At 50.1% G+C, this 57671-nt stretch carries 48 protein-coding genes, 1 tRNA gene, 3 rRNA genes, 1 pseudogene and 1 riboswitch (2 of these 54 running past the window's edge); of the genes and pseudogenes, 7 read left to right on the top strand and 46 right to left on the bottom strand.

Features of this window, described 5'->3' with window-relative positions; genetic code table 11:
* From MJB10_RS01020 to MJB10_RS00935, 18 genes and pseudogenes are all read right to left on the bottom strand, one after another.
* A protein-coding gene (locus MJB10_RS01020) for a bifunctional methyltransferase/pyrophosphohydrolase YabN (protein WP_314800699.1) crosses the window boundary here: on the bottom strand, positions 1–853 show its 5' portion. It extends 674 nt beyond the left edge of the window; 853 of the gene's 1527 nt are visible here — the first part of the coding sequence; the start codon lies at positions 851–853; its stop codon lies beyond the left edge, outside the window.
* Between the two features lie 520 nt (positions 854–1373).
* Positions 1374–3146: a putative polysaccharide biosynthesis protein gene (locus tag MJB10_RS01015; RefSeq protein ID WP_314800696.1), complete on the bottom strand. Its 1773-nt coding sequence runs from the start codon at positions 3144–3146 to the stop codon at positions 1374–1376.
* Positions 3147–3249: 103 nt separating this feature from the next.
* Complete coding sequence (gene spoVT, locus MJB10_RS01010; RefSeq protein ID WP_314800695.1) at positions 3250–3792, bottom strand: stage V sporulation protein T; 543 nt, start codon at positions 3790–3792, stop codon at positions 3250–3252.
* Positions 3793–4035: 243 nt separating this feature from the next.
* Positions 4036–5121: a peptidylprolyl isomerase gene (locus MJB10_RS01005; protein ID WP_314800692.1), complete on the bottom strand. Its 1086-nt coding sequence runs from the start codon at positions 5119–5121 to the stop codon at positions 4036–4038.
* Positions 5108–8629 (bottom strand): transcription-repair coupling factor, encoded by a 3522-nt coding sequence (gene mfd, locus MJB10_RS01000; RefSeq protein WP_314800690.1) that lies wholly within the window; start codon positions 8627–8629, stop codon positions 5108–5110. The genes MJB10_RS01005 and mfd overlap by 14 nt, the downstream gene beginning before the upstream one ends.
* 73 nt (positions 8630–8702) lie before the next feature.
* Positions 8703–8930: an anti-sigma-F factor Fin family protein gene (locus MJB10_RS00995; RefSeq protein WP_056617980.1), complete on the bottom strand. Its 228-nt coding sequence runs from the start codon at positions 8928–8930 to the stop codon at positions 8703–8705.
* Positions 8931–9044: 114 nt separating this feature from the next.
* Entirely contained in the window at positions 9045–9605 is a 561-nt protein-coding gene (gene pth, locus MJB10_RS00990; RefSeq protein ID WP_314800685.1) for an aminoacyl-tRNA hydrolase, read from the bottom strand.
* Positions 9606–10089: 484 nt separating this feature from the next.
* Entirely contained in the window at positions 10090–11490 is a 1401-nt protein-coding gene (glmU, locus tag MJB10_RS00985) for a bifunctional UDP-N-acetylglucosamine diphosphorylase/glucosamine-1-phosphate N-acetyltransferase GlmU (RefSeq protein ID WP_314800683.1), read from the bottom strand.
* A 132-nt stretch (positions 11491–11622) separates the two neighbouring features.
* Positions 11623–11907 (bottom strand): septation regulator SpoVG, encoded by a 285-nt coding sequence (gene spoVG, locus MJB10_RS00980; protein WP_028557369.1) that lies wholly within the window; start codon positions 11905–11907, stop codon positions 11623–11625.
* A gap of 118 nt (positions 11908–12025) precedes the next feature.
* Entirely contained in the window at positions 12026–12409 is a 384-nt protein-coding gene (locus MJB10_RS00975) for a RidA family protein (RefSeq protein ID WP_314800677.1), read from the bottom strand.
* A gap of 22 nt (positions 12410–12431) precedes the next feature.
* On the bottom strand, positions 12432–13256 hold the full coding sequence (purR, locus tag MJB10_RS00970) for a pur operon repressor (RefSeq protein ID WP_314800675.1): 825 nt from the start codon (positions 13254–13256) through the stop codon (positions 12432–12434).
* Between the two features lie 198 nt (positions 13257–13454).
* A complete protein-coding gene (gene ispE, locus MJB10_RS00965; RefSeq protein ID WP_314800674.1) occupies positions 13455–14309 on the bottom strand; it encodes a 4-(cytidine 5'-diphospho)-2-C-methyl-D-erythritol kinase in 855 nt (284 codons plus the stop codon).
* Positions 14310–14655: 346 nt separating this feature from the next.
* Positions 14656–14826 (bottom strand): annotated as a pseudogene (locus MJB10_RS26630) (small, acid-soluble spore protein, alpha/beta type); the annotation flags it as partial.
* A gap of 191 nt (positions 14827–15017) precedes the next feature.
* Positions 15018–15293, bottom strand: coding sequence for a biofilm formation stimulator Veg (gene veg, locus MJB10_RS00955; protein ID WP_028557365.1), 276 nt, complete (start codon positions 15291–15293; stop codon positions 15018–15020).
* Between the two features lie 258 nt (positions 15294–15551).
* Positions 15552–16430 carry a sporulation peptidase YabG gene (yabG, locus tag MJB10_RS00950; RefSeq protein WP_314800655.1) on the bottom strand — a complete coding sequence of 293 codons (879 nt, stop codon included), beginning with the start codon at positions 16428–16430 and terminating at the stop codon, positions 15552–15554.
* 55 nt (positions 16431–16485) lie between these two features.
* Positions 16486–17394, bottom strand: coding sequence for a 16S rRNA (adenine(1518)-N(6)/adenine(1519)-N(6))-dimethyltransferase RsmA (rsmA, locus tag MJB10_RS00945; RefSeq protein ID WP_397386563.1), 909 nt, complete (start codon positions 17392–17394; stop codon positions 16486–16488).
* 40 nt (positions 17395–17434) lie between these two features.
* Entirely contained in the window at positions 17435–17968 is a 534-nt protein-coding gene (gene rnmV / locus MJB10_RS00940) for a ribonuclease M5 (protein WP_314800651.1), read from the bottom strand.
* A 124-nt stretch (positions 17969–18092) separates the two neighbouring features.
* On the bottom strand, positions 18093–19232 hold the full coding sequence (locus tag MJB10_RS00935) for a ubiquitin-like domain-containing protein (protein WP_397386562.1): 1140 nt from the start codon (positions 19230–19232) through the stop codon (positions 18093–18095).
* A gap of 282 nt (positions 19233–19514) precedes the next feature.
* Positions 19515–19709, bottom strand: a riboswitch (cyclic di-AMP (ydaO/yuaA leader).
* Between the two features lie 277 nt (positions 19710–19986).
* Between MJB10_RS00935 and MJB10_RS00930 the strand changes: the two genes are divergently transcribed.
* On the top strand, positions 19987–20736 hold the full coding sequence (locus tag MJB10_RS00930) for an ABC transporter ATP-binding protein (RefSeq protein WP_314805436.1): 750 nt from the start codon (positions 19987–19989) through the stop codon (positions 20734–20736).
* Positions 20733–21983, top strand: coding sequence for an ABC transporter permease (locus MJB10_RS00925; protein ID WP_314800649.1), 1251 nt, complete (start codon positions 20733–20735; stop codon positions 21981–21983). The genes MJB10_RS00930 and MJB10_RS00925 overlap by 4 nt, the downstream gene beginning before the upstream one ends.
* Here MJB10_RS00925 and MJB10_RS00920 read toward each other — a convergent pair.
* Positions 21966–22733: a TatD family hydrolase gene (locus MJB10_RS00920; RefSeq protein WP_314800646.1), complete on the bottom strand. Its 768-nt coding sequence runs from the start codon at positions 22731–22733 to the stop codon at positions 21966–21968. The two genes, MJB10_RS00925 and MJB10_RS00920, sit on opposite strands and share 18 nt — an antisense overlap.
* 37 nt (positions 22734–22770) lie before the next feature.
* Positions 22771–24048 (bottom strand): HD domain-containing protein, encoded by a 1278-nt coding sequence (locus tag MJB10_RS00915; RefSeq protein WP_314800644.1) that lies wholly within the window; start codon positions 24046–24048, stop codon positions 22771–22773.
* Positions 24049–24415: 367 nt separating this feature from the next.
* Between MJB10_RS00915 and MJB10_RS00910 the strand changes: the two genes are divergently transcribed.
* Complete coding sequence (locus MJB10_RS00910; protein WP_314800637.1) at positions 24416–24670, top strand: AbrB/MazE/SpoVT family DNA-binding domain-containing protein; 255 nt, start codon at positions 24416–24418, stop codon at positions 24668–24670.
* 180 nt (positions 24671–24850) lie between these two features.
* On the opposite strand, the gene rsmI is transcribed toward MJB10_RS00910, so the two are convergent.
* The 10 genes from rsmI to MJB10_RS00860 all read right to left on the bottom strand — a co-directional run bounded on the left by rsmI (position 24851) and on the right by MJB10_RS00860 (position 32134).
* The gene (gene rsmI / locus MJB10_RS00905) at positions 24851–25738 is read right to left on the bottom strand and encodes a 16S rRNA (cytidine(1402)-2'-O)-methyltransferase (RefSeq protein ID WP_314800634.1); all 888 of its coding nucleotides are present in this window, start codon (positions 25736–25738) and stop codon (positions 24851–24853) included.
* Positions 25739–25761: 23 nt separating this feature from the next.
* Positions 25762–26490 carry a tRNA1(Val) (adenine(37)-N6)-methyltransferase gene (locus tag MJB10_RS00900; protein ID WP_314800629.1) on the bottom strand — a complete coding sequence of 243 codons (729 nt, stop codon included), beginning with the start codon at positions 26488–26490 and terminating at the stop codon, positions 25762–25764.
* A gap of 105 nt (positions 26491–26595) precedes the next feature.
* Positions 26596–26937, bottom strand: coding sequence for a DNA replication initiation control protein YabA (gene yabA / locus MJB10_RS00895; protein ID WP_314800626.1), 342 nt, complete (start codon positions 26935–26937; stop codon positions 26596–26598).
* A 57-nt stretch (positions 26938–26994) separates the two neighbouring features.
* Positions 26995–27798 (bottom strand): PSP1 domain-containing protein, encoded by an 804-nt coding sequence (locus MJB10_RS00890; protein WP_314800624.1) that lies wholly within the window; start codon positions 27796–27798, stop codon positions 26995–26997.
* Position 27799: 1 nt separating this feature from the next.
* Positions 27800–28777 (bottom strand): DNA polymerase III subunit delta', encoded by a 978-nt coding sequence (holB, locus tag MJB10_RS00885; protein ID WP_314800621.1) that lies wholly within the window; start codon positions 28775–28777, stop codon positions 27800–27802.
* Positions 28778–28794: 17 nt separating this feature from the next.
* Positions 28795–29241, bottom strand: a complete 447-nt coding sequence (locus MJB10_RS00880; RefSeq protein ID WP_314800619.1) for a YaaR family protein — start codon at positions 29239–29241, stop codon at positions 28795–28797.
* A gap of 35 nt (positions 29242–29276) precedes the next feature.
* Positions 29277–29606: a cyclic-di-AMP receptor gene (locus MJB10_RS00875; protein WP_314800616.1), complete on the bottom strand. Its 330-nt coding sequence runs from the start codon at positions 29604–29606 to the stop codon at positions 29277–29279.
* A 45-nt stretch (positions 29607–29651) separates the two neighbouring features.
* Positions 29652–30308, bottom strand: coding sequence for a dTMP kinase (gene tmk / locus MJB10_RS00870; protein WP_314800613.1), 657 nt, complete (start codon positions 30306–30308; stop codon positions 29652–29654).
* Positions 30309–30329: 21 nt separating this feature from the next.
* Complete coding sequence (locus MJB10_RS00865; RefSeq protein WP_314800610.1) at positions 30330–31832, bottom strand: aminotransferase class I/II-fold pyridoxal phosphate-dependent enzyme; 1503 nt, start codon at positions 31830–31832, stop codon at positions 30330–30332.
* A gap of 101 nt (positions 31833–31933) precedes the next feature.
* Positions 31934–32134 carry a sigma factor G inhibitor Gin gene (locus tag MJB10_RS00860; protein WP_314800607.1) on the bottom strand — a complete coding sequence of 67 codons (201 nt, stop codon included), beginning with the start codon at positions 32132–32134 and terminating at the stop codon, positions 31934–31936.
* A 135-nt stretch (positions 32135–32269) separates the two neighbouring features.
* Here MJB10_RS00860 and MJB10_RS00855 point away from each other — a divergent pair, with 135 nt between their 5' ends.
* Positions 32270–32797, top strand: coding sequence for a hypothetical protein (locus MJB10_RS00855; protein WP_314800604.1), 528 nt, complete (start codon positions 32270–32272; stop codon positions 32795–32797).
* Between the two features lie 51 nt (positions 32798–32848).
* On the opposite strand, the gene rrf is transcribed toward MJB10_RS00855, so the two are convergent.
* The 16 genes from rrf to MJB10_RS00775 form a co-directional block, all read right to left on the bottom strand.
* Positions 32849–32965, bottom strand: a 5S ribosomal RNA gene (gene rrf, locus MJB10_RS00850).
* A gap of 202 nt (positions 32966–33167) precedes the next feature.
* Positions 33168–36083 (bottom strand): 23S ribosomal RNA (locus tag MJB10_RS00845).
* A 166-nt stretch (positions 36084–36249) separates the two neighbouring features.
* A tRNA-Ala gene (locus MJB10_RS00840) sits at positions 36250–36325 on the bottom strand.
* A gap of 162 nt (positions 36326–36487) precedes the next feature.
* Positions 36488–38029: ribosomal RNA gene (locus tag MJB10_RS00835) — 16S ribosomal RNA — on the bottom strand.
* Together the 16S, 23S and 5S rRNA genes with 1 tRNA gene alongside form the textbook arrangement of a ribosomal RNA operon.
* A 220-nt stretch (positions 38030–38249) precedes the next feature.
* On the bottom strand, positions 38250–39248 hold the full coding sequence (locus tag MJB10_RS00830) for a DUF1835 domain-containing protein (RefSeq protein WP_314800601.1): 999 nt from the start codon (positions 39246–39248) through the stop codon (positions 38250–38252).
* A 22-nt stretch (positions 39249–39270) separates the two neighbouring features.
* On the bottom strand, positions 39271–41292 hold the full coding sequence (ligA, locus tag MJB10_RS00825) for an NAD-dependent DNA ligase LigA (RefSeq protein WP_314800598.1): 2022 nt from the start codon (positions 41290–41292) through the stop codon (positions 39271–39273).
* Between the two features lie 69 nt (positions 41293–41361).
* Complete coding sequence (pcrA, locus tag MJB10_RS00820; RefSeq protein WP_314805435.1) at positions 41362–43743, bottom strand: DNA helicase PcrA; 2382 nt, start codon at positions 43741–43743, stop codon at positions 41362–41364.
* Positions 43733–44440 (bottom strand): heptaprenylglyceryl phosphate synthase, encoded by a 708-nt coding sequence (locus MJB10_RS00815; protein ID WP_314800595.1) that lies wholly within the window; start codon positions 44438–44440, stop codon positions 43733–43735. The genes pcrA and MJB10_RS00815 overlap by 11 nt, the downstream gene beginning before the upstream one ends.
* 176 nt (positions 44441–44616) lie before the next feature.
* Positions 44617–45084, bottom strand: coding sequence for a DUF6130 family protein (locus tag MJB10_RS00810; protein ID WP_314800592.1), 468 nt, complete (start codon positions 45082–45084; stop codon positions 44617–44619).
* Between the two features lie 174 nt (positions 45085–45258).
* Positions 45259–46134 (bottom strand): spore coat protein, encoded by an 876-nt coding sequence (locus tag MJB10_RS00805; RefSeq protein ID WP_314800589.1) that lies wholly within the window; start codon positions 46132–46134, stop codon positions 45259–45261.
* A 25-nt stretch (positions 46135–46159) separates the two neighbouring features.
* Positions 46160–46393, bottom strand: a complete 234-nt coding sequence (locus tag MJB10_RS00800) for a hypothetical protein (protein WP_314800586.1) — start codon at positions 46391–46393, stop codon at positions 46160–46162.
* A gap of 118 nt (positions 46394–46511) precedes the next feature.
* Entirely contained in the window at positions 46512–47444 is a 933-nt protein-coding gene (locus MJB10_RS00795; RefSeq protein WP_314800585.1) for a DUF4340 domain-containing protein, read from the bottom strand.
* Positions 47441–48829, bottom strand: a complete 1389-nt coding sequence (locus MJB10_RS00790) for a GldG family protein (RefSeq protein ID WP_314800582.1) — start codon at positions 48827–48829, stop codon at positions 47441–47443. The genes MJB10_RS00795 and MJB10_RS00790 overlap by 4 nt, the downstream gene beginning before the upstream one ends.
* Before the next feature lie 5 nt (positions 48830–48834).
* Positions 48835–49551 (bottom strand): ABC transporter permease subunit, encoded by a 717-nt coding sequence (locus tag MJB10_RS00785; RefSeq protein WP_314800580.1) that lies wholly within the window; start codon positions 49549–49551, stop codon positions 48835–48837.
* Complete coding sequence (locus tag MJB10_RS00780; RefSeq protein ID WP_314800577.1) at positions 49544–50629, bottom strand: ABC transporter ATP-binding protein; 1086 nt, start codon at positions 50627–50629, stop codon at positions 49544–49546. Before MJB10_RS00780 ends, MJB10_RS00785 begins: the two co-directional genes overlap by 8 nt.
* Before the next feature lie 594 nt (positions 50630–51223).
* Complete coding sequence (locus MJB10_RS00775) at positions 51224–53761, bottom strand: DUF3656 domain-containing U32 family peptidase (protein ID WP_314800575.1); 2538 nt, start codon at positions 53759–53761, stop codon at positions 51224–51226.
* 230 nt (positions 53762–53991) lie between these two features.
* On the opposite strand from MJB10_RS00775, the gene MJB10_RS00770 reads away from it, so the two are divergent.
* The 3 genes in view from MJB10_RS00770 to MJB10_RS00760 are tightly spaced (at most 39 nt apart) and all read left to right on the top strand, a layout consistent with a single transcriptional unit that may run on beyond the window.
* On the top strand, positions 53992–57249 hold the full coding sequence (locus tag MJB10_RS00770; protein WP_314800572.1) for an FG-GAP repeat domain-containing protein: 3258 nt from the start codon (positions 53992–53994) through the stop codon (positions 57247–57249).
* Between the two features lie 39 nt (positions 57250–57288).
* Positions 57289–57546 carry an acyl carrier protein gene (locus tag MJB10_RS00765; RefSeq protein WP_314800570.1) on the top strand — a complete coding sequence of 86 codons (258 nt, stop codon included), beginning with the start codon at positions 57289–57291 and terminating at the stop codon, positions 57544–57546.
* Between the two features lie 6 nt (positions 57547–57552).
* Positions 57553–57671 carry the start of a class-II aminoacyl-tRNA synthetase family protein gene (locus MJB10_RS00760; protein WP_314800568.1) on the top strand. Its footprint extends 1081 nt past the window's final position, so only the first 119 of its 1200 coding nucleotides appear in the window; it begins with the start codon at positions 57553–57555; its stop codon lies beyond the right edge, outside the window.

The following is a 57671-nucleotide window of genomic DNA, read 5'->3' as shown; positions in this document are numbered from 1 at the left end:
TCGTCTCAAGCACCTCGTAGGCTTCTTCGATGAGATTTTTGCGCAGACTTTCGTGCGTCTGCTCTTGATCCCATGGGCAGCCACCTGGGCTGCGAAGGGTTTGAATAATCTCATGCAATCGGCCAAATGTGCGATTAAACGGCTCTTCCTGCTCGCTGCGCGGAACCCACACCAGAGATAGATTGCCGTAGCCCTTCACATGGTCCAGCTCATGAAGCGGTACTTCGATGATCTGCTCTTGCCCCGCAACACCTAGTGCATGACCGACCACGACGCGGTATTCATCCGGATAGGATTCCATGAGACTGATTTTAAGATCAGAAGCTGTATACGTGTCATACACTTGGCCGATCACCGTATGCATCAAGGGATTCAATGTGTAGCGATTCAGACTCGTGGCATCCAGCAGCTGGAAGCCTTCGATGGGGTCGAAGCCAAAGCGTAGGAAAGCTTGGTCTAAGAAGCTCTCGCCGCCTGTGATCTGGAGCTCGATTCCTTCGGAAGGGCAGCGTTGTTTTAATAGCTGCACCGTGTACTCAGCAACCATAGGATGGCCTGGCACGGCGTATAGCACTTCCGCTGTATGGCTTTTCGCGGTTGAGATAAGTTCTTCTGCGATGGATTCGTAGACGCCCTCGAATGAGGCGTGGGACACATAGTTAGCATCAAACGTCTCGTAGGGGATCGCATTGTTATCTAGTAATTGAACCATTGGGTGATCCTTTGTCCGCAGGAATAGCTCCGTTTCCGACTTTGCTGCTTGCTGGAGCTTTTTCCAGACGCCTAACGTTAATTGATCTTCATCTCCTGTCCCGAGTCCGAGGACAGTAATACGCGGTTGGCTTGATGACATGGGATGGCACCTCCTGATTGATGGTTATAGGCCGACTATCTCGGGTACGCGCAGGCCTTCTGGGCGAGAGTTAGGCGGAAAAACCGACTATCTCGGGTACACGCAGGCCTTCTGGGCGAGAGTTAGGCGGAAAAGCCGACTATCCCGACTACGCGCAGGCCTTCCGGGCGAGAGTTAGGCGGAAAAGCCGACTATCTCGACTACGCGCAGGCCTTCCAGGCGAGAGTTAGGCGGAAAAGTCGACTATCTCGACTACGCGCAGGCCTTCCGGGCGAGAGTTAGGCGGAAAAGCCGACTATCTCAGGTACACGCAGGCCTTCTGGGCGAGAGTTAGGCGGAAAAGCCGAATATCTCGACTACGCGCAGGCCTTCCGGGCGAGAGTTAGGCGGAAAAGCCGAATATCTCGACTACGCGCAGGCCTTCCGAGCGAGAGTTAGGCGGAAAAGCCGAATATCTCGACTACGCGCAGGCCTTCCGGGCCAGAGAGTTAGGCGGAAATAGCGGCACGTGAAACAGCCGCTACTCGGGATCGGCAGGGCCGCGCGGAGCCCTCCGCGGCCCGAGCTTCGCCAGGACCGGCGCCAACTTCCGGTCCAGCTCCGGCATCAGCCGCAGCTCGTCGCGGCTGATGCCCCCGCTGCGCAGCAGCGCCAGCCCGTAGACGGCCGCGCCGCCGGCTACGCCAATGATGGCGATGGCGCTCGCGCCCCATCGCTCAGGCACGTGCCATGCCGCGCTAGCGAGCATGGCCAGCCCTTGCAGCGCTGCGAGGCCGCCGCCCATCAGTCCCACGCCCAGCGCGGGACTGACGGCGTACGGCCGCAGCGCGAAGCGCACCCCGGTGCAGCGGCGCAGCTGCACCAGATTCAGCCCCGCCGCAGCGGCGTAGGCGATCACCGCGCTAAGTGCGGCGCCGTCGATGCCCCAGCGGGGCATCAGCCACACGTTGCCAAGTGCTTTCAGCACGATGGCAACGAGCAGGGCATTCGCCGGCGTGCGGATCGCGCCGGCGCCTTGGAGAACGCTGGCCGTGACCGCGTTCAATGTACTAAACAAGGCCGTGAAAGCCAACACGGCCATGGTCCAGCTCGCCTCGGCGTTCGTATAAAGCATGACGTTGATGGGCACTGCCGCGAACGCCAGCCCAAACGAGGCGCCTAGACCAATCTGCCACGCGAGTCGGATCGACATTTCCGCGCGGAAATCAATGCTGCCGCTCTGGCCTCTCGCCTTGGCCTCGGCAATCGCAGGCACAATGGCCGCCGACATCGTAGAAGCGATCATCACAACGAGCTGTACGAGCGGTAGCCCGCGATTGTACAAACCGAATTGGCGCATCGCCTCCAGCTCGCTGCCTAGTGTGGCTTTCAAGAGACGCGGCATTGTGAACGTATCCACAATCGTCAATAAAGGAACGACGATCGCACCAAGGCACACTGGAATCGCATACAAGGTAATCCTCTTCACCCACGCCCAGGAGGATAGCTCTCTATCCCCCGTTCGCTCCTCCTCCTCGCCTAACTCTCCCTCAGCTCCTACCTCTCGTTCTTCGACGACCTTCCCTCGCTCTTCCCGCAGCGACTTGCGCCAATACACGGCCATTACAATCAATCCTGCACCCGCTCCCGTGACAGAACCGAAGGTGGCACCCGCAGCAATCCACGCCTCATCGTAAGCAAGCGCAACTAAATATAATAAGAGCGCGACCATCGTAATCACGCGAATGAACTGCTCAATGACTTGGGAGACGGCCGTCGGCACCATATTCTGATACCCTTGGAAATATCCGCGGAGGACAGCCAGCAACGGAGATAACAGCAAAGCGAAGGATACACTTCGGATCGCTGTCACCGTTTGCGGAATCCCCATCCAACCAGCGAGAGTTTCAGCACCCAGATATAGCAGTAGAAACAGCGCCACACCCGCCAGCATCAATACACCAGTCGAAATATACACGATTCGCCTCGCGCCTTGATGATCCCCTGCCACGACGCGCTCGCTAACAAACTTTGCTACCGCTACGGGAAACCCCGCTGTAGCCGCAAATAAGATCAAAATATAGAGCGGATAAACCGCATTATAAATACCAAAAGCCACGTCCCCCGCTACATTTTGCAGCGGAATCTTCTGTAACGTTCCTAACAGCTTTGAAATGACAGTAGCCGCGCCTAGCCATGCAGCACCCTTTAATAGCTTATCCCCCTGCTTGCCTGCAAATCCTGGCTTCTCGGGCGGAACTGCCCTCTCCTCACCGATGACCCCCATGGCCAGACTCCTCTTCCCCGACATCATAACTATCTTCGTATTATAACGAAATCTGCCTCGACAAACAAAAAAGCTTCGCTTACAGATGGTCGCCATCTTCGTAAGGAAGCCTCGGTTTGGGTTTATGTGTTCATTGCTCCATCTGCTTGGCCAGAAAGCCTGCTGCTGTCTCGACCATTTTCACTTCCATATTCCCCATCTTCACGTTCTCGTCTTTCGAAATCAGGATGACTGAGCCAATCGGATCGCCTCCTGCTACAATTGGCGCTGCGACGAAGGATGTGAACGTTTCATTTGCGTCTTTAATGATTTCAAATTGCCCTGAGTTGCTTTCAATTACCGCTTTGCGATTCTCCATACAGCTCTCAATTATAGACCCAACGGATTTCTCTAAATAATCCTTCTTAGAGCCTCCAGCCATGGCAATGATGGAATCACGATCTGAGATTAAGGCGACATGGTTCGTGCTTTCAAATAACGACTCGGCATATTCTTTCGCGAAATCACCGAGCTCTCCAATCGGTGAATATTTCTTCAGAATCACTTCTCCATCACGATCAACGAAAATCTCCAAAGGGTCACCTTCACGAATGCGTAGGGTGCGCCGTATTTCCTTGGGGATTACAACTCTCCCTAAATCATCTATCCGACGGACAATTCCAGTTGCTTTCATACCTCTAGATGCCTCACTTTCCGCTTTCGAATTAGATACGACACGAGCATGAAACCTTGTATGCTAGATCGGGATTTGGTGGGAACTTGAAATCTATCCATAGTATTCTTCACTTCCCAATCTTCTATGCAGTCGCCTTACGTAGCCATTTACTTTATTTAGCTCTGCATCCTGCTGCGCTTATCTTGTCCAAAATTGAGAAATAAAAACAGGATACCCGTCATTGGGTATCCTGGTAAGTTCTTACTTCGCCGCAGGGCTTGCAGCAGGACTTGCTGCTGGACTAGCCGCTGGAGCTGGGCTTGCTTCTGCTTTTGGCAGATTGTTCGTTTCAATCAACTTCGGATATTCGTTTTCTGCGAACTCAGACAACGATTTCTCGGCAAGCTGAGATTTAATTTGTGTTTTGAGCGTATCATCCAATTGCTTCGTGCTTCTGGATTCTACCTTCATGATGTGGTAACCAAAAGACGTTTCAACAGGATCGCTGATTTTGTTAATTGGAAGTGTGCTTGCTGCATCCTTGAATTCAGGCACCCATTGATTGATATCTGCATCTTTATACGTACCGCCAGCTTCTTTCGACCCTGGGTCATCCGAGAACTCTTTTGCAAGCGCCGCGAAATCGCCGCCAGCATCTAGCTTCGCTTTCACATCTTTCGCACGTTTCAAAGCTTCATCTTTCGTACGAAGATCTGCTTGCGTTGCTGAGTCTTTCAGCGCCACAAGAATGTGGCTTACTGTTGCTACATCGAATGCGTGTGCTGCTGCTTGTTCTTTATAAGCATCTTGAACCGCTTTATCTGTGATTTTGCTTTCCATGCTGCCCATCGTGTAGAAGCTTAATTTCATCAAGCTCTCGATATCTTTAAGCTCGATGCTATTGTCTTTCAATTGCTTATCCATGCCGCCTTCTTGCTTGCCGAAGTAATCCGTGATTGCTTTCATTTGCTCGGTCACTTGCTTATCCGCATCGGCTTTCACTTTATCATCCGCTTTCGCTGCAAGCACACGGAACGTCACCATTTGCTTCAACATATCTTGTTGGAACGCAGGATCAGTCAAGTATTGAGCCAATTGCGGGGAGAACATTTTATTAACGTTAATGAATGAATTAAACTCGGCGCGTGTAATTTTGCCGCCTTCTTTGTACGTCGCGATAATATCAGTTGGATTGCCTGTCGCAGCCGCTGAAGCGGATGGCGAGGATGTTGCGTCCTTCTTGCTTCCGCATGCACTGAGCACGGAGAAGGCAAGGACGACTGTCACCAAACCTATAACCCATTTTTTCGAAGAAAGTCGTTGTTTGCTAGTTTCACTTGGCAACATCCTGTAATTCCCCTTTCGTTTTCAAAACATCCTTATATTGTACCAAGAATTTCTCCAATAATTCGATGGAGGCTTCCGGCTTCAAGCCTTTAACGCGGATAACAATTAAGAGCTGCGGATCTGCGTTCAATTTGATACGACCATCAAAGCCTTTGGATAAAGCAAGTAGCTTCTGACCATCCAGTCTGCCATTCTGGTCGATATGCACCTTGATTAGGTAATCCTCCCCTTTTTGGCTGATCGTTTCAATGCGGTATTCCGAACCGTATGCTTTCAAACGAGCCACTGTCAGTAGGTTGAACACGGCCTGCGGCAGGTCGCCGAAACGGTCGACGAGCTCATCATGCAAATCCGCGGCTTCTTCCAGCGTACGAATGGCGGCCACTTTTTTGTAAATTTCAATTTTCTGCATGCTGTCATAGATGTAGTCAGATGGCAGATAGGCATCCAATTGGATGTCGATCGACGTATGCCAATCTGGTTCTGGCCGCGCCGTATCTCCGTCTATTTCCAGCTTCAGCTTCGCAATTTCTTCCGCAAGCATTTGCGAGTATAAATCAAAACCGACAGAAGCAATAAAACCGTGCTGTTCAGCACCAAGCAAGTTACCTGCGCCACGAATCGACAAGTCCCTCATCGCAATTTTAAAGCCTGAGCCAAGTTCTGTAAACTCTTTAATCGCCTGAAGCCGTTTCTCCGCCACTTCTGTCAGCACTTTATCGCGCTGATACGTGAAATAAGCATAAGCAACACGGTTCGATCGGCCAACACGACCACGCAGCTGGTACAGCTGGGAAAGCCCCATTTTATCCGCGTCATGCACAATTAAGGTATTCACGTTGGGGATATCGACACCCGTCTCAATAATGCTTGTCGAAACCAGGACATCATACTCGCCGTCTAAGAAATCGAGAATTGTCTTTTCCAGTTCCTGCTCACCCATCTGACCATGGGCCACGGTGACACGGGCATCGGGAATCATCATGGAGATTTGATCCGCAATTTGCGTAATGCCTTGTACACGATTGTATAGGTAATACACTTGGCCCTCACGCGCCAATTCGCGCTCAATCGCCTCTCTCACCAAGGTTGGCCCGTATTCAACCACGTACGTCTGTACAGGGAAACGGTTCTCTGGCGGCGTCTCAATGACCGATAAATCTCGCACACCCAACATGGACATATGCAGCGTTCTCGGAATCGGGGTCGCCGTCAACGTAAGCACGTCCACATTCGTCTTGAGCCGCTTCAGCTTTTCTTTGTGGGACACGCCGAAACGCTGCTCCTCGTCCACGATCAGTAGGCCGAGATCCTTGAACTGGACATCCTGCGACAAGAGGCGGTGCGTCCCGATTACAACATCCACGGTACCCTTCTTGACGCCTTTCATGACCTCCGTCTGTTCCTTCTTGGAACGGAAACGGCTTAGTACCTTCACGTTAAACGGATACCCCGAGAAGCGCTCACGGAACGTTTCGTAGTGCTGCTGCGCCAGAATCGTCGTCGGAACGAGCACAGCAACCTGTTTGCCGTCAATCGCAGCCTTGAAGGCAGCGCGAACAGCAACTTCGGTCTTCCCATAGCCCACGTCACCGCAGAGCAAACGGTCCATCGGACGCTCTTTCTCCATGTCCTTCTTGATCTCTTCAATAGCGCGCAGCTGGTCTCTCGTTTCATCGTAAGGAAACATCGCTTCGAATTCATTCTGGTACGAGCTGTCTTTACCGAAGCCATACCCTTTCGCAGCTTGACGCTCAGCATACAGCTTAATCAGCTCATCAGCGATATCCTTGACGGACGCGCGGGCCTTGCTCTTCACACGTGCCCAATCAGCGCCGCCGAGTTTATAGACTTTCGGTTCCTTCTCTTCAGAGCCGACATATTTCTGAATCAAATCAATCTGATCAATAGGCACAGACAGCTTATCGCCGCCTGCATACATAATGTGCAGATAATCCTTATGAATCCCGCCAACCTCTAAAGTGCCGATGCCTACATATTTACCGATCCCGTGATTCACGTGGACAACGTAGTCGCCGACTTTTAGCTCTTGATAGCTCTTAATCCGCTCCGCGTTCTCCAGCTTCTTCTCCACTTTACGTGCTTTGCGCTGCTTCTGAGTAAAGATCTCGCCTTCCGTAATGACGACCAGATGAATGGACGGCATCTCGAAGCCCGTCTGCAAGTTTCCGTCGACAATCTCCGGCACTTCGATCTGATAATCGCTTAAGACGCGGCGCACCCGTTCCGCACGCTCTTCGCCATTGGCGAGAAGGATGACTTTGCTGCCATTCTTCTTCCAGCGTTCCATTTCCGCTTTGAGTAAATTCATCTGCCCGTGGAAATTTTGCATCACACGGCATACGAAATTCACGATGTTTTGCGGCTGAATGCCCGCGACTTGACGCAGGAACAAGGACATGTACAGCGTTGGAAAAGGTCTGCGATGCAGCAAGGTTTCGTACGTTTTGGACAGCACAAAAGCCGGCAAGCTCTTCCCCTCAGTTAATGCATGCATCATCCATTCGGCTTCATCGCGTTCCAACTGCTTCGCCGTTTCTAACAAGCGAGCAGGCTCGTCGATGATAAGAATCGAATCCTTGGGCATGTAATCAATGAGCGTCTGTCTTTCCGTATAAAGGAGAGAAATATATTTATAAATGCCAGGGAATGTCTGCCCTTCGCGCAAGCGCTCGATGTCGTGGCCGATGCCTTCAAGCAGCTTGTCTTTCGCTGAACGTTCGGTCATCTTAGCCAGCTGCGCTTGCAGAAGTTCATGCGCGTGCTGCGCTGCTGATTGTAACCGCTTTCTATCGGCTTGAATCTCACGGCACGGAGTGATCGTCACCGACGTTAATTTGTCAATTGACCGCTGGTCACTTACATCGAAAGTTCGAATAGAGTCCACTTCAATATCAAAAAGCTCAATACGTATCGCATTCTCCGACGTCAATGGATACAGATCCAAAATACCGCCGCGAACACTCATCTCGCCTTTCGTCTCTACGCGCTCAACTCGCTCGTAGCCCAGGCTCGATAAGGAAGCTAACAGCTCGTCTAGCTGCACCGAGTCTCCGACGTTAATCGTGACACGCGATTCCTCAAACACCTGCTTGATCGGCAGCAATCTTCTCACACCCGCGAAAGGCGCGATGACGACGCCCCGGTATCCGCCAGCAAGCTTGGTTAATACATCAATCCGCTGCGCCAGCATTTCTGGGCTCGACGCCGCCTCTTCAATCGTAAGAAGTTCTTGTGCCGGATAGAGCAGCACTTCCTCGGGCGATAAGCATTCCAGCAGATCTTCTGCGATCTTCTGAGCAGCGAACATATTGTGGGTAACAACAAAAAGCGGACGCTCCAAATCCCGCACAAGTGAGGCCAGCATAATTTGCCTGGAGGAGCCCGTCAAACCAGCAATGAGCTGCTCTTTCATCTCGGACTTGATGCCTGTCACGATCGTTTGAAAGTCAGTATCCGCAGAAAAAGCTCCAATTAAAGCTTGCAAACAAGTACACTCCCCTCACAAAAAGAAGCCTCGGCACACTTGCCTCGGCTATTAACTCTTATACGCATGATAATTATTGCAACGGACTGGCTAGCAGGGATAATTCCGGGTTCGCTTCTAGCGCCTCATGGCAATAGTCGCAAACAACTCTAACCGTAACATCTCCATTCGTGTTATACGATATTATATCTCTACGCTCATCAGGGGTCAAGAAATGGAAGCCTAACTGCTGCTCCGTAATCGCGCGCTGATTAATTTCCCCGACAAAGGTATGACAATGCCTGCAAATATACTTGATCATATGTATGCCTCCTTCGACAATTCGATTACATCCTAGTATGACCATTCTTCGGAGAAATTAGCCGAATCTGCCATTGTCATTTCGAATAGGATAGCTACATATGATCAATTACTGCTATTTATTAAACTTGGCCATCGTCTTCTCGAACGATTCTTTCAAGCAGAATTCCATCGCATCGCAAGTGAGATCCAGCACATCATTCATCGACTTCATCTCTTCTTTGGAAAAGTTGGACAGCACATAATCGGCAATATTGTAGCCAGGGGCTGGTCGATTCACGCCAATGCGAATGCGATTAAAAATTTGCGTTCCGCCATGCTGAATAATCGATTTAATTCCGTTATGACCGCCAGGACTGCCCTGGTAGCGCAGACGAATCTGCCCATAGGAGGTATCCATATCGTCATACACGATCACCACATCTTCAATTTTCGCTTTATAAAAGTCAAGGAACGCACGCATTGATTCTCCCGACAGGTTCATATAAGTCATCGGTTTCAACAAGTAAACTTTCGTGCCTTCCACGTTCCCTTCGGCAAGCAATCCCTTGCCCTTGCTTTGGAAAGAGGTGATCCCCCATCTAGCCGCGAAGCGGTCAATCGCCATGAATCCGACGTTATGCCGGTTCATTTCATATTGCTTGCCCGGATTTCCGAGTCCGATAAAACATTTCATAATCTTCAATATCCCCCTATCTGAACCTTACAACATTAAAAAAATTATGATCCCATTGTGAAAAAACCTTTGCGGAACCCGCTTCTAACAGTTATTGTTAAAATGAAAAGTTTTTATGATTATCTTCCCCGATTTATCCATTCCATAAGCTGTAGGTGATAAAAGAACGATGTATCTTCATGGACAACAGCTCACCCAAGATGATCATTTCCAAGATCATGTCGATGCGGACGTACCCGTCCAAGTATACTATCAAAATTCACACAAGGATATAGGCTATGTCGAGATGTATAACCGCCATTTTGTTAAAATAAATCAAACATTTTATAGCCGCAAGACACATACGTTTATCTCTCGCCCAGGATATTAAGCGCTTACATTTGTGTTACGCAAATAAACCCTTGAGAAAGGGATATTGCCACAGACAGCTCTGTGCTGCGTGCCGCGTTCCCCTTACATCAAAGGTTCACTTCTTCTTTATTCCCTACGACTTGCTTTTGCTTTCCTTTTTCGCTTTCATCCGAGCTTTAATTTTGTCAGCATAACCCGCTTTGTTCTCTTGACGTTCACGGGCTATCGCCATATCGCCAGGGTTCACATCACGCGTAATCGTGGAACCTGCCACCACATAAGCCCCATTCCCAATTTTCACAGGTGCAATCAAATTGACGTTACTGCCTACGAACGCATCATCGCCGATTTCCGTAAGGTTTTTATTAAACCCGTCGTAATTCACCGTGATCGCCCCGCAGCCGATGTTCACATTACCCCCGACAACTGCGTCACCAACATAGCTCAAATGAGACACTTTCGTGCCATCTCCGAGAGATGCATTTTTAATTTCAACGAAGTCGCCGACTTTTACTTGCTTGCCCAGCTTGGCTCCTGGTCTTAGATAAGCGAATGGCCCTACCGATGTCTCGCTGTCTACGAATGCATCCTGCAGTACGGATTGCTTAATCGTCACGTCATCTTGGATAACCGAATCGATAATTTCCGTTTGCGGCCCAATCGTACATTGCTCGCCAATCTGTGTCTTCCCTCTCAAAATCGTACCTGGCAGCAGCACCGTATCTGCACCAATGGTAACGTCCTTCTCAATATATGTGTTGATCGGGTCAATAATCGTCACGCCGTTCAGCATATGCTCACGGTTGATGCGCGCTTTGAAGAGCTGTTCCGCTTCCGACAGCGCCACACGATCATTCACACCAATTGATTCAGCCGGATCTGCCATACAGAAGCCTTGCACGATCTCTCCTGCATTCGTCAGGATGCCGATGACATCGGTCAAATAGTATTCATTCTGTACATTCTGATTCGTTACAGAAGCCAGCGCTTTAAACATTTTGCGATTATCAAAAATGTACGTCCCCGTATTAATCTCCTGGACAGCCGCCTCTTCCGCGCTGCAATCCTTCTGCTCTACGATACGCGTAACGCGTCCGTCTTCGCCGCGAATAATACGTCCGTAGCCATGCGGCTCGTCCAGCTGCGCTGTCAAAATCGTAGCCGCCGCGCCAGACTGCTGATGCAGTGCGATCGTCTCTTGCAGCGTAGCTGCCGTAATGAGCGGCGTATCTCCGCAAATGACAACGGTCATGCCATCTTCGTCGCCAAGTAGGTCCTTCGCTTGCAGCACCGCATGACCCGTGCCTAATTGCTGCTCTTGCAGCGCATACTCCGCGCGATCTCCTAGGTACCCTTTCACGGCTTCCGCACCAAAACCAACAATGACGACTGTTTTCGTTACTTGTATATGTTGCAGCGTGTCCACAACGTGACCCACCATCGGTTTACCTACAACCGGGTGAAGCACCTTGTACAGCCTCGATTTCATCCGTTTACCTTGGCCGGCAGCCAATACAATTGCCATGAGCTTCAACGAAAATCCAACTCCTCTTTTTTGAAATATCAGTTTCCATTTTCTCTATCTACGAATGAGTTCTTCCCCCAATATAGCATTGTTTCCTGTGAAAAGAAAAGAGAGCCCCGAGGGCCCTCTCAATAATCTGAATTATGCGCCTTCTTCAATAACTTCCTCTTCTACAGCCGCACGATCGTATTCAGCGAGTACTGCTGCCTGAATTTTCTCGCGAGTTGTAGACGAAATCGGATGAGCGATATCGCGGAATTCCCCGTCTGGTGTTCGCTTGCTCGGCATAGCAACGAACATTCCGTTATTGCCATCGATGACACGAATGTCGTGTACGACGAACTCGTTATCAATGGTAATAGAAGCAATCGCCTTCATCCTCCCCTCGGAGTTTACCCGGCGGAGTCTAACATCTGTAATTTGCACTTGTGTTCACCACCTTTTTCCATCTCTGAGACTTGGGTGTAATATTCCACATTACCGTACAAATTCCTTCTTCTTTTTTTGAAATTTTTGATAATTTAATGTGTTCTTAATGTTTCTGTTAAATTTCGACAGGAATCACAGCAATTAGTTCAATTTCGACACTGACATCACGAGGCAATCTCGCAACTTCAACGGTCGATCTAGCAGGTTTATGCTCCCCGAAGTAGGAAGCATAGATCTCATTGAGCTCTCCGAATTGATTCATGTCCTTCAAGAAAACCGTCGCTTTCACCACGTTTTGAAAAGATGAACCCGCTTCTTCCAAGACACCTTTCAAATTGGCAAAAACCTGATGCGCCTGCTCCTTGATCCCGCCCTGTACGATTTGACCGTCCAACCCTAACGGAATCTGTCCCGACGTAAATAACAGGTTGCCCAGCTTAACTGCTTGGGAGTAAGGTCCAATCGCAGCCGGCGCTGCGGAAGTTGAAATGAATTCCATGCGTTATGAATCTCCTTTTTGATTATTTCGTGTCAAAATAATTACCTGGCTCTACCGTGATTTGCTTCGTCTTGGAGTCTACGCCATAGAGTCGTGCTAATGAAACGTAGTTATCCACGAGCTGCTCCTCAGCCTCGCAGGATTCCATGAATACACCGACACCCTGTACGGTTGCTTTAAACTCAGCCAAAAGATCCATCATGCCGTGGATCGTACCACCAACATGCATAAAGTCATCAATAATGAGTACCTTGGACTCTTCCTTGAGTGCGCGTCTAGCCAAAGACATCGTCTGAATCCGTTTGTTGGACCCTGAGACATAGTTAATGCTAACGGCTGAACCCTCCGTGACTCGGCTATCCCTGCGCACAATGACAACAGGCAAGTTCATATACGTAGCTGTTGCGTAGGCGAGCGGGATCCCCTTCGTTTCCACGGTCATGATCACATCGACGTCCCGACCCGCGAAAGCGGATGCAAAGGTTTTGCCGATTTCATTCAAATATTGGGGTTGACCCATAATATCCGACATGTACAAGTAGCCGCCAGGTAGAATGCGCTCTGGCTGTTGCAGCTGCAAGCAAAGATTCTGGATAAATTTAAGCGAAATGTCTTTCGGCACCTTGGGAGAGAACTTCACGCCGCCAGCAGCCCCAGCAAGCGTGTTAAGCTCGCCTAATCCTTCTTCTTCGAAAACTTCTTTAATAATGGCAAGATCTTCGCTGATGGAAGATTTCGCGGAGTTGTAACGCTCGGCAAAAGTCGTTAAAGGGATTAACGAGTGGGGGCGAAATAACAGATATTGTGTCATTTCTACCAGCCTAGCGCTCCTTTTCAACTTTTTCATCGCACTACCCCCAAAAATCCGAATATTATAATGAAAATATACCACTTTTATACGTATTTATTCAAGCTTACCATGAAAAATATATTGACACGAACCTGACATAAATATAACGTAATTCTTCTGCCCGAACCATATTTACCAGTATACCCCTAAAGACAGAAAAAGAGCCCTCACGTAGGGCCCTTTCTTGACTCCTTATTACGTCAACATCCGCACGGCATAAACATCTTTACAGAAGCCGCGCAACCCGTTATAAATACGCGCTACCTTGGCTTCCTTGGATACGAGGCCGAACACCGTCGGTCCGCTGCCAGACATCAGCACGCCGTCTGCGCCCAAGCGCTGCATGCATTCCTTGAGATGTCTCACCTCTGGATAGAGATCCAAGGTCACTCCCTCCAGCACATTGCCCAGATTGTCGCAAAGGCGGTCAAACTGCTTGTCCCTGATCGCACTCAGCACGCCTGCCGTAGATGGGTGTTGCTTAATCCCACGCGCGTTCAGCTTCCCGTAGATCTCGGACGTTGATACGTTGATCGGAGGCTTCGCCAGCACGACCCAGCATTGCGGGGGCGCCGAGATAGGCTCCAGCTTCTCACCGCGTCCAGTCGCAAGCGCCGTTCCGCCTGTGACACAGAAAGGGACGTCAGAGCCAAGCTCTGCGCCAAGAATCTGGAGCTCCTCATTCGAAATGTTGAGGTTCCACAACCGATTAAGCCCTCTAAGTGTAGCCGCCGCGTCACTGCTTCCGCCAGCCAATCCTGCCGCTACAGGGATTCGCTTATCCAAATGAATGTACACGCCTTGCTTGACGTCATAGCGGTCCTTGATGAGGCGTGCGGCCTGAAAGGCCAGATTCTTCTCGTCCAGCGGAATATAGCCCGCCTGACTTGAGATAATGATGGTATCTCGCGCCATCTCCTGCATTTCGATCCGATCCGCCAGATCAACCATCGTCATCACCATTTCGACTTCGTGATAACCGTCCGGTCGTTTATGTAGAACATCCAAAGATAAATTAATTTTTGCTGGTGCTTTCTCAAAAATCTTCATCCGATCACCTTCTTTTGCTCGTCTGCCATTCCGATATTATAACAAATACGCATAAAAAAAGCTAAAGCAAATGCTTTAGCTAGTTATAATATGAACGCTGCGTTCCTTGACCCGATTGCTGGGAACCCGCAATCACATGATTCATCGTGACGGATTGTGGCTGATTAGAACTATAAGCTGGCGTGTAACCTGGCGTGTGACTGGAAGCGTAGCCCTGCGCATAATTAGAACCATAATTCGGCGTATAATTCGCAGAGGCTTGAGAACCTTGATAAATGGGTTGATAGCCGCTTGGCTGACGATAGGAAGTATGCGAAGTCTGTACCTGCGGCTTGGCAGCAGCATATTCATTAGCTAAGTGTTGCTGAGCGATCTGGATCGCCCTCTTAACCATATTCCCCGCATCTTTCGTTCGAATTCCCGACCAACCTTCACGTTGAACGACATCATAGAAACCGAGATCCTTCGCTAACTCATGCTTGAAACCTTCCGACATGATACCTCTTCTTCGAGCCATAACATAACCTCCTTAACGTTTTTCGTCAGAAAATAGCTTCGTAAGCACTAACTTATACAAGGCTGCACCCATCATAAACAGTCATGGATGTTGGTTCCGTTAGTATTGCCCTCATGCAGCTGGTCCATGCATACCCGTATAAAAAGCAAAAACAGACCCTCAGGTCTGCCCATATCGTCATGCTATTTAAGCTAATGTTGGATATAAGTGATGCGAACCTGTCCATCATCGTTACAAACCGTTACTTCAACGGACTCGGTCAGAATATCGGCGTAGCTGTATGACACTCGTTTGAAAGCGTGGGATTCTTGATCTAATTTCACAATAAACACAGAAGGGTAGGTTTCTTCTAAAACTCCAGAACGCTCGACAGTCTTGCGACGGCCGCCATTCGCTCTCAACATGATCTTCTGCCCGACGTGGGGCTCCAAACTGCGTTTGATTTCCAACAGCGCATTTTTTGCCATTGTCAACTACCACCTCTTTCCTTGTCAATTATAACCCATTCGGACATCCATGTCAAATGAGGTCAAATATTATATCAGCACCCCATTCCCGTTGTCAACGCCATTTTTATTGGTTTCCGATTTCCCTCTCTCATCAGGTTGTCACCAAAGTTCGCAAATTATTCACACTTTTCCAGTTACTTTGGAATCAGGGCAAAAAAAGAACACCTCCTCCGCCACCCTCCTAAGCGAAGTGATGACAAGCAAGTGTTTCGTAGGTTAAACCGACTCTTCTGTATGTTGAATACCTGGGACGCCCATGCGATAGCTGCCGCGCGTCTCGATCCCGCCTAGCCCATCTAGCCCCGTTACCGTCAGGTCCATGATATCCAGCATCGAAATCGTCTCTCTCGAGGATGTATAAGACAGCTTAGCCGCGATACACAGCGGATCTAAGGCATGAATGAGGATACGCGCAGGTGAACTTGCATAATTCGCGCCAGCTCGTAATAGCGCCTCAAAATGAGACTGACAAGCGCCCGCTACAATGATTAGCGTATCGCGATTGCGCTCGTATTGACGAGCCACGCGAACCGCGTTCACGAAGTTCTGGGAATTCTTATAGCTAGTCAGGCTGCCAGGGCTGCCTTCCTGCCTGTTCTTTAGAATGCCATCATGACCTGTGATGACCACAATGTCGGGCTTAATTTGCGGCAATAGACGTTGCAGCGCTTCGGCCATTTGTGATTCATGAAAGAAGAAACCTTCTGCCGGCACACGCAATTCGCCGTACAATTGCATGCTTTTCCGCAGGTAGCTCGGGTCTCCATCAAGATGCAGCACCCGACCGGGCACTTCGAAATAGGAATTATGTTGGTGATTCTTTTGTTTATGTTGAACGGTTTGTTGGTTTTTCTCTTGCAGATGCACTTGAGCCACCGCCAACCGACGCAAGGACTCCCGAAATTCAGGCGAGCTGGATCGCGGATGATCCAAGGTTTCTTCCTTGTTGATCTTCTTCAGATCTGACAGCGGCGCATCCGCCAGCAGTCGGTAATCTACACCTCGCAGAATGGCTTTGAGATGCTCGATGCGTTCAATTTTAAACATGACGTCGCCGCCATAGGAAATACGGGTTACAAAGTCTCCTTGCCTCATCGCACAAATCCCCTCCTACGGGTATCCTATGGCGAGACTAGGCATTTGGTGCGGGTTATTTGCAGCCGTGCGCGCGCAGGGCCGTTGCTAAGCGAGCAAATTCCTCCATGCTTAGCGTTTCACCGCGGCGTGAAGGCTCAATCTGGCAGCCGTTCAGGAGCGCTTCCAGCTCCGATTTATTCTCTTTGCTAAAGAACCTTGCCGCGAGGTTGTTGTAAAGCGTTTTACGGCGCTGTACGAAGGAAGCTTGCACGACAGCGAAGAAGAAGTCAACGTCCGCCACCTCAACAGGCGGCGTTTGACGCACACGCAGTCGAATGACTGCAGAATCCACATTCGGCTGTGGAACAAAGACGGTGCGCGGCACGATCGTGACTAGCTCCGGCACGCAGTAGAACTGCACGGCAATGCTTAAGCTGCCGTAATCTTTGGTGCCCGGCTTGGCCGCCATGCGGTCAGCCACCTCTTTTTGAATCATCACGACGATATTCTCCAGCGGAAGCTTCTCCTCGAGAAGCTTCATGATGATCGGCGTCGTGATGTAGTAGGGCAGGTTGGCGACGACACTGACGCCATCCACGCCCTCGAAGTGCTGCCGGAACAGCTCCGGCAGGTTGGTCTTCAAGATATCCCCATGAATGACAGTGGCATGGGGGTATGGCGCCAGCGTTTCGTCCAGAATGGGCAGCAAACGCTGATCGATCTCGACGGCCAGCACGCGGCCCGCGAGCTTGGCCAGTTGCTGTGTGAGTGCCCCGATGCCAGGGCCGATCTCGAGCGCAGCCTTCGTTGGCCCAAGCTCAGCGGCCGACACGATTTTGCCCAGAATGTTCTGATCAATCAGGAAGTTCTGGCCTAAGCTTTTCTTCAGCACAAGTCCGTTTTTCTTAATAATCTGCTTCGTCTTACTCGGTGTGGCTACATCTTCTGCGGTTACAATGACTTCTTGTCCGTTTGTCGTCATAGAATAGACCTCGTTATCTATAGGTTTTCGTACTCTTGATTCAATTCAAATGCTCGAGGGCCGCCTCGAATTCCTCGCGAGAAATCTGAAACATCGCGCAGCGTTTATAAAATTGCTTGCCATTGCAATAACCGATGCCTAAGGCGTTGCCTACGGCCAAGCGTCGAGCCGCCGCGTCCGGGTGCACGATGAGGCCAGCGGCGATCAGATCTTCCATCGCAAGCTGCGAGACCGCGCCGTCATATTCCGTGCGCAGGTTCTGCAGCGCCTGGCGAATCGTCTCTGGCGTCGCATTCTCGACGCCGATATCACCCTTATACGCAGCTTGCTCCTGTGTAATGAACGCATGCTTGCAGCCTGGCACCTTGGCTGCAACAATCTTGCGGATCCGCTCACCAGCGTGGTCAGGATCCGTGAATATAATAACGCCTCGGCGCTGCTGGGCGAGCGCGATCCGTTTGAGCACGGCTTGCCCGATGGCCGAACCGCCCGTCTCAATCGTATCCGCCTCCACAGCCCGCTTAATGGCAGCTGTATCGTCTTTACCTTCGACAACGATCATCTCTTTAATCATGAACCGTTTTCCTTCCTAGCCCCCAGTACGCAGAAAAAGAAGAGGGGTCTCCTCTTCTTTCGCGCAGGCAGTCGCCAAGCTACGTGTATAGGGTAGTGTTCCCGCCGAAACGAACGTTTACACGTTAGTTCTCTGACGGTTTTTTGGGACCGACAATGTAGACGGTATATCCTTGTTTCGTTCCGAATTTATTGGCATAGCCATGATCTTCGAAATAAACATCGATCATCTGGCCTTTCACGCCGCTGCCGATATCCTCAGCACGACGGAAGCCAAGACCTTCAATGTAGACCCACCAACCCAGTGGAATCACCTTGGGATCAACAGCAATCGTGCGCCCTTCCGTTACAGTCGTCCCTGTATAGGTTTTACCGTAACCGTAAGCACCCTCATCTTTTCCCGTCGATGCTGCGTCCGCTGAATAAGCGGTGAGCTTCACATTCTTAAGAATTTGCTTATAACCGAAGGTGACACCATTCTTAGATACTTCATCCACACTCGGTGAGGAGGCGGAGAGCACAACAACGGGATTCTTCGTGCCAACGGCAACTACTTTGCTAATACTTTCTGTTTGTACTTCTTCACCCACAACTGCTTCCGCGACTAAAACGCCGTCCTCGAAAGTCTTTTCTTTCTTCTTCACCAGTACGCCTTCTTTACCCTCTTGAACGACTTGCTCTTTCCCTTTGAGTAAATTAGCGTCACTCTTCTTCTCTGTCTCGAATGCGATCGGTTCAGAGACTTCCTCCGTCACTTTGGTCACACGTACGATTTTGACTTCATCGCCAGCGCCGAGAGCGGCTGTCGGTTCGGGAGTGATGCGATCGTTCTCCCCAAGTGCAATATTTAAACGTTGCAATGCACTTTCTACCGTTCTTGCAGTTGTGTAAACAGTGGTGGTCTTTCCATCAGCAGTCAATTGAATTGGCGAAGCATGCTCGATGACGATTTTATCGCCGCCCTTGATTTTGGTCGTCAGGGCGCTCGAAATTTCATCGTGTTCACCAATCGTTATGGCTTGTTCATCCAGTAGGCGTTGCAGGACCCATTGCTTCGTGTGCACAATAGTTTCTTGTCCATTCACAACCACGGATACGCTCTTGGTAGCCGTTCCGTACAACAACACCAAAAACATGAAAGTCATTGCGATTGAGATTAGAGCTAGGCTTAAAATCAAACGCAAGTTTTCATGCTTCCATCGCAATGCGAAGGACATGCTGGATGATCGTTTTACATGGGTCTCGCTAAATGAGATACTGCCCACTTCTTCGGTCCTCCTTCAAAGCCTCGCCGCCAGGTTACAGCATGATAAAATTTGACGCGACTAAGGTTTTTAGTTAACTTAACGTGCTCGCCGTCATCGGTGGTACTTACGCCGAATCGGGTCGTCCCCCCCTTTTCACCTCTTCAACATCCTATGAATTCCAGGTCATTTTATGTCATCTGATCTGTGTAGAACCCTGTATGTGGACAAAAAGCCAGCAAGAAGAGGACTCTTCTCGCTGGCTTAGTTTGCATAGTGAAATACAAATAGCACGCACGACAATCGTTACCTCTCTTACGCTTACGAGGTTAGCTGACGGATTCGGACGTGAGAGTCGCCCTACTGAGGCGCAAGCTGCTTGCTTACGTCTCTGATTCACCCCTGATACTCAATCTGCTCACTTGCCAGCGTATGAACGCTAATCAAGCTTGCAGTGGTTCCCCCGTTTCCACATTTGGAACTCAGCGAATGGAAAATTGGCAAATTGGATATTAAGTTATTATGAAAAGTATATTACGCTGTTAATCACAACCTGTAAAGGGATATACACCCGTTAAAAAGGGCTAAATTGCTCAAATTTCGATTATTTTTCAAATATAACCTCATTTTATCTGCATTTCTCTAACTATAACGTACGTATACACCTTTTCTTATACCACTGTGGCTAAAACTAGGTTAAAAATTCAAATTTGTTTATAATGATTCTGGAAGATCTCTATTCGAAAATACCAATAATTTGCTATTTAGGGAGGCAATTGAGATGGGGCCCATCTTGCAAGTAAACGCTTTATTCGGGGGATATTTACCAAACAAACCCGTTCTTCACGATCTCACATTCTCGATTCAACCTGGTGAAATGATGGGATTAATTGGACTCAATGGCGCAGGTAAAAGTACTACAATTAAGAATATTTTGGGATTGCTGCAACCTCAGAAAGGATCCATTCACATCAATGGGTTAACCTTAACGGAGAATCCCATCGCTTATCGTTCTACGTATGCCTATGTCCCAGAAAGCCCTGAGCTCTACGAGGAGTTAACGATCCGTGAACACTTGGAACTGACCGCTATGGCGTACGGTGTATCCAAGGCCGACTTCACCACTAGATCCCAATCGCTGTTAGCGCAATTTCAGATGGGAGACAAGCTTAACAGCTTCGCCAGCCACCTTTCCAAAGGGATGAAGCAGAAGGTGATGATCATGAATGCTTTCTTAATCGAGCCCTCCCTATACATCATCGACGAGCCTTTTCTCGGATTGGATCCTCTCGCGATCCGCTCTTTACTCGACCTCATGGTCCATATGAAGCGAAAGGGCGCATCCTTTCTCATTTCTTCGCACATTTTGTCTACAATTGAGAAATATTGCGATAACTATGTCGTACTTCACAAAGGGCATCGGGTCGCACAGGGTGATTTAGTCGAATTGCGCGCACAAACAGTGCTGCCTCATGCGTCATTAGACGACATCTTCTACAAGCTCGTGCAAGGAGATCCGCAATGAACCCTTCAGAGGATACTACATATGCATTGAATACACAGGCCTTATGGAGGCAGAGATTTAATTATTATTGGAAGGAATCCATGGGCTATTGGCAGTACGCCGCACGGAGCAACTTTATCGGCTTCTTGTTGTTTCTTGTCATTGTTTCTTCCTATTATTATGCAAAAACATTACAGCATCTTCCGACAGATTATCCGTACCTATGGATCGTGCTTCTCGTGCTCACGCCTTCCCTATCTGCCAGCTCCATACGAACATTAACTCGCAGTGCAGACCGCATGTTTCTATTACGTATCGAGCATGAAATGGGCATCTATTTTAGAAGCAGTTTCCTGTATAGCTATCTCATGCAGAGTGTTTGGCTTCTACTAGCTTGGGTGGCCGTGGCACCGCTGTATTACCACTGTTTAGGCTCTAAGGCACAACCTTTTCTATTGATGCTCATCCTGTTTCTTCTATTAAAAATAGTTCACCTATCCGCCAGTTGGCAAGAAGGTAGATTCGTCTCTGAGCGAACGAGATTCGCTTCCGTCTGCTTACGTTGGGCAGCTTCGCTAGCCCTGCTCACCATCCAATTTCACTATAGCGTCCTTTGGGCTAGTCTAGCTGCATTAGTTCTATTATTCATATGGCTGGCGGTATTCCGCAATGTGTCACGCTATTTCATTGGTTGGGACTATTTGATCGCCAAAGAAAAGCAACAACAGGCAAAACTCTATGCCTTCTTCAACTGGTTCATTGACGTGCCTCAACTGCCAACGCGAATAGCCCGCCGAAGCTGGATCAGCGGACTTACGCGAGCTGTCCCATTTCGACAGGATTCAGCTTATCTATACATCTACACCAAAACATTGCTGCGAACCGAATTGTTCGCGATTCTCCTGCGTATTACCATGATTAGCGCCTTAGCCATCGCTGCTTCGAACACCGCTTCCGTACGCAGCATCATTCTGGTTATCACGCTGGCGATATCCATGATCCAGGTAACGTCGCTTGAGCGAGCTCATCGGTATACGTTCTGGCTTGGCATGTACCCGCTCGAACCTCAAGGCAAAGCTCGCGCTTTGGCCTATCTCATATGGTTGGCGCTTACCGTGGAGCTTGTCCTGCTAACCATTCCTTACATGCCTGGTCTTCCAATCCGTTATCTCATCGTACCTGCGTTAAGTTTCATCTGCATTAGCTTCGTTAGCGGAGTCATACTCCATCGCAAGTTCAAGAAAAATGCCTTACTTGAGGCCGAGTAAACGAATCGCATTATTCGTTGTAACTTCAGCCAACTCTTCCAGAGACATCCCCCGAATTTCCGCGGCGGTTTCGGCCACTAAATGAACATATCCCGTTTCATTTCGCTTACCGCGGAATGGGTGCGGCGTCAGGTAAGGCGCATCCGTTTCGATGAGCAGACGGTCGAGCGGCACCTGTGCGAGCACTTCTTTGGGCTGAACCGCATTCTTGAAGGTAACAGGCCCGCCGAATGAGATATGGAAATTCATATCCAGACACTGCTTGGCCGTTTCCCAGCTCCCCGAGAAGCAGTGCATGATGCCACCGACTTCCGACGCCTTTTCCTCTTTTAGAATATGTACAATATCTTGATGCGCATCCCGGTTATGAATGACGATTGGCATCCCGAGCTTGCGCGCCAAACGAATCTGCTCACGGAAAACCCGCTGCTGGACGTCCTTCGGCGACTTATCCCAGTAGTAATCCAAGCCGATTTCCCCGATCGCCACGACTTTCTTGTGCTGACACAGGGATTCGATCCAATCGAGATCTTCCGGCGTCATATCAATGGCATCGACAGGATGCCAACCTACCGTGGAATAAATGAAATCGTATTTCTCCGCAAGGGCGATAGAGCTCGGAATCGTTTCGCGATTAAAGCCGACATTGACCATTCTCGTGACACCAGCATCGTACGCGCGCTGAATCACTTCAGCCTGATCTTCGTTAAATTGTTCTGCATTTAAATGTGTATGTGAATCCGTCAGCATGTCTCTTCTCCTCGATCTCCAACTTGATAAAATCTATTTAATCTTGCTCACCTAGCATGGCCCAAACATCAGCATAATTCTCGGCGCTTAATCGCTCGAGCAGCTCTTCAGGGTAGTACACATGATGTTTCCCCATTTGAAAACCGCTAATCGATTGCACAATCTCCGAACGATGGGATATTTCCGTTAAGTTTTCCTTATGATCCAGCAGGAGGATCGGCAAATTATCGTCATGCTCGCCTGCGCGATATACATCATACGATTGATTGGACGGAAAGTCGATCTCCATATAATAAGAAGGATCAAACCCCGCCTCTCGCATCACATGCTCCATCCTCTGAATCAAATGCTCCTGATTTTCGTCAAAAGTACTGTATTTATACAGCCTGCGATCCAGGAACCTTTTGCACATATCACTAAGAATCGCGTCCTTCTCATTGCACCAGAAGGTCAGCATCGTCTGCATAACCGACTCATCGAGCACCAAATAATCTTCCAGCGAAATCTGATTCTGTATCAAATGATGAATAGGCTCCACCATAAAACCAAACGCATACCCATCTTCATATAAATGCTTGGCTCTGGCAAAAATTTTATGCAGCAGAATTTCGGCGCTTCGCGTAACGGGGTGGAAATACACCTGCCAGTACATTTGGTACCTAGACATCAAGTAGTCCTCTACGGCGTGCATCCCGCTCTCTTTGACAACGATATGACCTTTGTATGGACGAATCACGCGAAGAATCCGTTCTAGATCAAACGTTCCGTAATTGACTCCAGTAAAGTAGGCGTCGCGCAGCAAGTAATCCATCCTGTCGGCATCCAATTGGCTGGACACAAGACTCACCACAATTTCTTCGCTATACGATTTGCAAATGACACCGGCTACCTTTTTCGGAAAATCAGGCGATACCCGTCTCAACACTTCGTTTACCTCCGTATCTCCAAGCACAATACGGCATGACCAATCTTCGTGCCTCGTGCCGAAAGCCTTCTCGATGGAATGCGAGAACGGGCCATGTCCCAAATCATGCAGCAATGCGGCGCAAAGACAAAGCAACCGCTCTTCCTTCGGCCAGTCCTCATAATGGTTGCGTTCGAATTGCGAAATAATTTTCCGAGTGACCTCGTACACTCCCAACGAATGCGAGAATCGGCTATGCTCGGCCCCGTGAAAGGTCAAATAAGAGGTGCCTAGCTGTCGGATGCGGCGCAAACGTTGAAATTCCCTCGTATTGATCAAATCCCAAATCGTCTCATCCTGCACATAAATATATTTATGAACGGGATCTTTGAATACTTTCTCTTCTTTCATTGCGGTCGACCTCCCTTTATTATTGTATATGTGTTCGACATTTCCGACAAACAATTGCGGATTTTGTCGTATTTTGTCGAATTTCAAATTCCAATTTTTCACTTGGTTAAACATGCTTTTTTAGGTATTTATCGATGCGACTACAGACCCGCTTGCCGTAATATATTCCCGACGAATCCTTATTTTAAGCGTGATCTCGGTCTTTTGCCTATGACACAAAAATGAAAAAATTTAGACAAAATTCCGATTTCATTTGGAAAATATGGTTGACTATTTTGGGAATGGTTGGTATCATATTCTTAAGCATATGTCGAAACATGACGATCTTGATAAAAATTTGATAAATTCGAAAGGGGTTTATAAATAGATGATGAAATCTACAGGTATCGTAAGAAAAGTGGATGAACTAGGACGCGTTGTTATTCCGATCGAGCTGCGCCGCACGTTGGGTATTGGTGAGAAAGACGCTTTGGAAATATATGTAGACGGCGAGCGCATCATGTTGAAGAAATATGAGCCTGCTTGTATCTTCTGTGGTAATGCGGAGAACGTTTCTTACTTCAAAGGAAAAATTGTTTGCCATATTTGTTTAGCAGATATGCCAACACCTGTGACAAAATAAGAAAAGTAGTATATAATAGAAGTAGCACTTATCCTATTGGTAATTCTAACCTTTTTCATATCTCCTTTCATCTCTAACTTTGTTGGTTTCGGCCACGGGTTAGAGATCTTTTTTTGTCTGGAAAAAAGCGAATGGCTGGCAGGCCCCGACGGAGCCTCCTTAGCCATGCGTTACCTGTGCTCACCGCTCGAGCAATGCATTATACACATCGCGCTTCGCTATCCCGCGATCCGCCGCGACTTGCTTCATCGCTTCCTTACGGTCGCTCCCGCGTACCTCGTAGTGGGCGACGTGCTCGGCGAGCGACTTCGCCTCCCACCAGCCGTCGGCCGCTTCCTGCGCGGCCGCGGCGGACACGCCTTCGGCGATGACGCAGTACTCGCCCTGCGGCGGGTACTGCTCTAAGTGCAAGAGGCACTCTGCGATCGTGCCGCGAACAAACTCCTCGTACCGCTTCGTCAACTCGCGGGCGAGGCAAACCCGGCGCTCCGCCCCCCACACTTCCGCCATGCGCAGAAGTGTTTTCTCCACGCGGTGCGGCGATTCATAGAACAGCAGTGTGTCTTGCACATGCTGCAGCCCTTCCAGCACCTTCGTCTGATCCTTTTTCTCCCTCGGGAGAAAACCGACGAAGGCAAACCGCTCTGTCGGCAAGCCTGATGCAATCAGCGCCGACAGGGCCGCATTCGCGCCCGGGATGGGCACCACCGGCACGCCCGCGTCTACGGCCATCCGCACCAGGTCATAGCCTGGGTCGGAAATGGCCGGCAGTCCCGCATCGCTGACGAGCGCGATGCTCTGCCCTTCAAGGAGCAAGCGGACCAGTTCGGGGCCGCTTGCTCCCTTGTTGTGTTCGTGATAGCTGACCAGTCGCGTCGCGACTTCGAAATGGGTCAGCAGCTTGCGCGTTTGCCGCGTGTCTTCAGCGGCAATCATACTCACTTCCTTCAGCGTGCGTATCGCGCGGAAGGTCATGTCTTCGAGGTTGCCAATTGGTGTGGCAACTAAATAAAGCGTACCTACACCGCTCTGGTCCTCGCGGTAGCTTTTCTGTATCGTTAAACTCACAGTTCGTCCCTCATCGCTTTAGATTATGAAAACTCCAGGGAGCTCCGCCCACCGTAGTAAATTTCTTTCAACTCCTGGCAATACTCTTCTTTCTCCGTGTAGACGATCAGCGGCGGCAGCGTGCGAATCTCAGGCTTGCCATCCTTCATGCCTTCGATCAACACCATCATCGCTTCTTCGCCAGCGCGGGCATGCACATAGCGAATGCGCTTAGGCTCAATGCGATATTGGCGCATTAGGCAAATGATGTCGACTAGGCGTGTAGCGCGGTGTACCATCGCCACTTTACCGCCAGCCTTCACCAGTCTAGCACAAGCTGAAATGACATCCTCCAGCGTGCAATGAATTTCATGGCGTGCCGCAGCAAAATGCGCATTGCTGTTCTGCTCACCATTCGGTACGGGCAGATAGGGTGGATTCACGGTAACAGCATCAAATTGCCCGTGACCTAACGTCTTATGAATTTCCTTCAAATCCCCCTGGATCATATGCAATCGCTGGGATAAGTCATTGATTTCAGCATTACGCACGGCCATATCCGCCAAGCGCTCTTGAATTTCAACGCCCCAGATATCAGCTCGCGTTCGTGTGGACAGTAGCAAGGGGATAACCCCATTCCCTGTACATAAATCAACGATCCGCCCCTTCGGCGGAACACTGCTGAATCGTCCTAAGAGGACAGCGTCCAACGAGAAGCTGAACACTTCGTCACTTTGTATAATTTTCAAATCGTAGGTCAATAAATCATCCATTCGTTCGGTTGGCTGTAACGGAACTTGCTTCATACGGATTTCCTTTCTTGTACAGCATTATTGAAAAAAACCGTAAAGGATTTACCCCTACGGTCGTACCATATCTTATTTATTTAAGAAAGATAAGCAGAACAAACAATCGCCCTCTGTCCGAAGGTGTCCATAGTACACATTGCAAATATGAAAGCCCTCATTATATAAGCGGGTTAAATTATCATAGCCAGCCCCAGGCAGCTGCACGGGTTCTTCCGTACGTTGCGCTGGCTCTTCCACCACCGTTTCCTCTTGGCGAATGAGCTTACGCAGCTGCTGATTTTCGATGCTTAATCTCTTATTTTCTTCAATGAGTGTAATAATTCGTTTCTTCAAGGCACCTAATTCTGCATACGTGGTACCCATTCGTTCTTCGATGCCATCTATCTGTCCAAAAATATCCTGTTTATCCACGCTTTCACCTCTAGTGCCCTGCATGCTTACTGGATAGCGCCTCCTTGGAACCCGATTCTATTCTTGTTCTACGACATCATCGAACGGCAGGTCTAACGCTTTCCCAAGATCAAATAGTTGAACCTTTGCGGTACGCTCTTTAATATTTAAACCGAGTACTTTGCCGTTACCAAATGAGGTGATCACGTGGCGCCCTACGGTCGGCAATGAATCCTTGGCACTTTCGTAATTATCATGTTCATATTTCAGGCAGCACATCAATCTTCCGCACAATCCCGAAATTTTAGTCGGATTCAGAGAAAGATTCTGATCTTTGGCCATTTTAATGGAAACTGGCTCGAAATCACCTAGGAAGGAGGAACAGCACAAAATCCGCCCACACGGACCGATCCCGCCTAGCATCTTTGCTTCATCGCGCACACCAATTTGACGAAGTTCAATTCTTGTCCGGAAAATGCTGGCCAAATCCTTCACGAGCTCACGGAAATCGACGCGCCCTTCTGCCGTAAAATAAAAAATAATTTTATTGCGGTCAAAGGTATACTCTACGTCCACAAGCTTCATCTTAAGACTGTGGTCTTTGATTTTATCATGACAAGTTTGGAAAGCATCTTTGGCCGCTTTTTTGTTCTCTTCGACCAAATCAGCATCGGATTCATCGGCAATGCGGATCACCTTTTTGAGGGGCAGCACCACATCATTCTCTTTCACGGTCTTCTTGCCCACGACTACCTTGCCGTACTCGACACCGCGCGCGGTCTCTACGATAACGGCACTTTCTTTCTCAATCGGCAAATCAATGGGATCGAAATAATATATTTTACCCGCTTTCTTAAAGCGGACACCAACTACTGCGTACATCTTACACCCCCTGCATCTCCACGAGCATTTTCTCTATAACCAGCTGAGAATTGGCATTGGAGCGCAGTCGCTTTTGTAAATCTACGGCTTGCCCCATCATGCGTACCCATACCGAGACATCTCGACTTAACGCGAGCGAGCTCATCCAGTCCAGCTGGTCACTATATACAAGCTTGTCCCTGCGCTCAAGGCGCAGCTGCACCATATCTTTAAACCACAGGATCAGCAAGTCGAACAACGTCGACACATGATCCGCGAGCTCTGTTTTCACAATCCGTTGTTGCACGGTAATCATAGAAGTAGGGAAACGTGTGAGCGTCTCCTTTGCTAATTGTAACATTACGGTTCTCATTTCTGCAAACCAATTCGAGCCAATTAAATCTCTCGCCGCTTGCAAGCCTGCGGTTACGTGTGTCGCTGGCCATACTAGGGCTGCTGGCAAGCCTTCCTCCAGCAAGGTTAAGGCCATCTGCTCACGCGCCATCGGCGTGAATTGAATCCATTGTGCCCGCGATTGAATCGTAGGCAGCAACGCATTGCCATTCTCCGTAATAAGAATTGCGACCACGCGCGAGTTAGGCTCTTCCAGGAACTTCAGAAGGCTATTCGCCGCCTGTATCGTCATTTTTTCAGCTTGATACAGAATATAAATCTTCGTTCCTGATGCTGTCGCTCGGTATGCAAACTCCTTCTGGAGCTCACGAATTTGCTCAATCTTGATTGAAGCGCCTTCAGGCGCGACCATATGAAGATCAGGATGATTGCCATGCTCCACTTTACGGCATTCCAAACATTCGCCGCACGCGTCATCCGTCCCATTTTGACAATAAATCGCTTTCGCTAACGCTGTCGCCATCTCCGAACGCCCCGTTCCAACGGGACCGCTGAAAATATAAGCATGCGACAGCCGATCTTGACGCAGCCCGTTCTGCAGAAGCCGTTTCGCCGCTGCTTGTCCGGGTATTGCTTGGAAGGACATTGGTCTTCGCTCCATCCTTAAAATAACAAGTTAATCAACATTCCTCGGATTTCTCCGATTTTCTGCAGTAGATCGATACGCCCCTGCTCCGTCTCCAACATTTCGTCGGCAATTGAGAGGAGCTCCTGATCGATTTCTTCCAAAAGCTTATATCGTTTCGAACGACCGCGTCGATCCCAGCCCTTCGTATCCCTTAATTGCACACCGCGCCTAGCTGTTTCCTCAAGAAACTGACGAATCAACAATTTATATTGCAGCAGTTCCCTAACTGACATCGCTTTCGACAAACGATCGCCCTGGACGTTAATTTGCTGCGCCATCTTGGTCAGCTGCTCTTGGGTATACTTCTCATCATTCTGCTGCATGATATCAGCAAAATTCCGGGGGGCCAGCTGCGGCGGTGGGACATTCTCGTTTACTTTGACGTTCTTACCGATGGGCTGCCACCCCGGATTAATTTTCAAGACGCATCCATCCTCATAAACATCTATTTATTCGTTTAGAAATGCTCAAATCGCTCAACAGGCAATACGAATACGGCCGCTCCGCCAACTTGCACTTCCACTGGAAACGGAATATAGGAATCCGTCGTTCCTCCCATTGGAGAAACAGGTGTAACGAGCTGCTCGCGAATTTTGCAATTGGCTCGAATCACCGTCATCACCTCTGCCACTCGATCGTCTTCCGTACCAATCATAAAGGTCGTATTCCCCGCACGCAAAAATCCACCCGTACTGGCAAGCTTCGTGGCTCGAAAGCCTTCCTTGATTAAAGCGTTGGAAAGACGGTTGCTATCTTTATCCTGAACAATGGCTACGACTAGTTTCATGGATGATGCCTCCTTTTATTATAAACTAATAATGGGCTTTCCGCTTCAGACGGAAATATGTTCCTCAAGCAGCTGTCTGCAATCCAGCCAAACATCCTCAGCGATCAGCTCCGCAGCACGATTCGCGTCGATCATGCGGACTCGTTCTGGATGATCCTCCGCAATCTGATGAAAGCCAGCCCGCACGCGACTGTGATAATCTACGTTTTTCTGCTCAATCCGATCTAACTGTTGGTCACTGCCGCCACCGCCAGCTCGGTGATTCAAGCGTTGCATGCTGACCTCTACAGGAACATCCATGATATACGTTCTTGTCGCTTGAAGTCCTGAGCTTGCGAACTTGGAAATGCTCTTCACCGTATCAATATCTACACCCAGCCCATAAGACTGATAAGCTACGCTCGCATCGATGAACCGATCACAGAGAACAATGCGTCCAGCTTTCAGCGCAGGAAGGATCTTCTCATGAACATGTTGTGCGCGAGATGCCGCATACAGAAGCACTTCAGCTTGATCCACCATCTCTGCGTTCACGGGATCAAGAATGATACCGCGAATTTTATCGCTGATTGATGTTCCGCCTGGCTCTCTCGTCACGAGGACATCATGTCCCAGTTTTTTCAGTTCTTGTGCCAATTTCTGAAGCTGCGTAGTTTTCCCGGCGCCATCCGGACCTTCAAACGTAATAAATATGCCGTTCACTTGTTCCTCCTGCTTACTGCTTCACGAGATGATCTCGTGATCCGTGTATATGTTTAATTTGTGCGTCTGTCCAAAATGCGTTCCGTGGAACCGAATACCTTGATCAGCCAAGTAAACGAGAGCCTCTGCGATGGAAGCTGTGATCGTTTCACCTGGATATAAGAGAGGAACTCCAGGGGGATAAGGAATGACCATGTCGCTTGAACGCTTCCCAATCGCTTCCTCTACCGAAACCTGAGTTATCTCTTCCTGATTAACCCGCCGATGATCAAATCCAACAGGCGTCCCGATTGTAACATAGGTGGGTAATTTCATTATATTCGAGATAGGCGCTTGAAGTTCCTGCTTCCGCACCTTGATGTCCAAACAAATGTTGTGTAACGCCGCGAGCGTTCGATGCACATCTTCCCTTGTGGAAGCCGCCGAAAAGACGAGCAGCACCAGATACCCATCGGTCATCTCCACATAGCAGCCTTGCGCTTCCAATTGATCTTTGAGCTCAGACCCCGTCAGTTGAAAGGAGGGATCATAGATCGCGATTTTAAAAGGATCCGCAGTCTCGTAAGCCTTTTCGTGGGTTATACGCTGCGGGCAATAGCGAAAGAAGGCAATGTCGTCCAACCCTGCTCGGAACTCTTTCATCAGCTGGATACCTTGATCCAACCAAGTGCGGCCCTCGGTATGTACTCTTTTTCTTGCCAAGTCTAGAGATGCCAAAATAGGATAGGACGGGCTTGAACTTTGCAGCATCGCCAACATTTGTTTGAGGGCGCCGCGATTGACCCTCGGTCCTTGGACATGCAGCATGGCCCCCATTGTCAACGCGGTGAGCATCTTATGCGTCGACTGTACGACGGCATCTGCACCCTGAGAAAGCGCTGAAGCTGGCACATCTTCATGAAAGCCAAAGTGCGCGCCATGCGCTTCATCCACTAGCAGCAGCTTACCGTGATCATGCATTTCATCCGCAAAAAGCTTAACATCGACGCCCATCCCATAATAGTTAGGATTCGTTAGGAATAAGGCTTTTGCCGTTGGATATAGTGCCAACGCTTGTTTGACATCCTCAATATGCAGCCCTGTGGCAACGCCTGTCGCAGCGTCTATGCGCGGAGCTATGAATATAGCCTTTGCACCAGCAAACATGAGACCATGAATGACCGATTTATGTGCATTCCTTTGGACGAGGATCAGGTCACCTTTGCCGCAAACCGCGCCAATCATCGCAATATTCCCAACCGTACTGCCTCCTACGAGGAAATACGTTTCCTCTGCCCCGAAGCAATCAGCAGCCAGCTCCTGCGCCTCCAAAATCGCGCCTTCCGCATGATGCAAATCATCTAAGCCTGTAATTTCCGTATAATCAATCGACATCACGGTTATCAAAAAACGCTTTCCATCATCCTGGAGCCCCTGCCCTGATTTGTGCCCAGGCACGTGCAAACTCACCGAATGTTTAGCCTGATGAGCCACCATTGCCTCATAAAGAGGCGCTCGGGCCTTATCTATATGTAAATTGCGCAATCCAATCAAACTCCTCGAGCTGATCTAAAGTCTCTCTCAACTATATAGTAGAGGATTGGCGGCAAAAAAACAAAAAAGCTTCTATAAAAGAAGCTTCCCTTTTAGTTCATATACTGTCTCACATTTCCTAGATACATCGCTTTTCTCATTTGGTTTACAAAAAACGTATACTTCCCATCACTCACATTCGTTTTGACGATTTCATTGTTACATGCATCACAGATGAATGCTGTCACGATGTAAATACCTCCGAACTTTTGTTGCTCGCAGATCATACATAGTCCAAACCGATTCTCCTCCATACAGATCCCCCCATGATCATTTACGTTTAGTATATCCTAATGTAGAATCTCCTAAACTAGCTAAACCCTCATATTTTGGAAGGGGAATGCCGATAATAAAGTATTACGATGCTTTATGTCTGTGGAGGTCCTCGAATGACGAACACGCACGATTCCAATTTATCCAAACAATCTACAATTTACAGCTATACACTCATCAAACGTATATACCATTCTCTCTATAAAATCGTGCTCTACTATCTCGTACTTGCGCTGCTAGTCTTTTCGCAATTCGAGGCGTCAGATTGGCTGCCGTTACTCGTTAGCTATCCCTTGGTGCTCATCTTTCAAACGCTGCTCATTCGCGCTTATTTCCACTTCACCATCGGCATGGCAATGCGCGGTTGGTCTTACCGTTGGGGCATTTTCTGGTCAGGTTTCCTGCCAGAAGGCAATGCGTCTGTCCGCCTTGTTACCAAAGTCCAGCTTCACTTGTTCGCCATTGGACTTGCCCTGATCCTGATCTTGTACCCATGGATTCCTCAAAACTGGCTAATCTACTTAATGATCTTTCACTGCTGGATGGTGTTCCCGCGGCTATGGATGATGTTCCGCTTCTACCCATATCGCAAGAGCGGCCTCGTCAAAATTTCTAGCCAAGAGACTTCATGTTACCTGCAATAAAGTAGCAAAAAAGAGCCTTACTGGACTTCTCCAAGTAAGGCTCTTTCAGTCGATTGGCAACGTTCTACTCTCCCAGAACCCTGCGGTTCAAGTACCATCGACGCTGGAGGGCTTAACGGTCGTGTTCGAGATGGGAACGCGTGGATCCCCTCCGCCATCATCACCAAACGTGATGCTTCTGCCAAGAAACATCTGAAAATCAGTTCAGGTCGGCTTGCGCCCTGAAAACTAGATACGAAACTTGCGTAAAAGGTAAGATGTTCTTAGGTTTTCTGGGCCCCGAGAAAGCAGTCGGAATCAGCTACAAAGCTTATCTTCACTTTCTTGGACTCATATAGGGATCTTTAATCGTAGATTAAAGTCTCTCATTTTGGTTAAGCCCTCGACCGATTAGTATTCGTCAGCTGCATACGTTACCGCACTTCCACCTCGAACCTATCAACCTCGTCGTCTACAAGGGGTCTTACATACTGGGAAATCTCATCTTGAGGGGGGCTTCGCGCTTAGATGCTTTCAGCGCTTATCCCCTCCGTACATAGCTACCCAGCGATGCCTCTGGCGAGACAACTGGTACACCAGCGGTACGTCCATCCCGGTCCTCTCGTACTAAGGACAGCTCCTCTCAAATTTCCTACGCCCGCGACAGATAGGGACCGAACTGTCTCACGACGTTCTGAACCCAGCTCGCGTACCGCTTTAATGGGCGAACAGCCCAACCCTTGGGACCTACTTCAGCCCCAGGATGCGATGAGCCGACATCGAGGTGCCAAACCTCCCCGTCGATGTGGACTCTTGGGGGAGATAAGCCTGTTATCCCCAGGGTAGCTTTTATCCGTTGAGCGATGGCCCTTCCATTCGGTACCACCGGATCACTAAGTCCGACTTTCGTCCCTGCTCGACTTGTAGGTCTCGCAGTCAAGCTCCCTTATGCCTTTGCACTCTGCGAATGATTTCCAACCATTCTGAGGGAACCTTTAAACGCCTCCGTTACATTTTAGGAGGCGACCGCCCCAGTCAAACTGCCCACCTGACACTGTCCCCATACCGGATTACGGTACCAGGTTAGAACTCCGATACGATCAGGGTGGTATCCCAACGGCGCCTCCACCCAAGCTGGCGCTCAGGCTTCAAAGGCTCCCACCTATCCTGTACAGATCGTACCAAAGTCCAATATCAAGCTGCAGTAAAGCTCCATGGGGTCTTTCCGTCTTGTCGCGGGTAACCTGCATCTTCACAGGTATTAAAATTTCACCGGATCTCTCGTTGAGACAGCGCCCAAGTCGTTACGCCATTCGTGCGGGTCAGAATTTACCTGACAAGGAATTTCGCTACCTTAGGACCGTTATAGTTACGGCCGCCGTTTACTGGGGCTTCAATTCATAGCTTCGGGTTGCCCCTAACCACTCCTCTTAACCTTCCAGCACCGGGCAGGCGTCAGCCCGTATACTTCGCCTTGCGGCTTCGCACAGACCTGTGTTTTTGCTAAACAGTCGCTTGGGCCTTTTCACTGCGGCCCCCTCGGGCTATTCACCCTACCGAGGCACCCCTTCTCCCGAAGTTACGGGGTCATTTTGCCGAGTTCCTTAACGAGAGTTCTTCCGCGCGCCTTAGAATTCTCTTCTCACCCACCTGTGTCGGTTTGCGGTACGGGCACCTTCGCCTGGCTAGAAGCTTTTCTTGGCAGTGTGAAATCATGACCTTCGGTACTTAAGTTTCCCTCCCCATCACAGCCCAGCCTTACGGTTAGCGGATTTGCCTACTAACCAGCCTCACTGCTTGGACGAGCATCCATCAGCTCGCGTCACTATCCTTCTGCGTCACTCCATTGCTCATAACGGCTACGGTGGTACAGGAATTTCCACCTGTTGTCCATCGACTACGCCTTTCGGCCTCGCCTTAGGTCCCGACTTACCCTGAGCGGACGAGCCTTCCTCAGGAACCCTTAGGTTTTCGGCGGATCAGATTCTCACTGATCTTTTCGTTACTTATACCGGCATTCTCACTTGTGTACGCTCCACCTGTCCTTACGGTCAGAATTCAATGTATACACAACGCTCCCCTACCCATGCACATACGTGCAAGCCATAGCTTCGGTGGCGTGTTTAGCCCCGTTACATTTTCGGCGCAGAGTCACTCGACCAGTGAGCTATTACGCACTCTTTCAATGGTGGCTGCTTCTAAGCCAACATCCTGGTTGTCTGTGCAACTCCACATCCTTTCCCACTTAACACACACTTGGGGACCTTAGCTGATGGTCTGGGCTGTTTCCCTTTTGACAATGGATCTTAGCACTCACTGTCTGACTCCCGGACTTAAGTTTGTGGCATTCAGAGTTTGACTGGACTTGGTAACCCTTGGCGGGCCCCGCACCCAATCAGTGCTTTACCTCCACAACTCACAACATCCGAGGCTAGCCCTAAAGCTATTTCGGGGAGAACCAGCTATCTCCGAGTTCGATTGGAATTTCTCCGCTACCCCCACCTCATCCCCGAATTTTTCAACATTCGTGGGTTCGGGCCTCCAGTGAGTGTTACCTCACCTTCACCCTGGACAGGGGTAGATCACACGGTTTCGGGTCTACGTCCACGTACTGGGGCGCCCTATTCAGACTCGCTTTCGCTGCGGCTCCGTCTTTTCAACTTAACCTCGCACGGGAACGTAACTCGCCGGTTCATTCTACAAAAGGCACGCCATCACCCATATAGAAGGCTCTGACTTCTTGTAAGCACACGGTTTCAGGTTCTTTTTCACTCCGCTTCCGCGGTGCTTTTCACCTTTCCCTCACGGTACTGCTTCACTATCGGTCACTAGGGAGTATTTAGCCTTGGCAGATGGTCCTGCCGGATTCCGACGGGGTTTCACGTGACCCGCCGTACTCAGGATACCTCTAGGCATACATTCGATTTTGGCTACAGGGCTTTTACCTTCTATGCCGGACCTTTCCAGATCACTTCGCCTACCGAACTTTTGCCACAATGAGGTCCTACAACCCCAAGGAGCAAGCTCCTTGGTTTGGGCTATTCCGCTTTCGCTCGCCGCTACTGACGGAATCACTTTTGTTTTCTTTTCCTCCAGGTACTTAGATGTTTCAGTTCCCTGGGTCTGCCTCCAATGTAGCTATGTATTCACTACATGGTAACTGCGCATTACCACAGCTGGGTTCCCCCATTCGGACATCCCCGGATCAAAGCCTGCTTACGGCTCCCCGAGGCATTTCGTCGTTCGCCACGTCCTTCTTCGGCTCCTAGTGCCTAGGCATCCTCCGTGTGCTCTTTCTAGCTTAACCTAGAAAAAAACATTTAAAGATTGTGCAAGATCCGAAGATCTTACTACCTAAGTTCTTACTTTACATTTCGTTTCGTTATCTAGTTTTCAAGGAACAAACTTTGCGTCCATTGCCCTTAGTGTGAACAACACCGCCTTATCGGCGGCGGAAGTAAGCAATAAGTTAATGGTGGAGCCAAGCGGGATCGAACCGCTGACCTCCTGCTTGCAAGGCAGGCGCTCTCCCAGCTGAGCTATGGCCCCATATTGATGAACCACTTCAATAAAGAAGTGTGCAAACTCCATCAAAACTGAACAAATAGAATGAGTTATCAGCGATTTGTGTGAATAATGAGAGACTTTAATCTATTATTAAAGATCCCTATATATCACTTGACTGGTCTTATCAAGACCGAGTCTCCATAGAAAGGAGGTGATCCAGCCGCACCTTCCGATACGGCTACCTTGTTACGACTTCACCCCAATCATCTACCCCACCTTCGGCGGCTGGCTCCCTTGCGGGTTACCCCACCGACTTCGGGTGTTGTAAACTCTCGTGGTGTGACGGGCGGTGTGTACAAGACCCGGGAACGTATTCACCGCGGCATGCTGATCCGCGATTACTAGCAATTCCGACTTCATGCAGGCGAGTTGCAGCCTGCAATCCGAACTGAGATCGGCTTATAAGGATTGGCTCCACCTCGCGGCTTCGCTTCCCGTTGTACCGACCATTGTAGTACGTGTGTAGCCCAGGTCATAAGGGGCATGATGATTTGACGTCATCCCCACCTTCCTCCGGTTTGTCACCGGCAGTCATCCTAGAGTGCCCACCCAAAGTGCTGGCAACTAAGATCAAGGGTTGCGCTCGTTGCGGGACTTAACCCAACATCTCACGACACGAGCTGACGACAACCATGCACCACCTGTCTCCTCTGCCCCGAAGGGAAGCCCTATCTCTAGGACGGTCAGAGGGATGTCAAGACCTGGTAAGGTTCTTCGCGTTGCTTCGAATTAAACCACATACTCCACTGCTTGTGCGGGTCCCCGTCAATTCCTTTGAGTTTCACTCTTGCGAGCGTACTCCCCAGGCGGCATACTTACTGTGTTAACTTCGGCACCGAGAAATCGAATCCCCGACACCTAGTATGCATCGTTTACGGCGTGGACTACCAGGGTATCTAATCCTGTTTGCTCCCCACGCTTTCGCGCCTCAGCGTCAGTTATAGGCCAGAAAGTCGCCTTCGCCACTGGTGTTCCTCCACATCTCTACGCATTTCACCGCTACACGTGGAATTCCACTTTCCTCTCCTACACTCAAGTCATCCAGTTTCCAATGCGAACCGGGGTTGAGCCCCGGGATTAAACACCAGACTTAAATGACCGCCTGCGCGCGCTTTACGCCCAATAATTCCGGACAACGCTTGCCCCCTACGTATTACCGCGGCTGCTGGCACGTAGTTAGCCGGGGCTTTCTTCTCCTATACCGTCACACAGAGAGCAGTTACTCTCCCTGCTGTTCGTCTAGGGCAACAGAGCTTTACGATCCGAAAACCTTCATCACTCACGCGGCGTTGCTCCGTCAGACTTGCGTCCATTGCGGAAGATTCCCTACTGCTGCCTCCCGTAGGAGTCTGGGCCGTGTCTCAGTCCCAGTGTGGCCGTTCACCCTCTCAGGTCGGCTACGCATCGTCGCCTTGGTGAGCCGTTACCTCACCAACTAGCTAATGCGCCGCAGGCCCATCTTCAAGCCACAGATTGCTCCGTGTTTCATGATTCTCTCATGCGAGAGAACCAGCTATCCGGTCTTAGCTATCGTTTCCGATAGTTATCCCGATCTTGAAGGCAGGTTGCCTACGTGTTACTCACCCGTCCGCCGCTAACCACACCCGAAGGTGTGATCCGCTCGACTTGCATGTATTAGGCACGCCGCCAGCGTTCGTCCTGAGCCAGGATCAAACTCTCCATAAAAGAAAGATGACTTGCTCATTACTTGCTAGCGAGATTTGCAATCTCAATTGTAGTCACTTGCGTGACTGAATTTGCTGATATACATCATTCATTTGTTCAGTTTTCAAGGAGCTTTAGTGCGTTACCGTTTAAAGCGTTAATGCATCGCTTCTTGCGGTGACAAGAACATATATTATCAGGTTTCAAAACGAAATGCAAGCATCTTTTCAATGCCATTATCTTACAACTTAGAAAAGCCTATTGAACCTGATATTCGGCGCCAGATATCCTTTTTACCTAGCATGCGAACGCCGCCAATCCAATCATCGATTCCGTTCAGAGAGATATGGTCAGCTTTTCCTGTGGCGGCAAGTCGGCCCACTTCCGTCAATCCTGCACAAACTTGATCAAACTGCGGCGGCAATGCCTCGCCATACTTCGGCAGCTCCGTTGCCCCCGCTATTCGAAGCAGCGGATAATCGCAATGCCACATCTGATCTAAGATGTGCCAGAACTGCAAATCACCTAAGCCATAGCCACTGGCTTCAGCACTCACTTGAGAGAATAAGGAGAGCAGCGACAGCTCTCCGTCCCTAAGCAGCGAGAGAATCAGCTCTTGGATGGCGGACAAGCCATTTTGAACAGAAGGATAGCGTGCTGTGTGGGCCGTTAAGGCCTTTTTGAGATAGGGCAGGACAGATAAGTCTTCTTCTAATATAGAAGCCATAGGCAAAGGCTCAGGAGCCGAGTAGGCTGACCATACTTTTCGAGCGAGATGCAGCTGGTCCTCAAGAATGGGTATCCATGTGCCGTGTAACGTACGAATTTGATCGATAGTTAACTGGCCGAGGCCATAAAAAGGCCACACGCCTGGGAAATGATCCATGCTAACTAATGATGTCTGGTATGGCCGGTCCATAAGTCTCGAGAGCAGATAACAGAGCATCAATTGGTCATATAAATCATGCTCAAACCACAGGACAAGCTCGTCGGCGCTGCTAGATGCCTTGTTCAGTAAGGCTTCTTGATGAAGTGTGCCGCTTGTAAACAAGTTCTCAGGTATGCCATAACAGTGATTCATATAGGAAGCCCGCAAAGACAAAAGGACGCTATCTGACATGTGCATCCCGATAGGTCCCTCATAAAGCGACTCCCGCCACACCAGTATCTCACCATCAATGCCCGATGCGCGCAGTTTATTTCCAAAACTGTCTCCGTTCACGATATGTAAGGCAGGCATGGCACGTTCCCTCATTTCTAAATTAGACTTTGCCTAGCAGTTGAAGCAACTCTTGCTCATCGTCAATGATACGAATGCCCAGCTCCTGCGCTTTGGTCAGCTTGCTGCCTGCGCTTTCGCCAGCGATTACGATGTCGGTCTTCTTAGAGACGCTGCCTGTAATCTTCGCGCCGCGCGCTTCCAGCTTCTTCGCGCACTCGTCGCGCCCCATGGTGGAAAGCGTGCCAGTGAGCACGATCGTTTTGCCGAAGAAAGGATTATCCTCGCTGGCCACGATAACTGGCGCTTCCTCTGCCACGGGGTTGACGCCAGCGGCAAGCATCCGCTCGATGCTCGACACCATGACAGGGTCGCGGAAGAAGGAATGAATGCTTTCGGCGACAATGCCGCCCACATCGGGAAGCGTGATAAGCTCTTCGGTCGTTGCTTCCATAATGCGAGTGAGACTGCGGTAGTGGTCGGCGAGCACTTTGGTTGTGGTCTTGCCTGAGTTCGGTATGCCAAGGGCATACAGGAAGGACGCAAGATCGCGGTTTTTGCTCTTATCGAGGGCGCCAAGCAGGTTGCGCGCCTTCTTCTCGCCAAAGCGATCGAGCTTGACGAGATCGTCGAACTGCAAGGTGTACAGATCCGCAGGATCGCGGACACCCAGCTCTTGATGCAATTGAGAAGCGGTCATCTCGCTGAAAAATTCAATGTCCATCGCATCGCGCGAAGCAAAATGCGCCATCCGGCCCACGAGCTGCGGCGAGCAGCCGAGTCGGTTCGGGCAGAAGAGATGCGCGCCGCGCATTTCCAGCTCGCTGCCACAGGACGGGCAATGCGTCGGGGCCACGATTTCTTCGCCGTCATTCTCCTCGGTCACCTTGCCGAGAATTTCAGGAATGACGTCGTTGGAGCGGCGGATGTAGACGAGAGAGCCAAGGGCGTGTTTGAGGTTTTTGCGCTCAATGTCGCCAATGTTGTTAAGCGTACAGTTCTGTACAGTAACGCCAGCCAGATCAACCGCTTCGACGCGTGCTAATGGTGTGATTTTGCCTGTGCGGCCCACTTCCCAAGATACGCTTTGGAGCGTCGTCGTCGCTTCCTCCGCTTCAAACTTGTAAGCAATCGCCCAGCGCGGGAATTTCTCCGTATAGCCAAGCACCTCACGGGTTCGCATATCCGTCAGCTTCACGACGCTTCCGTCAATGAGGAAATCGAGGCTGGAGCGTTCCTCAGCAAGCTTCTCTAACTCCGTACTCACTTCTTCAATCGTAGCAAAATAACGTGTGCGGTTGCTCACTTTGAACAGGTTATCGCGCAGAAACTGCACCATATCGGCATGATTTTCAAACTGAATGTTATCGGAGTAACCGATGTTATAGAAGAAAGCGTTTAGCTTGCGTTCTGCGGTTATTTTAGGATTCTGATTACGCAGGGCGCCTGCTGCTGCATTTCGAGCGTTTTTGAGCTGATCTGTGGCGGTCTCGTTGTACTTCTCAAGGACAGAGAGGAACATGATACCCTCGCCCTGAACCTCGATCGTCCCTTGATCATAAGGGATCTCTAGCGGGATCGACTTTATCGTCTTGACTTGCGCCAAAATGCCCTCGCCAACTGTCCCGTTTCCACGTGTAGATGCTTGAACGAGTTGACCGCCCTCATAAGTAAGGTTCAAGGTCAGACCATCAAACTTCAATTCAACCACGTAGGAAGGGTCGGGCAGCGGTGTTTCTGAGTTTTTGCTATTGTAATCGGCAATCAGCTTCAGGACACGCGTATGCCAAGCTTGTAAGTCTTCGGCGTTCTGCGCCTTGTCCAAGCTCCAAAGGCGAGCTAAATGGCGGTGCGGTTCAAAACCCTTAAGCAATTCGCCGCCTACTCGCTGTGTAGGTGAAGCTGGCAGAATGACGCCTGTCTCCTGCTCCAGCTTCGTTAATTTATCGTACAGCGCATCCCACTCGGCGTCAGAGATCGTAGGTTGATCCAGCGTATAGTAATTGTGATTATGTGTATTGATTTCTTGGATGAGGGTTTTCATTGCCGCGAGTTTATCGGACATGACGGGCTCTTCCTCTCTCAATGGGAATTTGGACGGGTGTACAAGCGTAAAGACTTAAAGGAACTGCTCCTACACCTTCGTGATCGGAGCGAACTTCGCAAGCAGGCGCTTCAAGCCATTCGGCGCAGGGAAAGCAATTTGCAGCTCGGTGTCATCGCCCGAGCCTTTCACGGACACGACGGTGCCGACGCCCCACTTGCCATGCGAAACGCGGTCGCCAGCTTTGTAGTCCGACACCGCGCCGCCTGCGGCAGGCTGCGGAGCCCGGAACGCAGCCGGTCTCGGCGCGGCCGCAGGGCTTGGCGCAGCGGCCCCAGCGCCTGCACTAGCGCTAGGCCGTCCCCCGAAGGAGGACGGCGTGCCCCAAGTTGATGAGCCGGTGGATGTGCCACGGCTCGATGCAGCGGCGCTGCCGCTGCTCCAGGACGAGGAGCCGCCGGAACGGCCCCCTCGGGAGAAGCCGCCGCTGGAGCCGCCAGCGGAGACGGTTTCCAGGAGTTCCGTCGGAATCTCCTGAAGGAACCTCGACGGCGCATTAGCGGCAGAGCGGCCGAAGAGCGTGCGCATGCGGGCGCACGTGAGGAACAGCTCTTGCTCGGCGCGCGTGATGCCGACATAGGCCAAACGGCGCTCCTCTTCAAGCTCTTCGTTATCGGCGAAAGCACGGCTGTGCGGGAAGACGCCTTCTTCCATCCCGATGATGAACACGACAGGGAATTCGAGCCCTTTGGCACTGTGCATCGTCATGAGGACAACGGCATCCTGCTCTTCTTCAGGCTTGTCCTTGTCCAAGGTATCGATATCTGCGATCAAGGCCAGGTCGGTTAAGAAGGAAATGAGGGACTTGTCCTCATTGCGTTTCTCAAAGTCCATGGTCACGGACAGGAACTCTTCAATATTTTCAAGACGAGCCTTCGACTCAATTGTGTTCTCGCGCTGCATTTCGAGGCGATACTGCGACATTTCAAGAATTTTCTCCGTTAGCTCCGTTACAGACAGGTAGTCCACCATGCGGTTGAGGTTATCAACCATTTCACGGAAATCAGCAAGCGCATGCTTAGCCTTCGTGTTGATTTCGAGCGAATCCACTTCTTCCAACATCGCGAACAGCGAAAGCCCTCTGCGTGCGGCCATATCCGCTACTTTGTCCATCGTGGTGTCCCCGATCCCCCGCTTCGGCACATTGACAATCCGATTCAAGGAGATATCATCATTCGGGTTGGAGATGAGACGCAAGTACGCCAAAATATCTTTAATCTCTTTGCGATCATAGAACTTGACCCCGCCGACGATCGTGTAGGCAATATCCGATTTAATCAGAATTTCCTCGATCACCCGTGATTGTGCATTCGTACGGTACAGGATGGCGTGATCGCCGAATCGTTTGCCATTCGACTTATTCTTATTAATCTCGTTCGTAACGAAGTAGCCTTCTTCATACTCGGAATCCGCTTGAAACAGCTTAATCCCGACGCCGCCTTCTTTGTCCGTCCATAGATTCTTCGGCTTACGGCCTGTGTTATTCGCAATGACCTTGTTCGCTGCCTGCAAAATGTTCGAGGTCGAACGGTAATTCTGCTCTAACAGAATCGCTGTCGCATTGGGATAATCCTGCTCAAAGTTAAGGATGTTGCTAATATCCGCGCCACGCCAGCGATAAATAGACTGATCACTGTCCCCTACCACGCAAATGCGCTTATGTTTCGCGGCAATCATCTGACACAACATATACTGTGCTCTGTTCGTATCTTGATACTCATCGACATGAATGTATTGAAATTTATTTTGGTAAAATTCCAGCACTTCCGGCACTTCTTTGAACAACTGGATTGTCGCCATAATCAAATCATCGAAATCCAAGGAGTTGTTGCTTCTGAGCTTCTTCTGATAAAGGGTATAAATTTTCGAAGTCAGCCCGTCGAAGTAGTCCCCGATTTTATCTTCAAATTGTTTCGGCGTCACAAGTTCGTTCTTGGCAGTGGATATCGCCGCTTGGAACGTCTTCGGTTCATATTTTTTCGTATCAATGTTTAATTCCTTGCAGCAGGCCTTAATGACAGAAAGCTGGTCGCCTGAGTCCAGAATAGTGAAATTGGAGGTAAAACCAATCCGTGTGATGTCCTTGCGCAACATGCGAACGCACATGGAGTGGAAGGTAGACACCCAAATGTCACTGCCGCTTCCGCCTACGAGCTTGCCTACCCGATCCTGCATCTCGCGCGCCGCTTTGTTCGTAAAGGTGAGGGCCAAAATGTTCCACGGCGCCGCCTTGCGCGTTCCGATCAGGTACGCAATGCGATGCGTGAGCACGCGCGTCTTACCGCTTCCCGCTCCAGCCATAATCAAGAGAGGTCCATCGACGGCTTCGACGGCTTTGCGCTGCTGGGGGTTCAACTTTTTGATCGCTTCTAAAATATTGACAGTTTCATTCACGTTAGGATTACCTTCCATTTCTATCAAAATTCGCGTTCACGTTAACGGTCTGAAGCGCCTGCTCCAAGTCGCTATAGATGATATTGCCGACAACGATGGTGTCCGCGGCTTCTGCCGCTTGAGCAGCCTTCTCTATGGAGTCAATGCCTCCACCGTAGAATAAACGGGCATGCTCCAGCACTTGACGCGTCCGACGGACGAGCTCCATATCCCCGAAGGCACCGCTGTATTCCACATACACAATAGGCATGTGAAAAAGCTTGTCCGCCATACGGGCATAGGCAGCAACGTCTTTGGCATCCAAGTCCGTTCGAGCCGACGTCAGCTGAGCGGCTGTCGCCTCTTTATTCAAAATAATGTAGCCTTCCGCTACGATTTCATCCCAATTCAATAAGGCGCCATATTCCTTGAGCGCTTCATGGTGCTGCCCTACGATCCACTTAGGATCGTCGGCGTTCAGTACGACCGGGATCAAGAAGAGATCGAATCCAGGTACAATTGCTTCCTGATTGGAAATTTCCAAGACAACAGGCACCTCATATTGGCGAATTCTCGCTAAGAGATCTACCGTATTATCAAAGGTGACGCCTGAAGAGCCTCCAACGAGAATGGCATCCGTGCCTGATAAACACAGGCGATCCAGGGCCTCATCCGAGATATCCCTATCTGGGTCCAGTTTAAAAACATGCTTCCACTTGCGTATATCGACGATCAATGGTTTCCCTCCGATTAAGCGGCAGTTGTGCCATACTATGAACAGTCTATGCTACGTGTACATAGCTGTCAAATGACAAAAGACGGGCTATTAGCCCGTCTTTCGAAGAAATATGTACCAAGGATTACCTCACTTATGGAGGCGATTCATTTTGGCTGTATACGAACAAATGTTCACTATTTTACTGTGATGTTCAAAATTTTCTCGACATTGAGCTCTTTATGATCATTTTGCTGAAGTTCAAGCTTCACTTCATGTGTGCCTGGAGTTAAATTTTGCAGGACTAAAGGTCCTGTCTTACCAGTCATCGTTTTCATTTTGCCATCCACATACAGGTGGAGATGCCCCTCTCCCTGTACATTCGCTTTGTTCATGTCAACTTCGGATAATTTGAAATTGGCTGTTTGGTACGTAATCGTCACGTTCTTCCCATCCACCTTATAATTGGCGTCAATGGCAGGCTTCGCTGCTGTCGCAACAGTCTTCGAGCTTGTGTCTGATTTGCTTTGAGCTACGGTCGCGATTCCCGCATCCTTCGCTCCCGTCACGCCAGAGGGGATGACCTCATCTTTGGAACTGCACGCTGTTGTTAGAGTTCCTAATACTACTAAAGTCGCCACTCCATACATCCATGTTTTTTTCATGAGCGATACTCCCTTTTCCCTAAGTTTGGACATCCTATGATTCTTATATATGTGTGCCAAGCCGTTTACATTCCACAATTATAAAAATAGCGGGACATGATTGCGTGCGCGAAAAAGACACCCCATCGTCATGCGGGTGCCTCGGTTTTGACTTCTTCTGTTGATGGGTAGTTCTTAAAAGCTATATTTACCGCCATGCTGCGGCCGATGCCTCGATGAACCTTCATCTGTGGTGTAAGGCTGACCTGGCTGATTGCGAGAAATAATGCGCGCCTGCGGTCTGCCTGATCCTAATCCTGGGCCTGGACCGCCCATGCTCGCACCCTGCTGTGGAGAGGAAGCCGCATAGCCACGCTCTTGTGAGGCTTGCCCAAAGTTGGATGGTGCATGACTTTGATCCTGATAGCCCCTACCTTGCGTTGGCGGTGTGCTATACGAAACAGGCTGTGAGGCATGCTGAATCGCATTCACCCCGATGCCTTGACTCCGCTGATTGCTGTTGTACACGGCATTAGGGAATTGATTCGCATAATTCACAGGTTGGAAAGCTGTAGGCGCTTGGTGGATAGCCGCCACTTCATTCTGCTCCGTTTGCGAATGAGACTGTTGATTCATCGGTTGGGTGTATGTCGGATAGGATGGAGGTTGCTGCTGCATGTTCTGCTGGGCGGATCCTTGGATCCCCCTCTCCTGTTGAACATAACTTGCTGTGGCTGTACTTCCTTCATGCTCTTGCACAAGAGATTGCACCTGCAGCGAGGTTTGGCTCATCTTCTGCAGCTCTTGCTGAATCATCATCGGCTGGGCTGGCTGGGTCGCATATCCGCCTAGCTTTTGAATTTCTTGGAAAATCAGCATCTGATCATCTAAGGTATGCTGCAGCAGCGTTTCAAACGTCTGCCGAATGCCTGGATTCGCTGCCTCCAAGGCGGCTGTCGTGTATTCACGCGCACTGCGTTTCAATTCGGATAAGACGAAGTTCGCATAGTCCAAATCTTGCAAATGAACTTGCGTTGCATTCTCGTTCGATTGCGAATGTTGTTGATACATGTTGATTGCACCTCCTTCTTCGTGATTAGTGTGTCATGCCAGATTGCTGCTGAAGGCTATTGATCAGGATACTCATATTTTGCATGCGCTCCTGCGAAAGGTGAGTTAATGCGTTCTTCAAAGACTGACTTTGACTGTTCACTGCACCTTGGATACAAAGCTTCGCTAGTAACTCTTCATTCTTAAACGTATCGGTCACATACGAAAGCTCTTTACCTGAAATCTGTCCGTTGCCTTGATTGTCTTGCGCGTTGTACATGGGCACATCTCCTCCTTTCCTACCTTTATTTTTCCCAAATTATGCCGTTTTATGTCGATTGAACAAAAAAACTGCCCCATCCCAGCACACGGCTGTATGGAGCAGTTAGTTTTAGTTATTACGATGCAGGCTGAGCAGGTTTCCCCGCATAGGCATCTGCTAATTTTTGAATGTCTTCGGCGGTTAGCGCATAAGCCCATTGCCCGCCTTGCTTAGCCAGCCAGATTTGATCGCCGCTGCTCTTGCCTTCGTAGACGTCGGTCACGTCCTTGCCATCTACGGTCAAGGCGATCTCGAGCTTAAGCTCTCCGCCTGTCGTCGGCTTCGCAGCGGCCGCTTGCGGAAGCTCTGCGCTGTGCAGGAAGATCAGCTGATCCAGCAGCGGACTTGCGTCTGCGCCCTTGAGCTCTTTATCCCCCAGCTTCCAGCTCGCATCTGCAGCGACCTTATCCTTATCGCTTTTGGCGAGCGTCCACGACTGGCCCTTCCATGTCAACTTGACACTTTGCACCTTGTCGTTCTCAAGCTGAATCGGACTCGTCTGCGCGAAATCCACAGGAGCTTTCTTTAGCGAGGTCAACGGTTGATCACTCACTTGATACACGGCAGGAGCACCTGCCACTTGCACGTAGGAGAAGCCTTGGATCGGCAGCGCCGTTCCGACGAGCAAGCCTTTCTTCGAGCCATCCTTCATGGTGACTTCATAGGTGCCGACTGGCTTATCCAAGCCGTATTCGACTAGATTCGTCGCCTGCTCGTCAACCAATTTGGTCGATGTCACGAGACCTATCGCATCTAGCCAAGCATCCACTTGGTTCGCATTGATTGGCGCCGCTTGCGGCTTTTGCATATCCCATCCATTGGTTGTGCGGTTCAGTAGCGTCAGTCCGCCTTCCGTAGATAGCGAGATGGCTTGCACTTCTTCTTGCTTCAAGGTCAGAAGGGACTTCGGTTCATCTTTCTTCTCTTGGAAGAAGTCCTTGGTTGAGGCGTACCAGAAGCCGCCAATACATAGGACGACTAACAGAATCGTGGGAATAAACCGTTTCATCCTCTTCTCCTCCTCCACCAGATCAAACCGCCAATAACCAGGAACAGAAGCGGCAAGATCACGATCGTAACGAGGAAAATGGTGTTTGCTTGGCTAGGCGTAATCATCGCTTGTTGATACGCGTCCCCTTTGCGCGGACGGATCGTAATCTGATCCTTCTGCTCTTGCAGCCAGCTGATGCTGTTGAGTGCAAAATCTTTATTCCCCTGATTCTGAATATCTTGATCCAGCACAAAAGTCGAACCGCCAAGAATAACAGCCTTCGGCTTGCTATCTTTATCCGCAACCGCATAACCCAAGTTGAGTGGTCCTTTGACATCGGTCGCATCCTGCTTCGTTTTGGACTGTGCCAGCCCATTGATATCCGTTTCGCCATAAGCCTTATCCGTTGTGGTCAACAACAGCGATTTCGTATAATCCGGCGCGCTTTCATCCGTATTCAACGTCACTGCTAATGAAAGCATTGTGATCAAATTATTGCTGGACAACTTATTCGTAATATCATGTGATCCGTATTGCGGGATAATCGTTAAAGGATCGTACAAGGACGTTTGCTTCGCTTCAATTGCGATCGCATGTTGATCTTTAACACCAAACGAATTCATGATCGCGTCAATGTTTTTCCATTTGGTCGACATATCCTTGTTGAAGCCCAGGGCGATATAAATCTTGCCCTTGCCCTTCAAATATTCCTGAATGAGTGACGCTTCCTTATCGTTCAGGTCGTTCTGCGGTCCAAGCAGCATAAGCATTTGGGCGTCATCTGGGATTTTGCCTTCCACATAAAGGTTCAAATCCTTGACGTCATAATTTGCAGCTGCCAGGCTGCTTTTGAATATACTCATCGCTGTTCCCGGGTACTCTTGATGACCTGAGAGCAGATAAACCGTGTGCTTCTCTGTGGATGTCAGACTTTGAATCGCTTGCGTAAATTTCTCTTCGCCCGAGAACGTATATGAACCGTCCTGTTGCCCGTTAAACAGTTCATAGTAGTTGATATTTTGCTTTTTGGTACCCAGCTCGAAAATAATCGTTCCGCCTTGATCCACCCCGTATTGCTTGGCCATGGAAGGCTGTTTGAGCATATCGTACTCGTCGAACGTGATTTTGCCACTGCGCTTCTTATACTCCGCCATCATATCCGACACCTGACGGGTGACGAACTCATTGCCGTCTCCACTGTTCGTGAAGGCGATCACGTGAATATCTTGATTCAGATTTTGAAGTGTTGTGGTCGTTTGTTCTGTGAGTGTGAAGTTTTTGTTCTTCGTCAAATCTACCTGAAAGCCTTTCAGCGAGTGTAGGAAGATTGTCAGAAGGATGAAAATGCCGATAGCGGCGATTGATAGGACTGTCGCGTTCGTTCCCCGTATCCACTTATTCATTCCGCTCACCTCCAACGCTTTCTTTCAAGGACTTGTATACATAGAACCAGGAACAAGGCAGTTAATGTCACGTAAAAGAGGATGTCGCCGCCGTGGAGCACGCCCTTTTGCAGGTTGCTCAGGTGGCTGGTCAAGGAGAATTGACCGACATAATCCTTTAATTTGCCTGTCATGCTGCTGCTTACCCAATCCAAGAGCCAGAGCAGGAGCAAAATAACGAAGGCCGAGATTCCCGCTACCATCTGGTTATTCGATAGGCTGGATGCGAATAGTCCAATCGCCATCATCGCACAGCCTAAAAGGAACATGCTCAAGTAAGACAGCCATGTTACAGGCTTATCCAGTGTGCCAAACGCAGACATAATCAACGGATAGATCAAACTGACCGCTACTAAACCGATTTGCACAATGAGCGCTGACAAATATTTGCCCAAGATGATTTCGCCAATACCTGTTGGCGACGTCAGGAGCAACTCATCGGTTCCTTGACGGAACTCGTCCGCGATTAGACGCATGGTGATGAGCGGGATAATGAACAGATAGATGAACGAGGTGTTGCCCACAATGGAGCGCGCATCAACGATCGGCGGCTGTCCACTCACGAAATTAATGTAGAAAAAGAAGCTCGACAGCAGCACGTAGAAGGCAAACGCGACATACGCAACTGGCGAAAAGAAATACATTTGAAGCTCTTTCGAGCAAATGGCCCAGATTCTACGCATCGGTGTCTACCTCCTCGGATGGTACAAGTTCAGGCTCCGCTGGCTCGTCTGTCGTCAGCTTGAGGAAAATATCCTCCAGGCTGAGGCTTTCCCGCTTCATCTCTAGAATCGGGTAGCCTGCTCCAGCGAGGCGGAAGAACAACGCTTCGCGGATGTCTTCGGCGCGATCTGCCGAGGTTACAAGCAGCTTCACGGATTCCGTCGGCGTTGGCGCGACGGCTAGAGCTGGAGAAGCGGCTTCGTCCGTCGCGGACTCCGCTTCGAGCGCTGGCGCTGCCTGTGCAGGTGGCGTTTCGTTCGCCGCTGCCGTGTCGACTTCCTTCACTTCGCCGACGGACGGCAGGCTGCGCAGTTCGGTCAAGATCCGCTCGCGAGGTCCCTTGACCTCGAGCGACACCTCGAACGTCTCGCCCATTGTGCGGCCGAGATGCTCTGGACGCTCGTCGAGGACGACGCGGCCCTGGTTAATAATCAGAACGCGGTTACAAATCGCGTTAATTTCAGGCAAAATGTGCGTGCTCAGCAGCACAGTGTGGTTCTCGCCCAGCTCATGGATAAGCTGGCGGATCTCGATGATCTGCTTCGGATCGAGGCCCGACGTGGGCTCGTCCAGAACAAGCAGATCTGGCTTGTGCAGAATCGCTTGCGCGAGTCCGACGCGCTGCTTATAGCCCTTGGACAGGGAGCGAATGATTTGCTTCTCGCGACCTTGCAAGCCCAGCTTGCTGATCGCTTCGCTGACAGCGAGCTTCTGCTCGCGCGCAGGCACGTCACGCAGATTCGCGATGAAGCGCAGGTACGATTGTACCGTCATCTCCGGATACAAAGGTGGTGTTTCTGGCAGGTAGCCGATCTTGCGGCGCGCCTTCTTCGGACTTTCGGCCATGGAGTGGCCGTCTACCCAGATTTGACCATGCGTCGGATTCAGGTAACCTGTGATCATGCGCATTGTCGTTGTTTTGCCAGCACCGTTCGGCCCCAAGAAGCCGACGATTTCTCCACGCTGCATCGAGAAGTCGATGTTATGTACGCCGCGGCTGTTTTCGTAGAGCTTGCTGACTTGTTTGACCTCTAGCATCCAAGATCCCCCATTTCTATTCGTTCATTACTTACCATCATCACTATACGGAAGGAACAATAAACCAACATTAAGCGAATCTGAAAAATAGATTAAAATATTGTGTCTAAATTGTGAACTTGCGGTGACATTCTAAATGAACATGCTCTGCGTCGAGGCGCCTTATACTGCCTGATTGATTTAACTGGAAAAAATGCAGATAATTCTGCTGGAATTGCTGGTTTTGTTTAAATAACTGGAAAAGTACAGCTAATTCCCCACAAAGCCAGAATATCCAGAGGAAAGCTTACGATTAACTGGATATTTCCAGTTATATCTCATTGTTATCAAAAAATCAGCGATTTAGATGCATGTTTTCCATTTAGATATTGGAGGCGGGCGATCAGGTAGACTTGCTCTTCCACATTGGCATGTTGCTTGGCATCGAATAGAAGGTTGACCTCTGGATGTTGGTCCTAAATTAGAATTTTGGGGCGGGGATGGGGTTTGCGGTGGGGGTGGGGTGTGTACAAAACGAAAAATGACCCATGCAGACAATAAACCACCTGCGTGAGTCACTTCGACATCTATTCGTCTACTTACCTTACACCATCACTATTTCACGAGTGTTCCTTTAGTGACACCTAGCTGGTTCGTCGCCTTCAGCGAGCGCCATACTTGTGTGCCGCTGATTTGACCATCGATCGCGCGACGGTACAGTTCAAGAATCTCCGTTACTTTCTCAGGCGTCTCTTCCAAGAACTCGACACGGAACGAGCGGATGCCAAGGTCCATGAAATGGTTCAAGTACTCTGCGCCTGACTGATCAACCGCGTTGTACACGGTGTTGCGGCAGCCCTCATCTACGCGTACTGGATGCGACATGCCAACTCGGTCTTGCAAGGACACACGTTGCTCCTCACACGGACGACCGCAATTCGTATAATCCGTACCTTCGCTGAGGAAGGTACAGTAGACGCAGTGCTCCGTGTGGAACATCGGCATATGCTGATGGATCACGACTTCAAGCTTGGATGTTTCCGCACGGCGAAGCAGATCGACCATCTGCTGAATGTTCAAATCGTACGATGGCGTTACTTTGGACAAGCCAGCTTCCAAGAATAATGCGGCCGTCTTATGGTTAGCCACATTCAAGGAGAAATCGCCAATCAGCTGTGGATGGTGCGCATCTGGATTCTCCAAGCGGTGCTTCAATAAGAAGAACGCTGCGCCTGTGTTACGGATCAGAACCGCATCTGGCCCCAGCTTTAGAATATTCTTAAAATAGCCCGTTTCCCCTGGCATATGAATCCGTGGCGTGACCAGGGCGATCTTGCGCCCAGCCGCATGAACGGCTTCAACCGCCGCAGGGAACTGCTTAATAAATTCGAAATCCGCATAAATCAAGCCAACGTCCGTTGTCGCCAGCACAGCCTTCACCTGGTCCAGGTTGCGGCATAGCGCGGTCAGCTCCACCTCGCTGCGCTCGGAAGCCGTTAAGCCACCTGCTTCAGCTTGTTTCACGGCCGCAGTAGCTGGCACGTCGTCATACACGCCGACGGCGCGCTTGATGTACGCGCGCGGCTTCTGGCGCTCGTCTTCCATCAACTCAACAGCCATGCGACGCATGCTGTTCAGCTCACGCATCGGCACGATCAACGCGCCGTCCAGCTGGACATCCAGCTCGGCAAGCTCGTAAATCGTGCCGCCCAGGCGACCGAACTGCTCGGTGAAGAGCTGTTCGTCCATCGGTCTCTTCTCCGCTTGAACCAGCGGAAGCTCGGACTGTACGAAGACGGTATGACCGCCGCGCGTGTCCGTCCACCAGCTTTTCAGCGGCTCCCCGAGCACGCCGCTCACTCTTACACTTACCGGGAACGTACGGTAAGGTTTATCCGTTTCAAACGTCTGGCGCAAACGCTTGTCCAGCGCAGGATCATTCGTCTTCCAGATGCGGTCGCCCACATGAAGACGTCCCAGGTCCACATCGTTGCGTCCCATGACGATTTCGATCAATCCACCCTCGGCTTCACCCTCGAGTTTCTCGCCTTTGCGGCGCAAATCGTAGATGCGTCCGCCCTCTTCCTTCTTCGTCGGGTCCCCCGCGTCGAACACAAGCCCGTCGCCGCGCTTCAGCGGCGCCTCTAGCTCGCAGATGACGGCATCGCGCAGAATCTGCTTGATGCGGCCCACAAACACGCCGCGGCTCTTCGGAAACGTGCCGTCGACCAATTGCTTGTTGTTGGTTCCTTGCAGGAAACCAACCGTAAATCCACGCGAGAAGCTTTGCTGCAGCTCACGCACTTCCTCTTTGGAAGGTCGCGCGTCCTCCCCATCGAAATAACGATCAATCGCTTTGCGATATTTGCTCACAACATTGGCTACATATTCAGGGGTCTTCAGACGCCCCTCAATTTTGAAAGAACGAACGCCCGCTTCGATCAGCTCAGGCACGATTTCAATGGCTGCCAAATCCTTCGGCGACAGCAAATACGTCACATCGCCCATTGGCTTCTGTACGCCATCGACCATCAAATCATACGGCAAGCGGCACGCTTGCGCGCACTCGCCGCGGTTCGCGGAGCGGCCTCCCCACATCTCCGAGGTTAAACACTGGCCCGAGTAGGAAACGCAAAGCGCACCATGCACGAACACTTCCATTGGAAGCTTCGCCTGATCACCGATTTGTTTGATTTGTTTCAAATTATTTTCACGCCCGAGCACGACACGCTCGATATCGAACGGTTTGGTAAACTCAACCGCCTCTGGCGATGTAATCGTCATCTGCGTGGAACCGTGAATCGGGAAATCGGGGGAGATTTCACGAATCATTTTGACTAAACCTAAATCCTGTACAATGACCGCATCTACGCCTGCATCCACACACGCTTCAATTAACTGCTTCGCGTCGTTCAACTCTTCCTCAAACACGAGAATGTTAAACGTAAGGAAGCCCTGAACGCCATATAGATGAAGGAATGACATAATGTCGGGCAGCTCCGCCATCGTAAAGTTGTGCGCACGAGCGCGCGCATTAAATTTCTCCACACCAAAAAACACGGCATCCGCCCCATTGGCAACAGCCGCTCGCAAACAATCCCAATCCCCCGCAGGGGCTAATAATTCTACATCTTCTCTCCGTATCGTACGCATAGCAGCAAATCCTTTCAATTATAGATCATGGGCCGACCCTCTAAGTCTTCTCTTTAGTGTAACAGAAACAATAGGGGGGAATCTAGGGCAGGGTGATACTTCCATAGGTTTCACGTTCCGACAAGGCGGTCTTGCCTTTAAAAGTTAACAAACGTACCTATGAATGCTATAATGGCAAGGATAGTAGGACGAATTGCAATCTTTTTAACAATTGAGGGATAACGTTGATTTTGTCGAAAATTCGTATACTGAAATTGGTGATCGGGCTCGGTTTGAGTTGTCTCATTCTAGTTGTATTGCTTCTATTTTTACCAAAAGTAGAAGCAACTAAGCTGCTCTATGCCACGAATGGTGATGCTTTCGATACGGCGGCTTATGGCCATTTCGAGCAAACCCTGCAGGCTGGTGTTCATATTGATAAACAAAACTTACTTACCCTCTCCTCCCGTCAGCTGCGCAGCTATGATGCGTTGTATCTCGATCCAGGACTAGTTGAAGATCCTGATTGGACGAAACAAGAGGAGAAATTGATTGCGTTCGTGAAGCAAGGCGGCCATTTGTTGTTGGAAAATGAGTTCGCTGAACGATTTCCGTTGGATTTCCTAGGGGCTAAAGCGATTATTGATTTGAAAAAGCTGCCGCTTACTGATTTCGGTTCATCTGTTGTTACTGTAAACACATTTACGCTCAGCTATCCGCAAGTACCTATTAATTTGCAAGGCATTCAACAAACCTTTCAACTATTTACAAACAGTTATTTAAAGCATACTAAAATGGATGATATGCCAGGTTTTAACCTTGGATTTGGTTTTACACCTTCCGCTGGTGTTTCTGTTGTGAACATGGGTAAAGCATTCGAGTCCAAGACGCCCGTTTCCCTTGTTATGCATAATCGGGTAGGCAAAGGCGCTGTCTTGATCAGCAGCAATTTCCTGCCGAATCGTTACTTTGCCACAGGCTATGACATGATGAGCGGCTCGGATCCGAAGCTAGGCTTCGCCCAATATGCAGCCAAATATCAATCAGAGAGCAAATTTACACCTGGAACGACGTATTTCAATAAAAGAGCGCTGCCGATTGAACCTTATTTCAATTTTGCTTGGGCCGCTGCCAACATGCAATACCGCAGCGAGCTGCTGGCTTATGTCTCGAAAGAGACGCTCGGGTACAGCGTGAAGAAAAGCCTTGGGCCTTATGGGCGACCTGCGATGGCGTTTCAGAACCATTTCGAGGCGATGCCCGCCATTGGGCAAAAGGATGGCATTGCCTGGGCGGAGACGCTCAAAACGTATAACGAGGTTCCCTCGTTCACGTTGGTTCGCAACGCCTTCTACTGGGGCAAATGGCGCGAGAGCATAACCGTGCAGCTCAACACAGGAACGAACGCGAAGCCGTCGTTCGTCGGTGAGCTGCCTGGCTCAGGCTACGCGAGCGGCCTGCACGTCATGGCGGCCGGCGTACCACTGCGGCAAGCCACGTACCCCCAAGATCGCGATCTGGCGAGCGCGATTGAACTGCCTTACCGCGCGTACCCTGCCGCCGCGGACCTGAACGGCGACGGCCGCACTGACGTGCTGGCCGGCAGCAGTGACGGATTCGTGTACGTCTACACGAATCAAGGGCCGGACGCGGCGGCTTACGCCAGTGAGCCGCTGCCGAAGGGCCTGGCGCAGCCCGACACGTTCGGCGCGCCATCGAAGCTGTTGCTGGAGAGCGGCGCGCCGCTCCAGCTCGGCCCTTACAGTGCCGTTCACGCCGCTGACGTGAACGGGGACGGCCGCACGGACCTCGTCGTCTCCGACGAGTCCGGCGCGGTGTGGTCCCTGCCGCAGCTCGCGGGCGGCAGGTTCGGTCAGCCCGCGGCGGTACGCGCGGGCAGTGCCGCGCTGCAGCTGCCCGCAGGGCCTGCAGCGCCGTTCGTCGCCGACGTGAACGGCGACGGCAAACTCGACCTCGTCCTAGGCGCAGCCGATGGACGAGTGTGGCTCTACAAGGGCCGCAGCGCAGCGGCCCTGGATCTTGAACCGAAAGGCAGCGTAATCATCACGCTGCCGCACCAGGCCACGCACGCCGCGCCAGCGGTGCGTGACCTCAATCAAGATGGCCGACCAGATCTCGTGGTCGGCAGCAGCGACGGGGACCTGCAGGTGTTCCTCCAAGGCGCCGATGGCGCTTGGACAGCACAAGGTCCCCTCGAAGGGACAACCTTGAACCAAGTCGGCGACCATGCCTTGGTGGCGGGCCATTATTCGGTACCTTTGTGGCTGGATCTTAATCACGACAGCAAGGATGACCTCGTCGTAGGCGGCATTGAGTTTGGATCGCCTGTGGCGATCGACGATCCGCATTTCCCTTACAAAGCAGAGTTAAACGCGTTCATTCAGTACGCGCGCGACAATCATTTACAACTAAATCCGCATATTTTTGTGCATAATTTTAAGAGTACGGAAGACGAGAAGGCTGAGATCGCTTTACATAAACAAGCTTTCGAAAAGCTGGGTATTCCTTGGCTCCACCCTGGAACGAACCAGCATACGTGGCGTGTGAACAATGAGGATCATGTGCAGACGCTGCAATCCGAAACAGGGCAAGGCATGTGGTACAATTTCGGATTTTTCCCAGCGGAGTCCCCTGTCCTTGACCGCCCGCGATCGATCTGGTCGCTGCCTTTTATGCTGCAAAATGGGTCAGAAAAGAACAGCACGCCGATGCTCATTCATACACCTACCCCTGTGCTACGGCCGACAGGCGATTTTGCGAACACTGACGTATTCGAGTCCATGGCCAAACTCGATATGCCGATCGATTACTTCGAGCATATTGAATATCATTACCCTGTGCCTGAGAAGGTTGCGGAGTTAACCGAATTTGCCGATTACTTTGACAAGCTTCGTACGAAGCATGATTATAATTTTATGTCCGAGACGCAGATGGCCAAATCGTTCCTAACCGCGATGAAAAGCGAGGTTCGCATTAGCCAATCCTGGGCGTCCTACTTATGGGATCGTCTCAAAGATCATTTAAGCGGCAGTAACCCGCATTTCCATGCGACCTTAACGGTCGATGCTTCCGCTGTCCCATCCTTAGCCGAAGAGTATGCGGACACCCTAGGTGTCTCCATCGAAAAAGGCGAGAAGCTGGCCCAGTACTCTCTGCAAAGTGATGCCCATGTGTACACAACGATCGAAAACAAGCTCTACCTCGGTTTAACAGGCAAAACGAACCTTCATATTGGTCCTGCTTCCCAGCAGCTCCATGTGGTGCGTTCGAATGTGCCTTTCACCCTTAGCTCGGAAGGCAATAAGCAGCAAGTGAAGCTGCAATCGGCAGGGCTGCAGCAATTGAAGTTGTATAGTCCTAACGAGCTCACTTTCGAGGCTAGCGATGCTGCTGTCGTTCATGACGCAGCCGCACATACGTATACGATCACCCGTTATGGTGACGTGAGGACCCTTACTTTTACAAGCGCTGTCGATGCTCAGCCATAACTCATTCCACCTACTTTACTTAAATCAGGAGGCTTTCCCATGTCTAACGAATCCCTACTCGCTGAGCTGGAACAGCATATTCGCGAACGCTACGAAATTGCTGAGGACGATGATGATTTCAACGTAGACGTTCATCTCTTCGACTACGGCTTCATCGACTCCGTCGGTGCAACGGCGTTAATTGCTCATATCGAGAAAACGTACAATATCCAAGTGACGAACCAGGATTTAATGTTGTATCCCATGAACACGGTAAGTGAAATTGCCGAATTTATTTCCAAGAAGACAGCGAGGTAAATAAGCATGAATACGGTTAAAATTTCATTGGCAGGCTTGGCCGAAAGCCAACATGGACAAGTCAAATATGCCTCTGCTTTCGCAGATGAGCATATTCACGATATCGCTTTAGTTGACGGTCACAT

The sequence above is a fragment of the Paenibacillus sp. MBLB1832 genome (genome assembly GCF_032271945.1).
In the GTDB taxonomy this organism is placed as follows: Bacteria; Bacillota; Bacilli; order Paenibacillales; family NBRC-103111; genus Paenibacillus_E; species Paenibacillus_E roseopurpureus.
Note: the sequence above shows the minus strand (reverse complement) of the source record. Positions and strands in the feature narration are given on the sequence as shown.

Bases quoted from the DNA above. Each gene is read 5' to 3' on its own strand.
- MJB10_RS00915 (WP_314800644.1), bottom strand. From the start codon at position 24,048: ATGAAAGAAGAGAAAGTATTCAAAGATCCCGTTCATAAATATATTTAT.
- MJB10_RS00860 (WP_314800607.1), bottom strand. From the start codon at position 32,134: ATGGAGGAGAATCGGTTTGGACTATGTATGATCTGCGAGCAACAAAAG.
- holB (WP_314800621.1), bottom strand. From the start codon at position 28,777: ATGTCCTTCCAAGCAATACCCGGACAAGCAGCGGCGAAACGGCTTCTG.
- MJB10_RS00780 (WP_314800577.1), bottom strand. From the start codon at position 50,629: ATGCTAGAGGTCAAACAAGTCAGCAAGCTCTACGAAAACAGCCGCGGC.
- MJB10_RS00875 (WP_314800616.1), bottom strand. From the start codon at position 29,606: ATGAAACTAGTCGTAGCCATTGTTCAGGATAAAGATAGCAACCGTCTT.
- MJB10_RS00765 (WP_314800570.1), top strand. From the start codon at position 57,289: ATGTCTAACGAATCCCTACTCGCTGAGCTGGAACAGCATATTCGCGAA.
- spoVT (WP_314800695.1), bottom strand. From the start codon at position 3,792: ATGAAAGCAACTGGAATTGTCCGTCGGATAGATGATTTAGGGAGAGTT.
- MJB10_RS00890 (WP_314800624.1), bottom strand. From the start codon at position 27,798: ATGTACGCAGTAGTTGGTGTCCGCTTTAAGAAAGCGGGTAAAATATAT.
- MJB10_RS00995 (WP_056617980.1), bottom strand. From the start codon at position 8,930: ATGATCAAGTATATTTGCAGGCATTGTCATACCTTTGTCGGGGAAATT.
- MJB10_RS00925 (WP_314800649.1), top strand. From the start codon at position 20,733: ATGAACCCTTCAGAGGATACTACATATGCATTGAATACACAGGCCTTA.
- rsmA (WP_397386563.1), bottom strand. From the start codon at position 17,394: ATGACGACAAACGGACAAGAAGTCATTGTAACCGCAGAAGATGTAGCC.
- veg (WP_028557365.1), bottom strand. From the start codon at position 15,293: ATGGCAAAAAATGCGCTGTTGGAAATCAAACGCAGTTTGGAGCCCCAC.
- MJB10_RS00855 (WP_314800604.1), top strand. From the start codon at position 32,270: ATGACGAACACGCACGATTCCAATTTATCCAAACAATCTACAATTTAC.
- MJB10_RS01015 (WP_314800696.1), bottom strand. From the start codon at position 3,146: ATGATGTCGGGGAAGAGGAGTCTGGCCATGGGGGTCATCGGTGAGGAG.
- MJB10_RS00920 (WP_314800646.1), bottom strand. From the start codon at position 22,733: ATGCTGACGGATTCACATACACATTTAAATGCAGAACAATTTAACGAA.
- MJB10_RS00805 (WP_314800589.1), bottom strand. From the start codon at position 46,134: ATGTATCAACAACATTCGCAATCGAACGAGAATGCAACGCAAGTTCAT.
- purR (WP_314800675.1), bottom strand. From the start codon at position 13,256: ATGAAAAAGTTGAAAAGGAGCGCTAGGCTGGTAGAAATGACACAATAT.
- pth (WP_314800685.1), bottom strand. From the start codon at position 9,605: ATGAAATGTTTTATCGGACTCGGAAATCCGGGCAAGCAATATGAAATG.
- ispE (WP_314800674.1), bottom strand. From the start codon at position 14,309: ATGAAGATTTTTGAGAAAGCACCAGCAAAAATTAATTTATCTTTGGAT.
- MJB10_RS00810 (WP_314800592.1), bottom strand. From the start codon at position 45,084: ATGAAAAAAACATGGATGTATGGAGTGGCGACTTTAGTAGTATTAGGA.
- MJB10_RS00775 (WP_314800575.1), bottom strand. From the start codon at position 53,761: ATGCGTACGATACGGAGAGAAGATGTAGAATTATTAGCCCCTGCGGGG.
- MJB10_RS00790 (WP_314800582.1), bottom strand. From the start codon at position 48,829: ATGAATAAGTGGATACGGGGAACGAACGCGACAGTCCTATCAATCGCC.
- pcrA (WP_314805435.1), bottom strand. From the start codon at position 43,743: ATGGAAGGTAATCCTAACGTGAATGAAACTGTCAATATTTTAGAAGCG.
- MJB10_RS00795 (WP_314800585.1), bottom strand. From the start codon at position 47,444: ATGAAACGGTTTATTCCCACGATTCTGTTAGTCGTCCTATGTATTGGC.
- MJB10_RS00830 (WP_314800601.1), bottom strand. From the start codon at position 39,248: ATGCCTGCCTTACATATCGTGAACGGAGACAGTTTTGGAAATAAACTG.
- yabG (WP_314800655.1), bottom strand. From the start codon at position 16,430: ATGAGGCAAGGAGACTTTGTAACCCGTATTTCCTATGGCGGCGACGTC.
- MJB10_RS01005 (WP_314800692.1), bottom strand. From the start codon at position 5,121: ATGTTGCCAAGTGAAACTAGCAAACAACGACTTTCTTCGAAAAAATGG.
- MJB10_RS00800 (WP_314800586.1), bottom strand. From the start codon at position 46,393: ATGTACAACGCGCAAGACAATCAAGGCAACGGACAGATTTCAGGTAAA.
- MJB10_RS00900 (WP_314800629.1), bottom strand. From the start codon at position 26,490: ATGGATGATTTATTGACCTACGATTTGAAAATTATACAAAGTGACGAA.
- MJB10_RS00785 (WP_314800580.1), bottom strand. From the start codon at position 49,551: ATGCGTAGAATCTGGGCCATTTGCTCGAAAGAGCTTCAAATGTATTTC.
- rnmV (WP_314800651.1), bottom strand. From the start codon at position 17,968: ATGATTAAAGAGATGATCGTTGTCGAAGGTAAAGACGATACAGCTGCC.
- MJB10_RS00910 (WP_314800637.1), top strand. From the start codon at position 24,416: ATGATGAAATCTACAGGTATCGTAAGAAAAGTGGATGAACTAGGACGC.
- MJB10_RS00975 (WP_314800677.1), bottom strand. From the start codon at position 12,409: ATGGAATTCATTTCAACTTCCGCAGCGCCGGCTGCGATTGGACCTTAC.
- ligA (WP_314800598.1), bottom strand. From the start codon at position 41,292: ATGTCCGATAAACTCGCGGCAATGAAAACCCTCATCCAAGAAATCAAT.